Genomic DNA, 46,276 nt, shown 5'->3' with positions numbered 1-46,276 from the left:
CAAAAAAAGTCCAGCCGGAGCTGGAACTTACACTGGCGATGCACGATTATTCGCCGCACTCGTCGTGATGGGCGTGCTCATGACAGATACTGCCGGTGCTGGCAAGAGATCCTGCAAGATACGCTTTCACCGCATCCTCGCTGTCCCCTCGCGCACCCAGAATAACCTCGATGTTATGCTCGTTGAAGATATCGACGGCACCGCCTCCCATGCCTCCGCTGATGATGGTGTTCACCCCCATCTCATGGAGGAAATTGGGAAGGAACCCCGGCCGATGGCCCGGGTTCGCAACGCTCTTGCTGCTCAAAATTTTGTCACCCTCCGTATCGAATACTTCAAAAGTCTCACAATGGCCGAAGTGGCCGCACACCATGTTGTTCTCACTTGCTACTGCTACTCTCAACATACATTACTCCCTTCTCTCCAATAATTTGCAGAGTTCAGGCATTTCTGAACCCTGATAGGTCTCGATTGCTCCTGCATCGCAGGCTTCACTGAGTTTCGGGTCGATTGCAAGTTTGGCCAAAACCTTCAACCCATGATCGCCGGCCACATGTTCCAAGTGGCTCTTACCGAAAATTTCGTACCGTTTGTGATTATCCGGACACTCGAAGTAAGAAAAGTTCTCTACCAATCCCAAGATGGGAACCTTCATTTTCGAGGCCATGTTCACAGCTTTCTCTACTACCATGCTTACCAGGTCCTGGGGGCTGGTCACCATGACGATGCCATCAACAGGAAGGCTTTGGAAGACGGTCAAGGGAACATCGCCGGTTCCCGGCGGCATATCGACAAACAAGTAATCCAAGTGCTCCCAAGCAACATCCGTATAGAAGAGCTTGACGGTGTTTGCAATCAGGGGCCCTCTCCAAATGACCGGGTCGTTTTCATGCTCAAGCAACATATTGGTAGAGATGATTTTGATGCCGGTTTTACTGATGGCTGGTTCGATGCGTCCTTCTTCTCCCAAGGCTTTTTGGTGGATGCCGAACGCCTTGGGAATGGATGCACCGGTGACGTCGGCATCCAGAATCCCGACTAAATAACCTTTACGTCTCATTTGACAGGCGAGCAGGCTGGTGACCGACGATTTCCCAACCCCTCCTTTCCCGCTGACGACAGCGATGACATGGTCGATGATACTGCCGGTCTTCGAATATGCCCTCATATCATTGGTTGCATTCTGATTCATGCCTGTCCTCCTTGCCCAATTGTAGAATATCACCTCCGGCGAGGTAATGAATCCAATCACCCATCAAACGCTCAAGGGCGAGGAAGTTTTCCTCTCCTGTGCAGTGACAGGTATAGTAAACGGCTTTGCTTGCAAGTAGTTTCTTGGCGATATGCTCAAGCACCTGAGGTGCCTCCGGCTCGCCGGTGCGGTGGTTGTAGAGATGGAAGCCACCGATGACATGGGTGGGGTATAGCCCCCAATGCTCATGATAGGCTTCCACAATATTGAGTATGCCACGATGCGAGCATCCACTTACCAGCAAACGAACATCACCTTCCATGATGGCAAGGTATTGCTCATGGGTGAAATTGTCCACCTTGTACGTCTCTTCTTCCTTCCTGTATAAGCTCTTGTTGCCTGAAGGGATGGAGTCGGTTCCCTCCACCTTGGAAAACAAGGTGATACCGCCGCTGATCGGGGTATACGCCGAGGTGAAGATGAGCCGATTGCTGGTAATGAGTGATTGGTCTACTCCGATATAGTGGTATTCACCGGGATTGCGTTCGCTGTAATACGGGCCGAACGCATCCTTTCGGACATACAGTGGAGCATGCTTGTTCATTGCGAAGAATGTTTTCAGCCCCCCGCTGTGGTCGTAATGGCCGTGGGAGAGGACTGCTGCATCGACGGATGTAAGATCAACACCCAGAATTTCTGCATTGCGGGCAAATACGTCACTTGCACCCGTATCGAAAAGGATGGTTCTGCCTGCCGCTTCGATGAAAAGGCTCAAACCATGCTCATACCCGAGATTGCTGCATTTTGTGGTATTTTCTACCAATGTAGTGATTTTCATAGTCGTACCTGCTCCTTCCATACTTGGAGAGTCTTCTCATAGATTCGCTTGATCGCCTGTGATGCCGGAGTATTCAGACATGCCAGATTCTCGCCTCCATTCAATGATGTTACAACCTGCTTGTCATAGGGAATCTTTCCCAGGAAAGGAATCCCTTCCTTGAAACAGAATACCTCGATTTCCCCGCAGATCGTTGGATTTATATCATACTTATTCACAACCACTGCAACCGGGACCTGCAGCTGTCTCGCACTGGTGATGACCCGTTTCAGATCGGAGAAAGCACTCACTGAAGGCTCGCTGACCATGAGGGCTAGATCAACACCAGAAAGCGATGCAATGACCGGGCACCCGATCCCTGGACTTCCGTCAAGGATTGCCACTTCGGTTTCCGGGATGTTTTCCTTGAGCTGTTTTTTCACTTCGCTTACCAATTTCCCGGTGGTTCCACTCCCCATGGTCAAGGTGGCTGTCGAAAAACGCTCTTCTTTCCGTTCATACAGCTTCAAGTCGCCTACCTTGACAGGTCGGGTGTGGATTGCATCAGCCCGACAGACATGGAGGCAATACGTACAGCCTTCACAGGCGATCGGGTCGATTTGATAGGTTGGACCGGGTATGACCGCATCAAAGCGACATACTTCAAAACAACGGTTGCAGCCAGTACACAGCGTGCCGTCGATCTCAGCCTTAGGCAATCCAAAGTAGTCGGACTTCCTCTCTGTTTCAAAGCTGCCCATGACCAGATGGAGATTTGGTGCATCAACATCGCAGTCTGCATAGGCTTTGGCATGGGAGAGGGCGATGAAGGTACTGGCAACAGTGGTTTTTCCGGTCCCTCCCTTACCGCTGAGGATAAGAATCTGATGCATCTTTCACCTCCTGCAGCAATGAAGAAAAATAGGAGCGATAGTGTTCGTTCTCACGGCTTGCCACCAAAGCCTCACTGGTAAGATGCGCCAATTCCTTATCATAGGGCAAAGATCCCAGAATCCTCACATTGTGTGTTTTCGCATACTCTTCTGATGGGTTCTCCCCATCCTGCGTCTTGTTCAATAGAACTGCACACGGTTTATCCATGAGCATAACGAGTTCATGGACCATGGCAAGATTGTGTGAGCCGAACTTGGTGGGCTCGGCAACCAACAGGCAGAAATCTGCATGCGAGACGGTCTCCGTCACCAGGCAGCCGCTGCCGGGAGGGCTGTCCAAGATTGTAAGACCGGTCTGTTTCTCTCTCATCAAGGCTTTGATGAGCGGGACGGCCGAGCTCTCCCCGATTCTCATTTCTGCTGAAAGAAATGAGACAGAACCGCTGCTTCCTTTGCGGACCACCCCCAAGGGTTTCTGAACTTCTTTCAATGCATGCTGAGGACAGAGACTCATGCACAAGCCGCAGCTGTGGCAGATTTCCTCAAAGATTAGAAGCTGTTTCCCGATAACCGCCAGAGCATTGAAGGCACAAGCCTTGCTGCAGATTCGGCACCCGTCACAGAGCTTTTGGTCGACCTTGGGCTTGCCGACCGTAATGACTTGTTCAGATACAGAGGATGGCTTGAGAAACAGATGGCCGTTAGGTTCTTCCACATCGCAATCTATGTAGGTTGCCTGGTCTGCAACAGCAGCGAGGTTGACACTGACCAAGGTCTTGCCGGTCCCGCCTTTGCCGCTCAGCACTGCAATGGTGCGATCAGTGGGCATGATGGAATCCTGCATGGATGGCGTCCAATTCAGCAAGCTTGTTCTCCTGCATCGCATTTATATTGTCCGCTATGCTGAGGTTCAAAGCCTTAAGCAGGGTCACATTTGCCGCATGCAGTACTTTTGCAGCATTCTCTCCCAATCGGAAGGTGATAAGCGTTGTGATTTTTGCGTCCACCAAATCCTGAGCCGCCTGTATGCCGGCTCCTCCCGGACTCTGGGCTGCTTCATTTGCTATGAAGCTGCTTTTTTGCTTTTCGGTATCAAAAATACAATAATAGGGTGCTCTTCCAAAGGATACACACAAAGGGCTATCCAATTTCTGTTCTTCTGCCGGTACTGCTACAATCATAGTTGACTCTCTCCTTCCTCATTGCCCATTCTTTGACGCCATCGGCATCCTCTGCCGCCTCTTCCAAATCCAGGGCCGTTATGGTCGTGGAGGCGATACTCGCCTCCTTCAATAAACAATGGTCTGCCATCCACCAAGGAAGCAGCCAGTTTCTTCCTTGCACTATCGTACATTCCCTGCACGGTGGTCCTGGCTACTTCCATCTCTTCAGAGCACTCCTGCTGGGTCATGCCCTCATGGTCGATGAGTCGAATGGTTTCGTACTCATCCACGGTCATGACCACCGGCTGCAAACCCTCCAGGGACGGGCCGAGCGGCCCGAACCTGGAGTTGGAGGGAAGCGAACAGACACTTCGCCATTTGCGCGGTCTACTCATGACTTTTCCGATTGCCCAAGCAATGAGTCAACATGTTTCAACTCCTCTTGAAGCATCTGTTTTCTCTCTGCGAGGGTGATGGGGGAGGCTGGAGCTCCATAGGGGCCGAATCCCCAACCGCAGCCTCTGCCAAAGCGTCTTCCCATTCCATACCCAATTGTAGAGTAATTGGTGCAATTACCCATACCTCTTCCTGTCATCGGACCGAATCCGGCAGGTCCTGTTCCATCTCTTCGTGGCATATCGTGCCTCCTTGTAATAAGTTATTATTGACATATGTCAGTAACTGTCTCTACAATACTCTTGTTTCCGGCATATGTCAATAACTTATCAGAAATTTTTTCCTTTTTTTGGAAACCGGAAAGCCTATACGGGAAGAAGTAGGCACTAGCTGCATTTCTCTGAATTGCAAAGTATCGCACAAGGAAGGTATGCAACAGTGTCGCTATCAGTACGGTTGAAGAATGAAGAGGTCGAGCTCGCCAAACGGTATGTAGAAGTAAAAGTTTGCGTATTGCCGACCTTGTTCATCGATCGAGGCTTGAGCGCATCGAAGATGAGATTGAGTTGGAACTTGGTTTGCAATGAGATACCACGTAGAGTTCCAGCAATGACCGTGAAACATTGAAAAATGGATAAGCATATCAGACTGATGATTGGGCCTCGGATTAGGAAGGTTCCTCAAATCTGTATCAACACGGTAAAAGCCTGGCCGCTGATCGAAGTGGTCAAGGGCGGTATCGAATAGGGGACTATCGACTGATAGCTGAAATTTTACATGATCGTGTGGTGATTCTTATTCTTCATGTAGGTCATCGCAAAGATGTTTATACACAGTCGATGATGCTCTCAGCGGACGTTGCTGTTGTATGAATCGGCGATCCTTGGCAGATAGTGATCATGATTGACGAACAGCTGACTAATCAGTATGCCCAATCCAGCGATGTTCACCCCAAGGCCTGCCACCCCTGTCCAGGCGGCCCACGTCGGTGTGGTGGGAGGGTCGACAGAATCGTTCATGAGAAAGAGGGGGGTGAGCATCATGGTCAGACCTGCAAGCTCGGTAAGCAGGCCGGTCTGCATCCAAGTACTCTGCTTCTTCATTGCTCGCTCAAGCTCTGTGATCAAGCCTCTGGTCTGCTCATCCAACTCTTGAGTTTTCAAAAGGTCGAAGAACTCTAAAACCTCGCTCTCCCTTCCCCAGCCGGTTTCCATCGTATAGGTTTGGCCTTTATAGGTATACCTTGGTGGTACCTCATAGGCTCCACCCGTTTTTCCGGGGTGGTAGATGATTCTATTCCAATCGACTGCTATCAGGCTCTCCACATCGATGTTGGTTCGCGTGATCAGGATTTCATCCGGTGCATAGACACGTTGGTTCCCTTGCAGATCTTCAAACAACAGCATTTTGCCCTCCTCGTAGATGATGAGGCGGCCGGTATGCATCGTACCGTCGTTGAGAACTACAAGGTCGGCTGCCCACAACGCAGAGAAGGAGAGCAGCAAACAAAACAGGAATCGTTTCATATGAGTACCTATGCAAAATAGAGGCCCACCGTATCCGGCAGGCCTCGCTTGTTTTTTAGAGAATGATTATCTGGTCTCGCTCGGGACCGACGGAGATGTACTTGATCGGGCATCCAACCAACTCACCCAGGCGCTTGCAGTAAGCTTGGGCTTTCTCGGGCAGGTCTTCCCACTTTCTTGCTTCGGTGGTGGGCGTCATCCAGCCGTCAAACTCCTCGTAAATCGGCTGGGCGATTTCTTGAAGGGCGGTTTCCGGCAGATGGGTGATGACCTCTCCGTTGACCCGGTAGGCGGTGCATACCTTGATCTTCTCAAACGTATCGAGCACATCGAGCTTGGTAAGGGCGAGGGAGGTGAAGCCGTTGATCCAGCACGAGTAATCTACAGCCACTGCATCGAACCAGCCGCAGCGGCGGGGTCTGCCGGTGGTCGCTCCATACTCACCCCCGATGGCCCTCAGTTTCTCGGCAGTCTCGTCGTTCAGTTCGGTCATGAAAGGTCCGCCTCCGACACTGGTGGAGTAGACTTTCGTTACGCCGATGACCTGGTCGATACGCCGTGGGCCCAACCCGCTTCCCACTGCTGCTCCTCCGCTGGTGGGGCTGCTGCTGGTGGTGTAGGGGTAGATGCCCCAGTCCAAATCGCGCATGACACCCAGCTGGCCTTCCAAGAGGATGCTTTTGTTTTCCTCATAGGCTTGGCGGACAACCCTCAGGCTGTCGATGATCATATGACCAAAGCGGTCCTTCCACTTGGCGCAGAGGGCCATCAACTCGTCGACGGTGTATTCAGGAAGCCCGAAATAAGCCAGTTCCCGATTCTTTTGAGGCAAGGCCATCTCAATGCGGTTTCTCAGGCGGTCGAAATCCAGCAGGTCGGCGGCGCGGATACCCGAACGGGATGCCTTGTCGCTGTAGCACGGACCGATGCCCCGCTTGGTGGTGCCTATTTGCATCTTTTCGCTCTTCGAACCCTCCTGGGCTCCATCAAGGGCGCGATGATAAGGCATGATCAGGTGGGCCCGCACATCGATGAAGAGGTTGTTCACCTCCAAACCCTTTTGTGCAATGCTGTCCAGCTCCTCGGCCATGGTCTCAAAGTTCACCACGGTACCGGCACCGATGATGTTCATGGTCTCGGGATTGAAAATACCGGAGGGAATGATATGAAGGGCGAACTTGCCCATCTTGTTGATGACGGTATGCCCGGCATTGTCGCCTCCCTGGTAGCGGATCACCAAGTCGGAGTGTACCGCAAGGTAGTCGACAATTCGTCCTTTGCCCTCATCGCCCCACTGTGCTCCCACAATCGAAGTAACGTTGCTCATCAATACAACTCCTTGCCGTCTTTGGCCAGATCCTGCAGCATCTGAACCTCTTTTTGGGTATGGTCCTCAATATCCTCGGCATCCCAAGGATACTTGATCCACAAATCTGCAAGCTCCATACCTGCAAAATACCTCTTTATTTCTGACGGAAATTCCACATCCTTGGTCTTAAGCTTGTTGTGCAGGACCAAAACAGCGATTTCTTCCGGTTTGAACTTCAACAGTTCTCCGACGCAGTAGGCCAAAGTGGCTCGGGTGTCGTCGACCTCATCAATCAAGAGGACTTTCTTGCCCACCAACTGCGTCTGCACCTCGTCGATCCACTGGATTTTGGTCGGGTGGTCCTTGTGCTTCTTGTCAATGCCATAGTAGGAGATTCCTACAGCGTAAATCGGGCGGTTGATGAAGGTTTTCATAATCCTTGCGGGGATGAAGCCGCCGCTTCCGATTGCAACGATTACATCGGGATCGTAGCCGGATTCCATCAACTCGAATGAGAGCTTCTTGACCAGCTTGTGTACCGAATTGTAACTGACGTAGAATTTTTCATCGTCCATCTCTTGCTCCTCAGGCTTGTGGATACATCTCGGCGATGTAGGGAAGGGTTCTATGCTTTTCATTGTAATCCAGGCCGTAGCCGACGACCCAGACATCTGGGATGGTGAATCCGATGTAATCGATGTCCACCGGAACCACGTGACGGTCGGGCTTGTCCAAAAGGACTGCGGTGCGCACCGACTTTGGATTGCGGGTCTTGAAGCTTCGGATCAGGTAGTCGAGGGTGTTGCCGCTGTCCAGGATGTCCTCGATGATCAAGACATGCTTGTCTTCCATGTTCTCCCGGGTATCCATCAACAGCCTGACGTTGCCGCTGTGGTCTCCCTGATAGGAAGAAAGTGCGATGAAGTCGACGACATGGTCGACATTCAGTTTTCGGGCGAGGTCGGCGATGAAAATGAAGGAGCCCTTGAGTACTCCCACGAGGATCAACGTGCCTTCGCTGCCTTTGTAATCGGCACTGATTTGCCGGGCAAGCTCATCAACCCTGCGGTTGATCGTGTCTGCATCAATGAGAACACGGGCGAGATCCTCTGTCAAAGCAGGGATCGCGAGAGAATCTTTCATGGGGCCTCCTCAACGCAACAGATTTCTGTTGGAACATGTTCTGTATGCTGTAGGAATATACGAAAAATAGGGCAGTGTCAATGTTGGGCAGGTCGGCATCAAGCTCCTTCAATTGAAGAATTTTTGCTACTTGACCACACTCTTGGTGCAATACTACACTGAAAGTAGTGAAAAGGAGGCCCATCATGTATGTTGACGTTCCCATTGAACTTCTGCAAATGAATCCCTTTACTGCGATCGGGACCGACGGGTTTCTTATCACTGCAGGTACTTCCGAAAAGTACAACACCATGGTTGCCTCCTGGGGGTCGATGGGAGTCCTGTGGGGAAGAAACATCCTTACCTTGTATGTAAGACAGAGCAGGTACACCCATCAATTCCTTGAGCAGAACGAAGGGTTCACGGTCTCATTCTTTCCCCCGGAGATGAAGGAACGGCTGCTCTGGTGCGGTCGGCACAGTGGTCGTGACTACGACAAGATTGCTGAAACCGGCCTGAAAATCAGCTGTTTGAGAGGGCCGAATGGTGATGAACGTGTAACCTTCAAACAGGCTTCGTTGGTTTTCTCTTGTACGAAAGCTGCTGTATTGCCTCTTGTCAAAGAGTCGTTTCTGCTTCCGGAAATTGAATCGTTCTATCAGGACGGTGACTTCCATACGATATATATCGGTTTTATTGACAGTATTCTTTCCAACCAATAGGATGGAAAGACAATCATAGAAGGCCAAACACCTGAGATGGCTTGGAAAGGCAGGACTGCATATCCTGCCGGGGAGCATGCATGGATTTTTCAAAAGAACAGGCGCAGTCTGCGCTCTCGATGATGGTGCGTTCACGCCGTTTCGAGGAGTGTATCGATGAATTCTTCAAGCGCAAGGAGATGCACGGGACGACTCATCTGTCCATCGGACAGGAGGCGTGCCAAGCCGGCCTCTCCTTGGCCCTCGACCAGGGTGATTGGATAGTTCCGACCCATCGATGCCACGGCCACACCATTGCCCGGGGAACCAACGAGCGGAAGTTGTTCAGCGAGATGTTCGGCTCGGCCGACGGTGTCTGCAAAGGGCTTGGCGGCTCGATGCACATGACCGATGTGCAGACTTGGAACGCAGGTTCTTCAGCAGTAGTGGGCAGCGGGGTGAACCTGGCAACCGGGCTTGCATTCGCCTTGAAAATGCAGAAAAGCAGGGCGATCAGTGTAGCAATATTTGGAGACGGTGCTACAAGCCGGGGCTCGTTGCACGAGAGCATGAACCTAGCCTCGGTGTGGTCGCTTCCTGTCCTGTTCTACTGTGAAAACAATGAGTACGGCATGAGCGCCGCAGCCAGCCGCATGATTTCCACCTCTTCCATCGCAAGCCGCGCCGACTCGTACTCCATCAAGCATGAGACAGTGGACGGCAATGATGTCGAGGCTGTGTATGCGGCAGCCGCCAAGGCTGTGAACTACATCCGTACTACCGGCAAACCCTTTTTTTTGGAAGTGAAGACCTATCGGTGTTGCGGACACTCAAAGAGCGATCCCTGCATCTACCGCAGCCGGGAGGAAGAGGCTGCCTGGAGTGAACGCGATCCCATCTTTCTTTTCTCCCGCAGGATGGTCGACAGCGGTCTCTTTACCGAGGAGGATGTCTCCCGCCTCATTCTGGAGGCGCGCAAGCATATCGATGAGGCCGCCTTGGATGCAACTGCAATCCGGGAACAACGCATCAGCCTCGACCAGGCAATGGAATACATCTTCGCCCCGGAGGAGGAAGAAGTCTACAGGGTCTGCCAAACAACAACGAGGATGAGCTACCGCGAGGCTATACGTCAAGCACTGGACGAGGAGATGAGCCGGGACAAAGCGGTGCACCTCATCGGGGAGGACATCGCCTTGTACGGCGGCTGTTTCAAGGTGACCGGAGACCTGTATGCAAAGCATGCACAGCAGATACACGAAACCCCGGTCAGCGAGGAAGGATTCACCGGCCTTGCCGTCGGAGCCTCCCTGCTTGGGCTCAGACCGGTTGTGGAGATCATGTATGGGGATTTTTCCACCCTTGCAAGCGATCCGATCATCAATCATGCTGCCAAAATCCGGTTCATGAGCGCAGGCCAGTTATCGGCTCCGATGGTGCTTCGTGCGCCGATCGGCAGCGGCACCGGACACGGGGCGCAGCATACCCAGTGCCTGGAGGCGATGTTCGCCAACATCCCCGGCTTGATCATTGTCGCACCTTCCTGTCCCGGAGATGCAAAAGCCCTGCTCAAGAGTGCAATAAGAAGCAACAATCCGGTGCTGTATTTTGAGCATAAGCACCTCTACAACAACTTGGGTCCGGTAGGGGATGAGCAGTATCTGCTTCCCATCGGCAAAGCCATCATAAAAAAGCGCGGCAAGGATGTCACCATTGTCTCCTACAGTCATGCAGTCACCACCTGCCTGGATGCTGCAGCCCGACTGAGTCTGCAGGATGAGATCGATGTGGAAGTCATCGACTTGGCCACGCTAAAGCCGATGGACACCCAAACGATTCTTCGTTCGGTAAAAAAGACCGGCCGGCTCTTGGTGGTTCATGACAGTCCCGAATATGGCGGGTATGGTGCAGAGGTCATCGCCTGCGTAGCCGGTGACAGCGAAGCCCTCTCCGGTTTGCATGCGACGCCGAAGCGGCTGTGCGGCAAGGAGAGTCCCATTCCGTTTGCACCGGAGTTGGAACGTGAGGTAATTCCTTCCACTGAAGCGGTCATGCAGGCGGTTCGTTCTCTTTTCGAGGTTGTATAGCCTTTCCTTTTTTTTCTGTAGACGCTAGAATACAGGGCACTTGCGCCACGCATGGGCGTGGCGTGCATCTACAGGAGTAAGAACAGCATGGATATCGATGTAAAGAACCTGCATCCACTGGAAGTCCGCCTGCTCAGGCATGTCGATCCGGCACAGCAGATTACTGCAGAGCGCATCATCGGCGAACTTGGATACAATGTGGGGCAGTGCAACCAGGCTTTCAGCTGGTTGAGCGCAAAGGGCTACCTGGTCGAAACGAGCCGTGAAACACGCGTCATGTATGAACTGACTGAGTTCGGACGAGAACAGCAGCAAAAGGGTACTCCCGCCCAGCGCATCTTTACCTTTATCAAGGCTGAGGGACCTCAGGCACTGCCTGATCTTGCCTCGGCCCTACAGCTGGAAAAGAGTGAGATTGGTTCAGCCTTCGGCCAGCTTTCCAAGGCCGGTTATGCAAAAATGAATGCCGATAACAAGGCACAGGCCACCGCAGATGAGCTTGGCGGTGAGTTTGTACTTATCAGCGAGCTGCTGGACCGCGGCCTTGCCGGTGAGCTGGTAGAATCACAAATGAGTGAGGCACAGAAAGCCGCCATGGCCAAGATCGCCAAGAAGCGGGGGGCTGCCAACTCTCCATTCAAGGTCATCGAGCGGGAATTCATCACCTATGCATTGACAGATGAGGGAAATAGAGCAAAAGAGGCCATCCTGAGGGCTCATATCACCGGTGAGGAGCTGGGATTGGTTACCAGCGAAATCCTCTCCACCGGCAGCTGGAAGCAGGCTTCCTTCCGCCCCTACGGCCTGAACGCCCCCACAAGCCGACTGATACCCGGCCGTCACAACCCCTATGGCAATTACTTGCAATGGGTGAAGGACAAGCTGTGCAGTCTCGGATTCGAGGAGTTTGATGGACCTTTGGTGGAGAACGAGTTCTGGAACGGCGATGCCCTGTTCATGCCTCAGTTCCACAGCGCCCGTGACATCCACGATGTCTACTACGTCAAGGACCCGGTGCATTGCAAGGAAATTGAAGAGCCGTGGCTCAGTCAGGTGGCGAAAACCCATGAGGATGGGTGGACCACCGGCAGCCGGGGTTGGAGGTACAGCTTCGACCATGAATTTACCCGCCGTCAGGTCCTGCGCAGCCAGGGCACCGTCCTGTCCGCCCATCAGCTTCCCAAGGCCAAGGTTCCCGGCAAGTACTTCGGGGTTGCCCGCTGCTTCCGCTACGACCAGGTCGACGCCACCCACGGGGCCGACTTCTATCAGACCGAAGGTATTGTCCTGGGAGAGGATGTGAATCTGAAGACCCTGCTCGGATTGCTGAAAATGTTCGCCGAGGAGATTGCGGGAGCTGAGGAAGTGAAGTACGTCCCCGGCTATTTCCCCTTCACCGAACCCTCGATCGAAGTGCACATCAAGCATCCGGTGCTTGGATGGTTTGAACTCGGGGGAAGCGGAATTTTCCGCCCCGAAGTTACCAAGGCGCTGGGAATCGACGTGCCGGTGCTTGCCTGGGGATTGGGAATCGACCGCATGGCGCTGATGCACCTCGGTTTGAATGACCTGCGCGAACTCTTTACCCCGAACATCGAGTCGGTCCGCATGAGGAGAGGAAACTGATGCCAAAGATTGAAACCACCGGCAGGCTGTTCTTCAGCTTGTTGGGAAAAACCCTTCGTGATAGTGAATTGGAGGCGCTCTTGCCGGTCGCAAAGGCAGAATTGGACGGCTATGAGGGGGATGTGCTTAAGATCGAGCTGAATGACACCAACCGGCCCGACCTCTGGTCTGCTGCCGGCATCGTCCGCCTGCTCAAGTCCTACGAAAAAGAAGAGGTCGTGCTCTACGACTTCTTCTCAACAGCGGATGAGACCTTCGACAGTGAAGGCCGTTCCCTGATCGTCGACGCATCGGTAAAGGAAGTCCGTCCGTTCTCCATCGGCTTTGCCGCCCGCGGCCATAAGGTGAGCGAGGACGATCTTGAGGCTCTGATTCAGAGCCAGGAGAAGCTGTGCTCGAACTTCGGGCGCAAGCGCAAGACCATAGCCATGGGAATCTACCGTTCCGACCTGATCAAGTACCCGGTGCACTACCGTGGGGCCGATCCCGATACCACCTCCTTTGTACCGCTTGGGATGGAGCAGGAGTTGACTCTCCGCCAAATCTGCACCGAACATCCCAAGGGAAAGGAGTACGGTCCCATTGTCAGCGGCCACAAACTCTTCCCCTTCCTGCACGACGACAACAACGACGTGCTCTCCTTCCCCCCTGTCATCAACAGCGACCGCATCGGGGCGGTGGAAGTAGGGGATGAGAACCTCTTTCTCGAGCTTTCGGGCATGGATTTGAAGGACCTGCTGCTTGCAGCCTCCATCATGGCCTGCGACATGAGTGACATGGGTTTTGAAATTCTTCCCGTCAAAGTCATCCTCGGTGAGGAGACCGAGTTCGGCAGCGAGATTACGGTTCCCTATTACTTCCAGGAGCCCGTCTCTTGTTCAATGGCCCAGATTCACAAGACGCTGGGTATGAAGTTGAGCTCGACTGAAGTCGTCAAGGCATTGAAGCGCATGGGCATGCATGCAATTTGCGACAACGATGTAGTCTATGCAACCGTTGCCGAGTACCGAAACGATTTTTTGCATCCCGTTGATTTGATTGAGGATGTGATGATCGGACACGGTCTGAACAAGTTTGAGCCTGAGATGCCTCAGGATTTCACGGTCGGCCGCCTCAGCCCTGCCGAGGAGATGGGCCGCAAGGTGAAGGATTTGATGGTCGGCCTTGGGTTTCAGGAGATGATGTACAACTACCTTGGGTCCAAGCGTGAGTATGTGGACAACATGAATTTTCCGCAGGAGAAGTGCATTTTCATTTCCAATCCGATGAGTGAGAATTATGAGGTGGTCCGCCCCTCGATCATTCCCTCGTTGTTGGAGAGCGAGAGTGTCAGCGCCCACGCACCGTTCCCACACAAGATTTTCGAGGTGGGCAAGGTTGCCTTCCGCGATGAGCGCGACAACAGTGGAACGACCACCCGCAACACCCTCGGCTTTTTGGCCAGCGACAGCGTGATGGGCTACAACGATGTCTCTTCGTTGGTCAATACGCTTCTCTACTTTTTGGGCAAGGAGTTCTCTCTCGCAACCCTCGAGGGGGATGCCCGATTCATCGAGGGCCGCTGTGCACGCATTATGATCGGACAGACCGAGGTCGGGGTGTTCGGCGAGATTCATCCGCAGGTTCTTGAAAACTGGGGCAGCATCATGCCCACCATCGCTTGCGAGATCGATCTTGATCTGGTGATGGCCGACTAAGTACACAGCATGTTCATGCTTTGGGCTGCGGGATTTCCTGCAGCCTTTTTCAATGCTGCAGCAGAATGAGAAGCAAGGCGGCAATGGCAGCGGCAAAACCAAGGAAGAGATCGGAGAAAGAAGTTTTCATGGCCTTGAGGCGGTACAGCACCTTCGATCCAGGCTTGCTGACAGCCAAGGCAAACAATGCAATTCCTCCAAAGAGCGTATACAAGGTTTTAAGCAGGTTTGATGCACTGAAAAAGAACTGGTTTCCATAGTCCAAGGCATAAGCCCCGCCAAGTAGCGTGCCGATGAAAAAAATCAGGTTGGGAGCAAAAATGCCGGTGAGAACACATAAGGCGGCCAGGATGGACAGGCCGAGGTGCAAGGTGAAGGGGAAACGGGGAAGGCTTTCTTTCACAATCGGCTCAAGTGGTTGCTTGGAAGGCAGAAAGATACGCGAAAGCTTCATGAACGAGGCAACCGTACCCGCTCCTGCAATGCTGAGGATGGCATATTGCCACCCGCCCTTGAGAGAGTAGGTGAGCAGTGTCTTGCTGAAGAATCCATTGAAAGGAGGGAGTGCGGTGATGCTGAGGGCTGCTATGAAGTAACAGAGCATGGTCAGCGGCAGCACCTCTCCTTCCTGCCTCAGCCGATGGTTTGCCCCCCTGAGCGTATAGACATCACGGTTGCCGCTGCAGTCGGTTGTCGTTCCGATGGAGAGGAACAACAGAGCCTTGAAAAGTGCGTGGCTGAAAGCATGAAAGAGGGAGGCGGCAAGCAACAATGCTCCTGCTTGTGTCTCCAGCCCAGTATGGAGTGCCAAGCCCCAGGCGCTGACCACATAGCCGATCTGACTGATCGAATGATAGGCCAAGAGCTTCTTTGCATCGGACTGGGCAAGGGCGGATAGTACCGCCACCAGGGCGGTGATGGTTCCCGCCCAGCTGATGGGAAGGCCCATGCCCGATGCAAGAGGCGTGAGATGAAGCACCCTGATCAAGGCAAAGAGAGGAATCTTGAGCAGAACTCCGGACAACAGTGCTGAAACTGCATGAGGAGCCTTGGAGTGTGCATCGATGAGCCACAGGGAGAGCGGCATCACTGCAACCCGCAAGAGTATGGGAACGACCAGCAGGACCAGGCTGAAGAGTGCGGTTTTTTGCTCGCTTGGGCCAAGCCCTGCAAGGCCTTGGGTTATTCCGTCATAGCTGAGCGAGCCGGTGAGACGATACAAACCGAAGACACCCAGCAGGAAGAAAACCATCGCCGAAGAGGAAAACATCAGGTAGGAGAAGGAAGCATGGACAGCGTTGCCCTTCTGGCTGCTGGCTATCAGGACATAAGCGACCACTCCCATCACCTCCAGGCATACAAACAGGTTGAACAAGTCGCTTGTCATGCTGATGGCACTGATTGCAGCATTTTGAATCAGAACCAGGGCGGTAAAGTTTGAGTGGGCCGGTCCGACTTTCCGTGAATAGATCCAGGTCGGTATGGTGACGCAGGCGGCAAGCAGGATCATGAGGATCGATAAGCCGTCGAAGCTGAAGTTGATGCCGATTGAAGGGGCATAGGATCCGATAACAAGATCGATGCTTCCCTGTTGTTGCAGCGTCGGATAGAGAAAAAGGACAATGACGGGGGGAAGCCCCAAGCCGAGAATGGTTCCCATGTACTCGGCAAGCCTGCGAATTTTCGTGGGAAAGAAGCTCTTGCAGACCAAAATCAGAGCAGCTCCGAGCAACGGCAAATAGATGGGTGCGAGAGACAGTGTTTCAATGCTCACTTTCCAGCCTCTTGGTAATGACATTGATGTCAAGCGACCCGGTTGCCTTGTACAGGCGTACTGCCAAGGCGAGCGCGAGTGCCGATACACAGACGCCGATGACGATGGCCGTCAGCATCAGGGCTTGGGGTATCGGGTCGACAATGTGCTTCACCCCGTCACCGAGAATGGGTGCTTGGTCTCCAATCCTGCTCCCCTCCAGGATGAAGAGCAGCACGACTGCTGCATTCATGAGGTTCAACCCAAAAATTTTCTTGATGATGTTGGGCATGGCTACAATGGCTGCAAAGCCGATAATGAAGAGCAGAAAGATGAGGATGCGTTCAATGATCATGGCTTCCTCCCATCATTGCGATGCACATCACGGCTATGCTCGTTCCCACTTTCATTCCGATGATGATGTTGAGCAGGATGATGAAGTTTGGAGAGATGTTTTGCAGTGACTTGACTGGATTGCCGAAGAAGCCGCTCTCAAAAAATACTCCGCTGATTGATGCAAGCACTAAAAAGAGGAACGACAGGGACTCGATGCGGGAGAGGACGATGGTATTGGTCAGCTTTGTTTTCAATTCGGTTCCCAGTGCCAAAAAGACAATACCCGAAGCAACGATTACGCCTCCCTGAAAGCCCCCGCCGGGGGAGATATGTCCATACAGCATCACATACAAGCCGAAGAGAAGAACGATGGGACCCAGCTTGGAAGCCACCACCTCAATGAGGTTTGTCCGAAGCGAATGCCTGGGAAGCTTTTCCGGCTCAAGTGAGAACCCGATAGACTCTTCGTCCACCTTGTTGCGGCCTAGATTGATGAGAATGGACATGGTGCCGGTGATGGAAACTAGCAGTACCAGCGTCTCCCCGAGTGTGTCCATAGCGCGGTATCCGAGATAGATTGCACTGACGGTATTGTCGGCTCCGGTATCGGATTTTGCAGTCTCAAATAAATAATCGCGTGCTTGAACCGGCCAGGGAGTGTCACTGAGTAGTACAGGCAGGACGGCAAGGCCAAGGATGAGGATGGTCAGCATAATTTTCATGCGTGTCAGTGCTTTCATGACTCCTCCTCGTCACGCCTTTGGGTGTGACGGATGGCCCACACAAAAATGACAGTGGAAACTCCAGCGCCGACTGCAGCCTCGGTAATTGCTACATCAGGGGCCCGGAGTATGGTAAAGAGCAGGGCGCTGAGCATGCTGATGGCGGAGAGCGCAATGACAGAGTGCAACAGGTCCCTGCTTGCCAAGGTAAATACACCCAATGCTAGAATGAGGCCGAGTATGAGGATGTGCATGATCATAGGCTCTTGTCCTTCTTTGCCATGGAGGATCGATGTTGTTCAGCATCCCCGCTTTCCCAGATGAATCTTGCAACAATGGAACTTCCGGTGGGAGCCGATATAAGAAAGAATACAATGAGGATGACCAGGCGCGCGGTACTGGCCAGCGAAGGCGAGAGCATCAGCAAGGCGAGCAGGTAGGAGAAGACTGCCGTTGTTCCGCACAGCGAGCCTGCATGGAGGCGGCTGTAGGGATCTTTGAACCGGAAGAGCCCGACCATGCCCGCTATGCCGAATGCGGTTCCGATGACAAAAGCAATGAGGGCAAGGATTTCTCGGATGATCATCGCCCCTCCTCGCGGTTCTTGAGAAACCGCGTAATGGCCAAAAAGCCCAGAAAACCGAAAATATCGTAGACCAAGGCTACATCGAGGTACAGTGTCCTTCCGGTTTGAATACCCCAAAGGATCAAGAAGGCCAGGGAAACAGCAGAGAGCACATTCAGCGCAACGAGGCGGTCACTTGAGGTGGGGCCGAGCATGAGGCGGATCAGGGTGATGCAGACGAATATGACCAAGGCTGTTTGCATCCCTTTGAGGATGAATGCACTCATATCCATGTCCTCCCCAAAGCATGCTCAATCTTCGTTTTGATCGCCTCACCCGCCGCCTTGGCATGGATGGTCGAGCAGAGCAGCCAATGTACAGTCAGGTGGTCGTCATTGAGGTCCAGCGTTATGGTGCCCGGAGTGAAGGTGATGGCATTGGCAAGGACGGTTCGTGCAAGGTCAGAACGCAGCCGGGTGCGAAAGTGGACGATTCGTGGATTTGTGTTCCCGCTGATTACAGCTTTCACTACCGAGAAGCTGCTGGCATAGAGGGATATGACCATGAGGACGAGAAACCTGATAAGAGAAAGAGGCCTGGGTATGAAGAAGAGGAGGCCTGCCTCATGTTCAGGAAGGAAAATGTGATAGGTGAGACTTGCCGTCAGAATGGAGGCTCCGAGGCCGAAGAGCACCGAAAACAGTTCTGTGTCTGTGGAAAAAAGAAACCAGACGAGGAAAAGAAAGAGGGAGGTCAGTACGAAACGTATGAAGGCCCAGATTCTTCTGCTATTCATCGTTACTCCTTATCGGCAATGAGTGTATGGAAAACTTCGCTGCTCCTGCTGGCTATCAGCGCTTCACGGAGGTCCGGTTGATGGAGCAAACGTGCCAGTTTGCTCAGGATCCTCAAATGAAAGCTGGAGCTGCTTTGGGGCCCGACCAACAGGAAAACCAAGACTACAGGCTTGTCGTCGAGAGCGTTGAGATCCAAGGGAGGGGAGAGACGCATGACTGCAAGCAGTGTCTTTTGCATGGAAGGACAGCGGGCATGGGTGATGGCGCAGCCTTCTCCCATGCAGGTGGTATGAAAGAGCCCATCGGTGACACGCTCCATCAAGTTTTGCGGAGTTTGGTCAGGGTGTACCGCATGGAGTTGGTCGGTGAGGGTCCTGATGACTCCATCCAAGGTCTTCTCGCTTCGATCGAGCAGAATGCAGCGCTGATCGAGCAACTCTCTGATTTCCGCCATGCCTATACCTCTTCCTCTTCTTGTACCAACCCAGCAGCCCAATCAACAGGCAGGGTGAACATGATGCCGGTTCCAGGATTCTCCAACCCTCCAACCACCCCGTCGACGAGCTGCTTGGCCCTAAGCACCACCTCTTCATCCTTTACGACTGACAGGATGGTTTTATTGTAGGGCCTGTTGCCTTTCATGAAGTCCTTGAATCCAGCAAAAAGGGGTACTTCATAGGTCAAAAAGCGACCCATTCCTTCGCTGTCGAGGATGGTGGATCCTGTGATGCCTGCTTCCACATAGGCTTCAAGCACTTCTTCCAGATGTTCTTCGTTGTTCAGGACGAATACCAGTAGTTTCATCTGTATCTCCAAGCAAGGATTGTGTTTGATGGTAGCATAGAGTTTTTAGGCAGGTCAACGAAATCTATTCTGTATGAAATATGAATATCTATGCAGTTTTTCTGCTGGGGTATTGACAGAAACGGCGTGACAGCGGTAAGGTTTCGCCATGAACAGAACCTTTTGCCACGAGAGCCATCATCACTACTGTAACCAACCGTAGACAGGTGGGCTCTGAGACCTATAGATACAGACCTCCGCATGTCGCGGGGGTTTTTTTATACCCTGATAGGAGTAGGATATGGACCAAGTGCTGAGGATTGCAATCCAGAAGAGTGGAAGATTGAGTGAGAAATCGCTGGAAATCATCAAGAAGTGCGGCATCAAGTTCGGCAGTGACGAACGTGTCCTGAAGGAGCAGGCATCCAACTTTCCCCTGGAGTTCCTGTATGTCCGCGACGACGATATTCCTGCCTACATCCATGACGGGGTCTCCGACATCGGTATAGTGGGGCGGAATGAGTACGATGAGCAGGCCATCGATTTGCAGGTGCTCAGGGACCTCGGCTTTGCCAAGTGCCGTCTCAGCATCGCCGTTCCCCAGGACATGCAGTACTTTGGGCTTTCAAGCTTGGAAGGCCTGAGAATCGCCACCAGCTATCCCAACATCCTTGGGCGAATCCTGCAAGAGAGGGGAGTGAAGGCCAGTTTTGTCCACGTCTCCGGATCGGTCGAGGTAACACCGGCTGTCGGCATCGCCGATGCCATTTGCGACTTGGTGTCCACCGGCGCCACCCTTGCCATGAACGGATTGAAGGAAGTTGAGGCCATCTACACCTCCACCGCAGTCATGATCGGGCGCAAACAGATGGGCAGTAGCGAAAAGGAAGCTATTCTGAAGCGCCTGATGCTTCGCATCGATGCAGTAATGCGGGCTGCATCCTACAAGTATGTACTCTTCAACCTTCCCGAGGAGCACCTGGACCAAGTGGCACGCATCGTCGGGGGCATGAAAAGTCCTACGGTCACCCGCCTGATGGAAAGCGGTTGGGTTTCGGTCCAGACTGTTGTTGCCGAGGATACGTTCTGGGATGTATTCGAGCAACTCAAGGCACTCGGAGCCCAGGGAATCCTGGTGACTCCGATTGAGAAAATGACCGAATAGGGGGGATGTATGGCCTATCTTGCGCGATTCTATGATCCCCAAGACGAACAGCTGCCGTCTTTGCTCGCCCGTAACAAGACCGACTCCGTAGCTTTGACAGAGCAAGTGCGTTCCATTCTTGCAGCAGTACAAGAAGAAGGCGACGAGGCCTTGTTTCGGTTTGCCAAGCAGTTTGACAAAGCCTCTCTTTCCGAGCTGCGGGTGAGTGAAAAAGAAATCCTTGACGCTGAGGGCAGGGTACCCGATGACTTGAAGCAGGCCTTGGCGGTGGCTTACCACAACATCAAGGCCTTCCATGCCCGGCAGCGTCCCAGCGGTGAACAGCTTGTTGTCGCCCCTGGTGTTGAGCTCTCGCGCAAGATCGTTCCCATCCAACGGGTCGGCCTCTATATTCCAGGCGGTACGGCTCCCTTGTTTTCCACCACGTTGATGCTGGCTGTACCGGCCCAAGTTGCACTCTGTCCATCGGTGGTGCTCTGCACCCCCCCTGATTCGGATGGCAACGTCCATCCGGCCATTCTGTATGCCGCTTCGATGTGTGGTGTGAAGGAGATATACAAAATAGGCGGTGCGCAGGCGATTGCAGCCATGGCTTATGGAACACAGAGCATCGAGGCGGTGGATAAGATTTTTGGACCGGGCAACCAGTATGTCACCGAGGCAAAAATCCAGGTAAGCGGCAGTTGTTGCGCCATCGACATGCCTGCCGGCCCGAGTGAGGTGATGGTGCTTGCCTCTCCTGCTTCCAACCCATCGTATGTTGCCAGCGATTTGCTCAGCCAAGCCGAGCATGGGCGGGACAGCCAGGCCATGCTGGTCGTCTGTGCGGAGCAAACACAAGGTTTTGCTTTCTTGGACAGGGTTGAACAGGCCATGGAGGACCAGTTGGCGACGCTGGGAAGGCAGGAGTACCTTCTGTCAAGCTTGGCTGGCAGCCGGGCATTCGTGCATCCTGATTTGAAGCGGTGTGCAGCATTGGCCAATACCTATGCCGCCGAGCACCTGATCATCAACATGAATGATGAAAAGACCGAGAACCGGGTGCTGCAGTGGATTGTGAATGCAGGTTCGATATTCCTTGGTCCCTACTCGTGTGAAAGTGCAGGTGACTATGCCAGCGGTACCAACCACACCCTGCCCACCAACGGTTGGGCAAGAAGCTACAGCGGAGTTAGTACCGATTCCTTTTTGAAGAAAATCACGGTGCAGAAGTTGAGCAGGGAAGGGTTGGAAGGCTTGGCGCCGACCTTGCTGGTAATGGCACAGCAAGAGAAGCTGACAGCGCACCGCAATGCGGTTGCGATTCGATTGGGAGGAGAAAGATGAGAGAGTTGCTCAGAGAAAATATTGCCACGTTGAAGCCCTACAGCTGTGCCCGCAATGATTTCACCGGTGAGGCTGAAGTGTACCTCGACGCCAATGAAAACTGGCAGGAATTTGTGGGGAGGGAGGATGTAAACCGGTATCCCGATCCCTTGGCCACGATGGTGCGCAAAGCCCTCGAGGAGGTGCTTGGTCTTCCGTTCGACCAGACGATTATCGGGAACGGCAGTGACGAGTTGATCGACAACCTGTTTCGCTGCTTCTGCCGGCCCGGCAAGGATTCCGTCCTTCTCATGCCCCCCACCTACGGTGCCTACCGCGTTTTTGCAGATATCAACGATGTCATTGTAAAGACGGTCCCCCTCACTCCCCATTTCCAGCTCGACCTTCCTGCCTTGAAGAGATGCCTGGCTGAGGAGAAAGCAAGCAGAACCAATGAAGCCCGCTTGAAATTGCTGTTCATTTGCAGTCCGAACAACCCCAGCGGCAATGCATTCCCCCTCGATGAGGTGCGTACGATTTGCTCTCTGTTCGACGGAATCGTGGTTGTTGATGAGGCATATTTTGATTTCAGCAGCCAAGCCAGTGCGGTGAGCCTTTTGGGTGAGTTCGAAAACCTTGTAGTCCTGCGCACACTCTCCAAGTGCTGGGCCCTGGCGAGTGCCCGAGTCGGAGTGGCGATTGCCAGCAAAGAGATCATCGCTGTTCTTCGAAGCATGAAATATCCCTACAATGTGGGAGGTCCTTCACAAGATATCGCACTGAAGGCTCTCAAACAGGCACAGCGGGTCAAGCAGGGCCTTGCCTTGATCAAGGAGGAGCGGGCGCGCCTGCGCACCGAGCTTGCACAGGTGGACTGTGTTGTCCAGGTGTTCGACAGTGACGCGAACTTTTTTCTGGTCCGCGTGACCGACGCGCCTTCCATCTACCACTATCTGCTTGGCAAAGGTATTATTGTTCGTAACCGCAGCAAAGAGATGCACTGTGAGAATTGTCTGAGGATCACCATAGGCAGCAAGCAGGAGAACGATGTACTTCTGTCTGCCTTGAAGGAGTATGAGCATGCATGAACGGGTGTTGTTTTTGGATCGTGACGGCATTATCGTCGAGGAGACCCAGGTCGACAGTCTGGAAAAGATACGCTATATCCCGGGTGTGTTCTGTGCCCTGTCCAGGCTGCGTGCATCCGGACTGTGGTATTTTGCCATGGTGAGCAATCAGGATGGCGTGGGTACTCCTTCTTTCCCCCAGGAGGCCTTTGACATTCCCCAGCAGAGAATCTTGGAGACTTTGGCAGGAGAAGGAATCTCCTTTGATGCCCTGCACATCGATTTTTCCCTGCCTTCGGACAACTGCCCGGGCAGGAAGCCAGGAATCGGGATGCTTGGGGAGTATCAGGGTGAGAAGTACGACCTTGAGCACTCGGTGGTGATCGGGGACCGGCTGACCGATGTGCAGCTTGCAAAGAACCTCGGCTGCAAAGCCATCTGGTTTGCACCCCCTTCCCGCTTTGCAGAGTTGCCTGAGAATTTGAAAGAAACCTGCATCCACGTCAGTGACAACTGGGCGGATGTCGCTTCATTCCTGCTCGACGACAGCACCCTCGCTCCCCGGCTCACCCGTCTGGAGCGCAAGACGAAGGAGACCGAGATTACCCTGGAGCTCAATCTCGACGGCGGTGGTCTGGGGAGTGTCCATACCCACCTGCCGTTCTTCGACCACATGCTCGAGCAGGTGGTGCGACACAGCGGCTGTGACATGCATGTGCATGCCCATGGGGACCTGATCGTTGACGAGCATCACACCGTCGAGGATGTAGGATTGGCGATGGGGCAGGCTTTCCGTCAGGCTCTGGGAGACAAGCGGGGTATCAGCCGGTATGGGTTTGAACTGCTTCCCATGGATGATGTGCTTGCCCAGGTTGCCATCGACTTCTCAGGCAGGCCGTACCTGCAATGGAAGGTCGACTTCAAACGTGAGTACATCGGGACGTTTCCGACTGAGATGGTTGAGCACTTCTTCAAGTCTTTCAGTGACAGCGCCCGGTGCAACCTCTTCCTCAGCGTGGGTGAGGGGAATGCTCATCATCAGTGTGAGGCCCTGTTCAAGGCTTTTGCGAGGGCTTTGAAGAAGGCGGTACATCGCAATCCATACTCCATGGAGCTGCCTTCCACCAAGGGGATGCTATGAACATTGCCATCGTCAAGTACAATGCAGGAAACACCCGCTCCGTACTTTGTGCGCTCAACAGGCTCGGGTACGAGGGTGTGGTCACCGATGACCAAACCCTGTTGGAGCAGGCCGACCGCGTCATTTTCCCCGGGGTGGGTGAAGCATCGACGGCCATGGCCTACCTGAGGGACAAGGGACTGGACCAGGTATTGGTCAACCTCAAACAGCCTTTTTTGGGTATTTGTCTGGGTATGCAGCTGATGTGCCGCCAAAGTGAGGAGCATGATACGAAAACCTTGGGCATATTCGATGTTCCCGTACTCAAATTCCGTCTTGAGCCTGAGTACAAGGTACCGCATATGGGGTGGAATACACTGGACTGTAAAACCGACAGCCTGTTTCTTGGTTTGCCCGAAAAGAAGTGGTGTTACTTTGTGCATGGTTACTATGTACCGCTGTCTGATTGCACCATCGCCGCCACCGAATATGGCGGGCAGGATTTTACGGCGATTTTACACAAGGACAACTTCTATGGGTGTCAGTTCCATCCGGAAAAGAGTGCAGAAAGCGGTGAGCTGATCCTGAAAAACTTCTTGGAGGTGCTGTAATGCAGCTGATACCTGCAATTGACATCATGGATGGTTCGGCGGTTCGTCTCAGCCAGGGCCTGTATGACTCCAAAAAGGTCTATGCATCCGACCCGTTGGAAATTGCCAAGCAGTTTGAGGCTGCCGGCATCAAGCGTCTGCACCTCGTAGACTTGGATGGGGCGAAAGGCAAGGGTATTGTAAATCTCCATATCCTGGAGCGTCTTGCTTCCCATACTTCGTTGGTCATTGATTTCGGCGGCGGGATTAAGAAGACGGAGGACTTGCAAGCGGCATTTGACGCCGGGGCAAGCATGGTGACCTGTGGTTCGATTGCGGTCAAGAACCCTTCTCTTGTGCGTTCTTGGATAAAACGTTTCGGCAGCAATCGTTTGATTCTCGGGGCTGATGCCCGCGATGGCTTGATTCAGTGCAGCGGATGGTTGGAATCGAGCAACCTTGAGGTTGGTGCATTCATCGATTCATACCGCAACGATGGGCTGGATATGGTAATCTGCACCGATATCTGCAAGGATGGAATGCTTCAGGGTCCTTCCTTGGACCTGTATAGGCGGTTGCTCGACAGCCGTCCGACACTCAGGCTCATTGCATCGGGTGGTGTTGCTTCGCTGCAGGATTTGAAGGAATTGAAGCAGGCAGGGTTGTACGGGGCGATCATCGGAAAGGCCTTGTATGAGGGAAGAATCAGCTTGGATGAATTGAAACGGTTCGGGGAGGAACAGGATGCTGGCTAAGCGAATCATTCCCTGTCTCGATGTACGGGACGGGAGGACGGTCAAAGGGGTGAACTTTGTAAACCTCAGGGATGCGGGGGATGCAGTGGAGCTTGCGAAGGCCTACAGCCTGTGCGGCGCTGATGAGCTGACATTTCTGGATATCACCGCCACGGTCGAAAATCGTTCGACCTTTCGTGCCTTGGTTGAACGTATTGCACAAAACATCGCCATCCCTTTCACCGTCGGCGGGGGGATCCGTACATCTGATGATGTCTCTGCTCTTTTGGACAGCGGAGCGGACAAGATTTCCATCAACAGCCAGGCGATTGCCGACCCTTCAGTCATCGATTCGCTTGCCCTGCGCTTCGGTTCTCAGTGTGTGGTATGCGCCATCGATGCCAGGCGCAATCCTGCCTTCGATACTACAGGCACAGAGGGCTGGGAGGTCTATGTTCACGGAGGTCGAAAGCCTACCGGCATCGAGGTTGTCACCTGGGCCAAGGAAGCATACAACCGCGGGGCGGGAGAAATCCTGCTGACCAGCATGGACCATGACGGGACCAAGGGCGGATTTGCCATCGATTTGACCCGCCGCGTAGCCCAGGCTGTGGGTATTCCCGTCATTGCCAGCGGAGGGGCGGGAGCCATGGAGCATTTTGAGGCGGTTTTCAAGGAAGGGAAGGCTGATGCAGCGCTTGCGGCGTCGATTTTTCATTTTCATGAAATAGATATCCCGCAACTGAAGATTTTTCTTGGGCAACGTGGTATAACTATGCGTACCCGCCAGTAAGGAGATTTCTATCATGGGACTTGATTTTGAAAAACAGGGAGGATTGATTCCCGCCATTGTACAGGATGCCGTAACACGCAAGGTCCTGATGCTTGGGTATATGAATGAAGAGGCGCTCAAGCTTACACATGACAAGGGCTTGGTAACCTTCTATTCACGCAGCCGTCAGGCGCTGTGGACCAAGGGTGAGACCAGTGGCAACTACCTGCAGGTCCGAGAGGTTCTCGAAGACTGCGACCACGATACCCTTTTGATAAAGGCGATTCCCACCGGTCCTGTTTGCCATACAGGAGCCGATACCTGCTTCGATGAGGTCAATGATCCCGAGCAGCTCTCTTCCTCCGAGTTCCTCTTCTACCTCGAGGAGATCATCCACGACCGCCGTGATTTTCCCCAGGAAGGTTCCTACACCAACCATCTGTTCAGTCGCGGGTTGAACAAGATTGCCCAAAAGGTAGGCGAGGAAGCAGTCGAGTTGATCATCGAGAGCAAGGATGACAGCAAAAACCTGTTCCTCGGTGAGGCTGCAGACCTGATGTACCACTTCCTGGTTCTCCTTACCCAGAAGAATGTACAGTTCTCCGAGGTCATCGATGTCCTGAAGGGAAGGCACAGTCGCTAAACGATCGATCAGATTCTGCCGCAAGCAATCCATCACCTGCCTGAAAACGGCAGGTGATGCTGTCCATGCGAGGTACTAAGAAACCCGGAGGGGTTCTTTTCTATACAGAATCAGGGAATGGTTCTACACTTCGTATGTCGAGGGAGGTGATCATGAGCATCTATGTTGTTCGTCATGCCGAAAAGCAGAGCGGTGATTTTCATCATCAAGGTGTCAAGTTCAATGATCAGCCGATCACCGAGGCAGGGATGGAGAGCGCCCGTCGGTTGGTGGATTACTTTTCCCGCATCGATATTGCCTCCATCCACGTCGGTGAGTACCTGAGAACCCGGCAAACCATCGCCTTTGTTGCAGAAGCGAAAGGGTTGGTGCCTCTTGTTGAGCGCAGGATCAATGAGATCGATATCGGCGTCATTGAAGAGATGACCGATAGGGAGGTTGAAGAGCAGTACCCTGAATTCTGGGCTGCCTATCACACGCGCAATCGTGAGTTTCGCATGCCCGGCGGTGAAACCGGATATGAAGCGGAGACTCGAATCAGAAGCCTGTTCGACTCCCTGGACAGGACGAAGAACCATATCATCTGCACCCACGAAGGTTTGACCCGTATTCTTCTTTGCTCAGTGTTGGGCTTGCCTGCGTACCGAAGACATCTCTTCAGCATCGATTACGCATCGATCACCGTGTTTGAATACCGGCCTGAGTTCCAGTGTTGGACGATACCCAAGGTGAATATGGTGGTGTGAAGCAATCAGGGATGTTTTATACCAGTACTTGGTAGGTCGGCATCGGTGAGCAGTCACATGTTCCGAAAACCAATGTTGCTCAAAAAGCATTGTGTGTTAGTATGCAAAAAAGTTGGTAAGGGTAATCTTGAATATGATTGATGAGTTGATTGCAGAGAGCACTGAATATGATTTCAAAGTTGCACTTGAAACCAGAAAACCTAAAAGTTGGTTGAAAAGTGTAAGCGCATACGCCAATTCTATTGGCGGCGTGCTGTTTTTCGGCGTAGACAATGAGAGGCGAGTAGTTGGTTTGCATGACATCAAGCGTGATTCTGAAATCATTAGCAGGATGATTAAAGATCGTATCACGCCAATTCCCATGTTTGAACTATCCGCGTCGAGAGATGGGGATAAGGATATCCTTTGTCTGAAAGTGCATGCAGGAAGGTCAACCCCATATTACTATAAAGCGGATGGGATCATGGAAGCGTATATCAGGATTGGAAACGAGAGTGTAGTTGCCCCGGACTATATCCTCAATGAATTGATTTTGAAGGGTACCAACCGGTCATTTGATGCGATGATCACTGATGCAAGGAAATCTGACTATAGCTTTACACTGCTTGAAGCAACATACCTGGAACAAACCGGACTCCGGTTTGACGCATCCGATTACGTCTCATTCGGGCTTGCCGACAAGAAGGGTTTCCTCACGAATGCTGGCAAGCTTATGGCTGATCAATACATTGTTTTCAATTCAAGAGTATTCTGTACGCGCTGGAATGGATTGGACAAGGGCTCCATTTTTGATGACGCCCTCGATGCCAAAGAGTATGAGGGCAATCTTCTCAGCCTATTGCGCAACAGTAGTGATTTTGTACGAAATAACTCAAAGGTTCGTTTTGTCAAGGAGGCGCAGTATAGGATCGATAAACCGGATTATGCGGAAAGGGCTGTCACTGAGGCACTCGTCAATGCTCTGATTCACCGTGACTATATCATGCTTGGCAGTGAAATACACATCGATGTGTATGATGATCGTTTGGAAATACAATCTCCGGGTGGTATGTACTATGGAAAGGAGATCCAAGATTGCGACATTCACTCGATCGGCAGTGCCAGGCGTAATCCAATCCTTGCGGATTTATTTCATCGAATGAAATTCATGGAGCGAAGAGGGAGTGGGCTGCCCAAGATTCTCAGTGAGACAGCCAAACTACCAGGGTATACTCAACGGATGAAACCAGAGTTCTTCTCAACTTCTTCCGACTTTCGAGTAGTCCTGAAAAATATCAATTACTTCACAGAAACCTTGCATGTGCAAGAAAAGGCGCAAGTCACCGAGCAAGTGACCGAGCAAGATCCTCGACACACGTTGCTCTTGGCTTTTTGTACGATTCCCAGGACGAGAGAAGAAATGCAAGCGTTTATCGGAATCACCCATCGTGAATACTTTAGATCGGCGTTCCTCAAGCCATTACTGAATTCAGGGCGGTTGAGGATGACGATTCCTGATAAGCCAAACAGCCGAAACCAGAAGTACATTGCCTTTTGAACTACCGTTTTCAAAGATACAGGAAAGAATAAACGGATCATTATGCACATCCGGGAGGAGTACCTCATTGGCAGGTATGATACTACTTCTACCAATTACATGAATCGTGTTTTCTACCCGATACTTTCTCGCAGATCGCCTTCACTTCATCCGTTGCATCCTCCAGACGTCCACCTGAACGCAAGCGGACCAGTTCCGCTGCAACAACCTCGCTGTTTTTCGGGCTCAACTCGAACCAGGCGGCGGCTGTGATGCCGGCAATAATCAACAGGGCTGGACCACCGATGAAGAAAACGAAAAAGCGCGACAGCACCTGTGGTGTTTGTTCGGCGTTGGACACAAAGCCCACCATCTGGAGGAACAGGCCGATCAGGGGCATGACCAAGGCACCTTGGACGAGCTTGCGGGTGAGTGTCATCGCTCCCGAATAGACACCCGAGCGTTGGCTTCCCGTCATCAGCTCATCGACATCGATGACATTGGGCAGGATGGCGTAGGGAATATAAACAGCAGCAGAGGTTCCCAATCCTATTACACCACACACCAAGGCAACCACCCAGATCGGGGAGGTTGGCGACAGGGCCAACGTGCCGAGCATTCCTGACAGCCAGATGAGCAATCCCATACGATAGGCAAAACGCTTGCCCTTGCTGTTGGCGATGCGCACATACACCATGATCATCATCAACTGCACCACCATGAGCGTGCCCATGGCTATCGAGTAGAGCGTCGGGCGCCTGAGGTAGTAGGTCAAATAGTAGGTGAAAAGTGCCATGAGCAGGTCCATTGCACTATAAGCAAACACATACATCAGAATATGGATGCGGAAGGAACGGTTTTGGAAGATGGTGAAGAACTCCTTGAGAAAATTCTTTGATACGCTTTGTTGTTGATTCTGTTGGGACTCCCAGGTACCGAAAAAGGTGATCAGCCAAGGGAGGGCGAAGAATATTCCGAAGGCCACAGACATGTTCACATACCCGGTGGAGGGTGCGCCTTTTGACGAATCGATGATGATCTTGGGTATGGTGGCTGCAAGCAGGGAGGAGAAGCCTGAGAAGAACAGGCGGGAGCCGGAGAGCTTGTTGCGGGTCTTGTAATCGCCTGAAAGTTCTGCAGCGAGTGCTGAGTAGGGGATCATGACCATGGTGAAAACGGTGGCAAAGACTATGTATGCAAAGCTGTAGTAGAGAAACAGTGCAGCTTGGGATGTGAAATCCATAGGCAGCCAGAGCAGGATGAAGGAGAGGGTGATGGGAGCGATACCGGCTAGAAAGTATACCCGCCGCCTTCCAAACCGCGACTTCGTCCTATCGGAAAGGTATCCCATAAGGGGATCGGAGACGGCATCCCACACTTTTCCTATTCCAAAGACCAGGCCGGCCAGAGCTGGTGAAAGCCCCACCACCTCGGTAAGGTAGAAGAGGAACAGCATGCCAACAATCATGAAAGCTCCGCCGCCGTAGATGTCTCCCAACCCATAGGAAATGAGGGTTTTCCATGTTACCGTCCGTTCTTTGATGCTCATACCTTGCTCTCCTTTTTTGCCATCTCCCTGCATAGTGTCAGGAAGGGACTCGTTGAACGTATGAAGACGGGAATGCAGCCGATTTCCGCCTTGATCGTGTGCCGGCCTTCCCGGTATTCCCTACCGGTGAAGAAATGAATCCAGGTACCTGTTGGAAGCTTGACATTTCTCTTTGTTGCATGCTTTTGCAATATCGGAGCAATCAAGAGGTCCTCACCATAGAAGTATTGGCCGTCGGTCGCCCGGCCTTTGTAGATGACAGGCCTGAACGGGGGTGCTCCCGCTTGTTGGTACTGCTCGCTGACATGCTGATGGTAGCGCAGCAGGCCTTGGTGGATCCGTGTCATCCGGGCAAAGTGCGCCAACATTTCCCGGTCGCTGTCGAACTGGGCATTAACGCTTGGATTGATGCCTTCATGATTTCTCATGACGGGCGTGAACGCAGCAAGTTCACAGCTGCGCATCAACAGGTTACGGCTTCGTTTGATCCAGGCAAAGGAGAAGAAACCCCCGATATCGAAATGCCAGTAGCCGAAACCAGACAGTGCAGAAGAGACAGCTGCAGGAACTACGGCAGGCAGTCCACTGTCCTTGAGGAAGTTTACTATCTGATCCCCCGCCCAGAGCAAGGGAACATAGGAGCTGCTGCCGGTGAAAGCCGACCGGCAGAAGTAGACGATTTCATTGCCTCTGCCTGCATCTTCTACTGCCTGAGCGTTGAGTTGCGCCCACCGTACGGGGTATCTATTATGCTCCAGATAGGGATCCGAGCCCCCGAAAAGCTCTCCATCGGGCGGAAGGTATTCCCCGAAATCGGCCATCCAGCCATCCATGCCGATACCCAGCATATGGTTCTTGATGATGTGCCTATACCACGAACATGCCTGGGGATTGCACAAATCCACCAAGGCGACGGGAAAGGTTGTGGTACTGGTGATGTAGGGTGTAAGTGATTGTCTATTCTTTATAAAGCAGCCCTTTCTTTCCCCCTCTGCGTACAGGGGTGCATCGGTGCTGAGAAATGGATTGTTGTATCCAAGGAATTTGATTCCCCGCTGGTGCAACTCCTTGATGAAACCGGGAAGGTCTGGATAGAGCTGCTTGTCGTATTGCCAATTCCAGAAGAGCTGCTTGCCGTAGGGGGTTATGCGGATACCCTGCCAATCCTGACACCAGATTGCTGTGACGGGAATGCCTGCATCGAGGGCGTGCCTGAGCTTCTCCTCCACGACTGCGCGGCCGCCTTGCAAACCAAGGATCATCCCGCTTACGGCCCAATCGGGCAGGGACTTTTGCCTGCCGAGCGTTGCACTGAGAGCTCCTGCAGCCGTCGAAAGAGAGGAAGCCTGGCCGATAAGCAGGGAGTAAGGGATTGCATGGGAGAGAAGAGAGCAACCGTTTTTCGGGGTAAAGTCGAATCGACAGAATGCCGTGGTATTCAGGAGGACCCATCGGCCTGTTGCAGTGACGAAGCTGGGCTGGGGGAAGTAGGTGTGCTCCTCTGATCCTCCACGTCCTGAATGAAGATTCGCAAGCACCTTTACATAATTGGGTCCTCTTCCGATGCCCGGCTCAGACACCCAAAGCGGAATTCTTTTTCCTCGTAGGTCCAGATGGGAGAACTGCTCCCCACAGCCGAATACGGGTTCATCAGGGGGAAGGGGGAGTCGAATGCGAAACCGGTTTGGCTCCTCCCCGGCATCCAGGATGGGTATGATTCGTATTCCGAAAGCCTCCTCATGGATTTCCAGGGTAGCCAGACTGTCAAAGTGAATGCTGATAATGCTTTCTTTTTTCAGGCTTGCATCGATTTCGAATAGGGAGGCATCTTTCCACCAAGCACTTCTTTCTTCCTTGATATGGTACATCCCATGGCTCATGGTGATGGTGCAGCTGCCTTTGCCTAGACCGATGCACGGCCTTTGCATTGAATGCTGCAGGATCGGCACTTTGTTGTAAGAGAGGGTGAAGCTGTCCGCTGTGCTACTGATATCGATCATGGGCACTTTCCTGTTTCCGAGAAATTCCTGGCCAACGAGATGAGCTTGGGTGGAGGGCTGCCGCCCTGATACAGTGCCACAAGAAGCGAGAAGTGTACTTGTGTACCTTCATAGGAGGGTGCAGAGGAGTGCAGGTGCTCGGCGGTCAGCAAGGCGGCTGTTCGTCCCCAGCCCGTGACGGCGGCAGGGTAACGGTATTGCTTTCCCCAATATGTGCCGAAAGGATTTGCAGAGATGGTTTGCTTGCCGTCGTGGATCGATTGTCGAATGGGGCAGAATGCAAAACCATGGAGGTGTTTGCAACTCTGCGCTATGAGAATCCCCGACGATCCATCACTGAGGGCAAGCCAGCTGGGTGTGACATGGTTGTTGATCGAGCAGAGGCCGTTGTTCTTCCCATAGGCGTAGTAGTCCAAAGGATAGCTCCCAAGTTCTTTTCCGAAATCCTCCTTCCATACGGTTGCAGTGGTTGCAAGCGGCAGCTTCTCAAAGGCGACAATCTCGCAGGGGGCTGTTTGTTCCCACTTTGCATCCCAGGTTCGTCCCAGCCGCTGGGCCTTTAATTTCCCATATCCTTGCCGGGTGGTGGACGGGTATTCAATCATGCAATCAAGACAGAGGGTCTGGGTTTTCTCATCAAGTCTGGCTGTTCGGCTCCAGCGCACAGGTTCCGACCCTTCACCGCCGATGGTGATGATCCCGTTGGCGGTGGATGCTTGCCAGACGACATTGGTGCTGCTGCACAGGCGCTTGCCATACACAACCCAGGGGGCCTTGATTGCATGACACAGTGTGGAGGATCCGATTTGTGTTTGCAGGACAAGCGTTCCCTCAGACTCTGTTTCCAAGCTCAGGGGAGCACTCTTCCAACCCGTCGTTTCGATGACAGGAGTAGCAGGTGCATACAGCTCCAGTACGCGCTCATGCAGTCTCCTTGCCAGATTAATGGATTCCTGAGCCAGGGCAATAGCGGTCTGGAGGCGACGGTCATTCATCACCGGGGCCGATAATCCGAAGTGCGTGGTGCTCAAAACCTGCAATCTGGTACGTATGGTTTGCATGGCGAGTTGTTGAAGTTCTTCCGGGAGGGTCGAGCTCCACTGATGAAAATCATCCTCTGCTGAAAAACTAAGGTTGGCGGATGCCATAACCAGGCTCTTTGCCGCATCCCACCAGCTTCTTGCTTGGGTGACCATGGTCCAAAGGCGATGGTTTTCATATTTTTCCGCCCAGGACGCATAGCCGTCGAAAGATCCATCGGCCAGGTCCTGCCCGAAGGAAATCGCTGCTGCGTTCTCACAGTCGGCCAGATATTCGCTCGGTTTGATGAATGAGACATACCCAAGGCCGGCAATACTTTTGATCAGGCGGTAGAGACCGGCGAAAGAGGGGATGGCAAAGCCAAGGGAGGGTGGGAGGAAACCTTCCCAGAAGGTGTCGTCGGCATCCATATCCAGGACAACGATGAGGTCGGAGGGCTTTGTCAGGTTCAGTTGTTCTTTTCTGATATGCTTGAGCATGCGGCGGGCACTCAGTCCATACTCTGCCAAGTCCCCTTGGTTGATTGCCGGCAGCAGGCGGATCGACTCCCCGCTGTTTTCATCCACGAACAGCAGTGGGTTGTAGCGTTGCCCGACGCCAAGCTTCGGTACGAATGAGCCGAATCCGTTGAATGGAATGGCGCTGTAATAGACTGAGATGGTATCGATTCCCAACTGTTTGTAGAGCTTGAGATGAGATGGAGTTACCATGCACTCCTGGGGCCTGGCTATGGATGTGCAGGTGTTGAACACATCGATGATTCCCGACCCATCGGGGGCCCTCAACGCCCATTCGATGGCCAGCTTGAACTCTTCGGTGGTATGAGCACTCAACAGGCCGTTGTTCCAGGACATCACATGGATTTCATCGAGGTCTGAAGCCACCCGTTCTTTGATACGCTTCAGAATGTCGGGTGCATGTCGGGGGATAAGGGTGCCCAACGAGAATACATTATCGAAATCCCAGGCACAGTGGACGGTGAGGCCCTCTCTTTGCAGTGCATCCAGGTCATCCAAGATGCCTCTGATAATGCGTATGTCCTTGCCGAAACCCTGCTCATCGGCGCTGTCGCCGCGATAGGAGTGGTAGAAATTTACATGAAAGCGAGGGCAGAAATAGATCTTGCTTTCGTCTCTCGGTTTCATACAGCCTCCGTTGGAATAGAGTGGCAATCATCTATTACTATAGCCGAGGATGTTGTGCTGTCAAAACAAAAAGGAGTTTTTACCTTGAGGTCAGAGCCATCGTATGCATTGGAATAGTGGAAAGGCGATTGAACTTGAAAGTTGGTCTACATGTCGACCAACTTTCAAGTTTCCACGCTGTGATGCGGATGTCCCTTCCCTCCACCAGGCTGTAGTGGATGGCGATAACACTGAACACTGCGGCATAATCAGAGCAGACGCCATAGAGTTTGGTCACCGATCGATGCTTGTCTCTACCTACTGAATAAACCGGATTCATGAAAAACAAAGAGCATGGCAAGCGACTGGGTGAAATCTCTCTGAAAAGCAAGGGGTTGTCAGCTTGCTGATTCCCAGGTGCGGCGATACAATCAAGCCGATGGATGGTGAGGTCGAGCGAGCAGAGCGGTGGGGCAAAACAGAGCATCGTATACACTACCGGTAATTCATACCAAGCTTGGCTGGATGAGGAAATAAAACAATGGGAAAAACTACAAAGCGCACAAAAAGTTCAGGAACTGCCAAATCCTACCCCCTCAGTGGCGAGCAGGCGTTGCAGGTTCTGTCCATGTTGAGGCAGAATCATCCTGAACTTGAGAGTGAGATTTCACAGCTCTCTTCTGGTGTGTTCAACGATGTTTCCATCGAGGATGTCGCACAAGAGGTGTATTACGCTCTCAACTCCCTGGAAGCTCATGATTGCTGGGAAGCATCAGGAAGACAGTGGGATGGAGGGTATCGTGATGAGTACGAAGTTGCAGATGAAATGGTCATGGAAGCTTTTTCTCCCTTCCTGTCTCAGATCAACACGTTTCATGCCATCGGTGAATTTGCTTCGGAGTTGACATATATTGAAGGTGTCTTGAAGGGGCTTTACCAGTTTCAAAAGGAAGCAACCACCGACTTCAGCGACTATACCGAAGACTATCCTGATTCGTTTGCAACGGATATCCTCAGCGATTGGCGCCATCGTCATCCGGATGACAGTTCGGGTCTGGAGACACTGCACTCCTTTCTCAGCGAGCAATGCCCCGACTGGGCCGATGCTTTCATCGCAAGGTGAGCGGCTTTGCACCACCCTCCTTCAGCCTGACACTGAGCCTTGTGTTCCGTCCCTGTTGCTTCTGGTTTTTGATTGCATAGGCAACGGCTTTTTTCTCACCTATCAGCACCAATACTTTCTTGGCGCGCGTTACCGCAGTATAGAGCAGGTTGCGCTGCAACATGACAAAGTGCGACATCATGAACGGCAGGACCACGATGGGATATTCAGACCCCTGCGACTTGTGGATCGTCGTGGCATAGGCGAGAACAATTTCATGCAAATCCGATCGATCGTACACAACCGGGCGGTCGTCAAAGGTAATTGTGATCTCCTGGTCTTCTGTATTGATATCGGTGATCGTTCCAATGTCACCGTTGAAGACATCCTTGTCATAGTCATTCTTGATTTGCATGACTTTGTCCGTCAGGCGATACTCGGTACCACCATGGGTGAGAGTGGGGTTGCCTGAAGAGGGATTCAGTCTCGCCTGCAACATCCTGTTCAGGTTTGCTGCCCCTACGACACCACGTTGCATGGGTGTGAGTACTTGGATGTCCCGTATCGGATCGACATGGTAGTAGGCAGAAAGCCGTGTGGCCGCCAAATCCAGAATTTGTTCCAAAGCATCCTGGGCCGAGTTGCTTTCGATGAAGAAGAAATCGGAAGTCCTGCTGTTTGCCGTATCGATGCTCCTTCCTTGGTTGATGCGGTGGGCGTTCATGATGATGCGGCTTCCCTGGGCTTGCCGAAAGATTCGCGTCAGCTTCACTACCGGCACCAAACCCGATGCTATGATGTCCGACAGTACATTGCCGGCTCCGACTGAAGGCAGCTGATCGGTATCACCCACCATGATGACCGTCATGGCAGGTGGAACCGCCTTGAGCAGATTGTGCATCAGGATGATATCGATCATCGAGCATTCGTCAATGATCAGGACATCCCCGTCAAGCGGATGGTCGGCATTCCTCTGGTAGCCCTGCGGTGGTTTGAACTCAAGCAAGCGATGAATGGTTTTTGCTTCCATCCCCGTCGCTTGAGTCATTCGCTTTGCAGCCCTGCCTGTGGGAGCTGCACACAGTATGCGTGATTTTGTGTGTTGAAAGGCCTGGATGATGCCGAGTGTGGTTGTTGTTTTGCCGGTACCGGGCCCGCCGGTGAGCACCATGAACGTACTCTGCAGGGCTGTCATGATGGCCTGCAGTTGCATCTCATCGTATGAAATCTCCCCTGGCTTGGGATGCTTGAGGCGTTCGATGATGTGCATGCACTCCTCTTGGCTTCGGGGTGTGGATGCGATGAGTCTCAGAATCTTCTTTGCTACCCCTGTTTCAGCGTGATGGAAGGGAGGGAGGTAGATGGCTTCATCGTCGGCGATGATGTCAGCGGCCTCTACCATCCCAGCCAAGACCGGTTTGAGCTTATCGTCTGTAGTCTCTAGCAGAAATTCAGCATGCTCGAGCAACTGTGGGATAAGGGCAAAGCAGTGGCCGTTCTCGCTCAGTACGTTGAGGGTGTAGAGGAGGCCCGAACGCAATCGTATTGAAGCATCCTTTGCCACTCCAAGCTTCTCTGCAATGGTATCTGCAGTCTTGAATCCGATCCCCCGGATGTCATCGGCCAGCTTGTATGGATTCTCCTTGATTACGGCAATGCTCTGCTCCCCATAGGTTTTGAAGATTCTCGTGGCATGGGTGGTGCTTACTTCGAAGCTTTGGAGAAAGAGCATGAGGTTCTTGATTTCCTTTTGCTCGAGCCAGCTCTTGCGCATCAGTTCAAAGCGGACCTTCCCAATGCCGCGGATGTCTTGCAATCGATTGATATCCTGTTCCAATATCTCAAATGTCTGCAAGCCGAAGGTGCTGACTATCTGCTTGGCGTAGTAGGGTCCTATTCCTTTGATCAAGCCTGAACCAAGATACTTTTCAATGCCGTCGATGGTGGCAGGCAGCAACTCCTCACAGGATTGGACGCTAAATTGTGTTCCATAGTTGCTGTCGTGTTTCCAGAATCCCTGCAGGCTCAGTACCGAGCCTACCACGGCCGTCGGTATTGCTCCAACGACGGTCACCAGGTCATGATGACCCTTTGCTTTGCATTTCAAGATGACGAATCCACTCTCTTCGCTCTGGAAGGTTATGCGTTCGACGACGCAACGCAGCGTATCCATGAAAATCTCCCTGTTATTTGAAGTCCACCCTATGACAGGTGACGTTTTCAGAGCGTATTCAAATATCCGTGCTCCATCAGCAGCTTCTGAAACGCTTTCTGGTTCGCCTTTCTGACCACTACGTTGTTGTTTTCCGCCCTGATCACCAGTTTTTTGAAGGCTGGATCGGTGGAGAACATCCTGCGTATCTCAGGATCATCGGGAAAGGAGTACAGCAATACCTGTTCTCCATGGGCGAACAGGGAGGAACGTCTCTCAACGGATTGGAAGAACTGGAGCCACCTTGCAGAGGGTTCCGCATCGATGATGAGTTTGAATTTTTTTATGCGATGGAGTATCTCCGAAGAGGAGGTGCAACCCCTGATGAAGGAGGCTTCGGTGATTCTATATCGTTCTTGGCCCAGGGGAATCCCGATCTGGTCCAGGAACAACCTTCGTTCCAAGGATTTCCCTTTGATGGTTACCAAGAGAAGTTCTGTATCGGTGATGGTTTCAAACACCTGTTTCTTCTGTTGGGGGCGTTCTTCTACCATATTCAAGCACCAGGCTCCGAACGAAGTGAGTCGAACATGAGTCAGGGCCTCGTAGGGTGTCAGTGGGTGCAGCTTGTCATTCTTGGTCAATAGGAGCTCGGGCTTTGTTTCTCCAATGTCAAAGAGGCCGAGTGATGCAAAAAGGTAGAGATACGCACTGAACAAAGGACGCTCAAACAAGGGTCGTAGCAATGCCCCTGTCGGGTGGAAACCCTTGTCGTCATAGGCTGTGTATTCGGCATAGGGCAACTGGATTCGCTGACCACGGATGGTGAGGGCGGAATACAGTATATCCTGATTGGAGAACTGCAGAAAGAAGCCATGGATGATGGATGATTCGAAGAGTTCATTCACCGAGTACCAAGGCCCCACCTGCAGGCTTGTGAGGGCTTTTACAAGATTCTTTCGTGATGCATCGTCCAAAGCCGTCGAATAGGAGTAGCCGCCGCTCAGGCTGCATTGGTCCAGCAGTGAATAGTATTCAAAGAAACTGCCATAGTTGAGGTTCGTTTTGGGATTTCTCATAAAGAGCATGGACTGCACCAGAGTCTTGATCATAGCCATCCCGTCATCCGGCCTTGTAAGGGTGTTCGGTCCAAAAGTCAGCACAAACTTGGCCAGCAATACCAGGGGGTCAAGGTTGTATTCCGAGGAGAGCGGAAAGGGCGGCAGTCCGCACAAGGCCCTGAGATCCTTGATATTTCCTTTCAACAACCCCTTTCTGATAATTGTGTTTAGATCCCTCTTCTTGATGAGGGGGATCAAGGATTCAACGAATAAGGGGAATACTTCATGTATCTGGTTCTCGACGCTCCATACCTGTGATTCTACTCTATCCAGAGGCCGGGGGATGTAATTCTCCTCTTTGTACAGAAAGGGGCGGAACAGGTTTGCAAAAAGTTCATCAAGATGAAGAACATACTGGTCATAGACAGTAAACAACCCCAGCCGATATTTTGAGTTGGGTCGGAACCGGGTGTTGTAGTAGTAATAGTAGTGTTTCGTGTCCTCGATGATGAGAGGCTCGTCCACCTCCCAGTCCTGGCTTCTTGTATCGATATACTGGTTATAACAACCTGCTTGTATCAGCTTCTGCAGATAGGGGGGAAGGCAAGAGAAGAAGGCATCGAATGCTTGCTGGGTAGGGAAGTCGAGCAGCCGGGCGATCTGATCGCATTGTGTAGATTTCTGGACTTTCTGCAGGGTTTCCCCAACCAGGCATGTTTGGAACCTGGTCAGTTCTTCTTGGGTGAATCGTTGTAATTCAATGGAAAAGGCCTGTGCCGATTTCGACAGCTTGACCTTTGGCTCCAATTCCAATTCCAAATTATGGTGAACACTCTGTCTCTTTGCTGCCATCTTTTACCCCAACAACTGTTCGATGTCTTCTACGGACAACGCCTTGACTGCATTGGAATCGGATGCGAGCAAGGAGGACGCAAGATCCGCTTTTCTCTGCTGCAATTCCAAGATCTTCTCTTCGATGGTGTCCTTGGCTATCATTCGGTAACAAAAAACAGGATTTGTCTGGCCTATGCGATGAGTCCGGTCGATGGCTTGGTTTTCCGCCGCCCTGTTCCACCAAGGGTCGACAATGAAGACGTAGTCTGCGGCAGTGAGGTTCAATCCAAGGCCTCCGGTTTTCAAGGTCATGACAAAGGCTCCGATGGATGGATCACTTTGAAAGCGCTGGACCAACGACTGGCGGTCGACGGTGGCTCCAGTCATGACCAAATGCTCAATCCCTATCGATGAGAGATCTTCGCTGATCAGCTCGATGGTTGCCAGGAAGTTGGTGAAAATCAGGCACTTGTGGCCATCGTTGACCAGGGATGAGACCACATCCTTGCAATAGGACCGTTTGGCGGAGATTCCTGGATACCCACCATCAGCTTCCGGAACCGAGGCCAAGCGGCGTAGTTCAGTAAGCGCCTGTAGGATCATGAAGGTGTTTTTAGCAATGCCTCCTTGTGATACCGCTCCGCTGACTTTCTGCTTCAATTCCTCCCTGCGTTTGTGATATATGGCCAAATGCTGGGGCTCCAATTCAATATATGCGGTCTGTTCGGTTTTCTCGGGAAGATCCTTGAGAACATCCTTTTTTACTCTTCTGAGCATAAAGGGGTAGAGCCTGGTTTTCAAATCCTTGAGCGCATCGGGGTCTTGGTTTTCCTGGATTGGTTTCAGGTACGTCTGCAGGTATTCTTTCTGGCTTGAGAAAAACAGCGGATTCAGGAATTGGAAGAGGCTGTACAACTCAGAAAGGCCGTTTTCCACCGGCGTTCCGCTCAAGGCCAAGCGGTGTTCAGCTCGCAGTGCAAGCACTGCGTTCGTTGTTTTGGTTTCCAGATTCTTGATGGTTTGCGACTCATCAAGAATTATGTAGCAGAAACGCATTTTGGCGAGTTCTTTCGCGTCATTGCGAATGGTGGCATAGCTGGAAAGTATGATCTGTACCTGCGGGTCCTCAAGCTGCGATACCTGCCTGGCATTTCCATAGTAGAGCGTGCAGGAAAGTTCGGGAGCAAAACGTGAGAGTTCACTCTGCCAGTTGAAAATCAGGGAGCGTGGCACCAGGATCAGGGTGGGGGCTTGGTTTCCTTTCTTGTACAGGTTCCGCAGCAAGGCAATTACCTGGACGGTTTTCCCCAAACCCATCTCGTCGGCCAGACAGGCTCCCATGTGGTACTGCTGCAGGTACTCCATCCATTGCACCCCATAGGTCTGATACGGTCGAAGTGTTCCTTCGGCCAGTTCATACGTGGCAGGTTTTTCACTGAGTGTATTGAATCCTTGATAGAATGCCTGCATACGGTCGGCTCCATCCCCCTTGATATGCAGTTCGGCTTCTTTCTCCAGGGCAGGGATGTCGAAGAAAGAGACTTGCACCGTCTCTTTTTGCTTCGATTGCTGATGTACCAGCCGCTCAAAGCGTCTCAGCTTTTTCATGTCGGGATAGACGCGCGAGCCGTCATTGAGCATGATGAAGCCGTTTTTTTGATACTCGGATAGGAAGCGGGTGAAGGAAAATGTCTCGTTTTCCAGAGAAATCTCGGCATCACCTTCAAAATAATCGATGCCGCTTCCCAAGGAGAGCCTCAATTTCGGTTGTGCAAATTTGAATTTGAACTTGCTCAGTATCGCAGCTTGGAAGAGGGTGAACCGCGCGATGAGCTCTCCCATGGAGAGGGAGAGGAATCGTTGGGCGAAATCAGATTCCAGGATGAAGTGCCCCTCCTCCTCGAATACAGAGGTTTTTGCCTCCTTGCCCATTTTTGCAAGCAACGCCCGAAAATCTTCTGCAGGATCCTCGGGATACACCACCTCTGAGATGCTCAGCCGTTTCTCCGCTTCATCAATTTGGACGACTTTGATGATGTCTTGTTCTTCAAAGAAACCGGGGGGATAGGATTGTAGATGGATGAGCGGGAGAATGTGAAGGTATCCATAGGCATCAATCTCCTTGAAATACAAGCTTGGATTGGCATGTACCGGATGGGTGTTGTGTATGCTATAGCCTTCATAGGCAAGAGTGATCGTGGGAAACTTGGAAAGAATCAAGGATAGGTAGGTTTCCAAGTCAGATGCTTTCAGGCTGGCATTCAGAATGTTCCATTCATTCCAATAGGGACCCAAATCCTCACAATGGAAGACTTGGGTGCCGAGTACGACATGCTCGCATGAGATTGGATGGATTGATGTACCCTTGTTTAGTACTGTCTGATCGGCCGTACGTATGCTTGGATAAGCGGTCACCAGGTGTGCTTGCGGAGATTCCAGCACCAGCTGTATGCTCGATTCCTCGTTGCTTGGCTGCAGTATGTGGTGATTTTCATCAAGCAGAAGCTGGGATCGAAGAGCAAGCTCGATAAGCCTCGGGCCGGGATCATGCACAAGAAAGCCTGTTTCCAGTTCGCTCAAGGCATCCCAACGCAGATACTTCTGCTCCTTCTGATACATGAGGAAGAACTCCCTCAATGCATTGCGGATGCATCCGGTATAGCGGTGATAATCGGGTTCGCAGGTATTTCCTTTAGAATCCAGGAGCTGTAAACCCCAACCGTCTTTTTTTTCTATCAGATGGAAGAAAAACCGACCAGTCGGTTTTGCCTCTCCTTGAACCGCCACCACGGTGGTATCCTTCTTCGGTCTGCCACGCTTACCTGTCGTTGATTCCATGATAAGAGATTATGCACAGGACGAAGCAAGGAATCAAGGTAGCGGGTTTGCATGCAATTCAATTCTGGGCTTGCAAGGGCTGTGGTTTACCAGCTTCGATGATGTATGATGCAACATACTGGTCGATGCTGCTCCCTGGAACCCATGATGAAAGGATTTCCCTGCTTGTGTCTTTGGGGAACAGCCTGACACTGATGAAGCCTGCATCGACAAGCAGATGCCTGATAATCTGTACATGTTCGGCCCCTGCTACGCAGCCTGCAAGCAAGCGGAGGTCATCCCGGATTGCTTGAGGAAGGTCTGCAGTCGCCACCACATCGGATACACAAAGGCGCCCGCCGCTCTTCAATACCCGGAAAGCTTCCTGAAACACCTTCTGTTTGTCCAGCGAAAGATTGATCACGCAGTTGGAGATGATCACATCGACGCTGTCGTCCTTGATGGGAAGATTCTCTATTGAACCTTCGATGAACTCGACGTTTGTGTACCCAAGTCTGGCTGCATGTGAGCGTGCAAGGTCAACCATATCCCTTGTCATGTCGACTCCGATCACTTTCCCGCTCTCACCGACCTGCCTGCGGGCGAGCAGGCAATCGAATCCACCTCCGCTGCCGAGATCCAGGACAGTCTCTCCTTCCTTGATGGCTGCAAACGCCAAGGGGTTGCCGCAGCCCAACCCGAGGTTTGCTCCGCCAACACCTGCAAGAACGTCGTCTTGTTGATATCCAAGCATGGATGACAATCGGTCGAGGTCTTGGGGCTCGAAAGAGCAGGAACAACCTGTGCTGCAGCATCCGCTGACCGATCCATTGCGTGCAATCGCCCCATATCGCTCTTTGATGTAGTCGGTGATCACCCGATGGGTATGCTGTTTTTTCATGCGTTCTTACCAGGGAACCACGATTTGGTTCTGTTTGCGATCTTGACGAGCGTCAACATGACCGGAACCTCAACCAGCACACCGACCACCGTGGCAATGGTGGCCCCGGAGCTCAGGCCGAAGACCGAGATCGCGACTGCCACGGCAAGCTCGAAGAAGTTGGAGGCCCCGATCATCCCGGCCGGGGCTGCTACATCATGTGGCAGCTTCCATGCCTTGGCCCACAGGTAGGCAACAAAGAAGATGAAGAACGTCTGGATGACAAGCGGGATGGCGATCAAAACAATATTGAGAGGGTTGTCGACGATGGTCTTTCCCTGGAACGAAAAGATGATGATCAGCGTCAAGAGCAGGCCGGTGATGGTGACATTGCTGAATTTGGGTATGAAGGTGTTCTCGAAGTAATCCAAGCCCCGATGCTTGGTGATGAACATGCGGGAGAGCCAACCGGCTCCAAGGGGAATGACCACGAACAGGACGACCGAGAGGAACAGCGTCATCCAGGGAATGCTTATGCCGCTGATGCCGAGCAGCAATCCTACGATGGGAACGAATGCAACAAGGATGATCAGGTCATTGGTGGCTACCTGGACCAAGGTGTACGCAGGATTGCCCTTTGTGAGGTGGCTCCATACAAATACCATTGCAGTGCAGGGTGCGGCTCCGAGCAGCACCGCCCCCGCAAGGTACTGACGTGCCAAATCCCTTGGAATGAGTGCCTGATAGACCACGTAGAAGAAGAACATGGCGATTGCGTACATTGTAAAGGGCTTGATGAGCCAGTTGGTCACCCAGGTTATCACCAGGCCCCTGGGATTCTGTCCCACCTGCTTGATGCTGTGAAAGTCGACCTTGAGCATCATCGGATAGATCATGAGCCAGATGAGGATGGCTACCGGTATGGAGACGTTTGCATACTCAAAGCGAGAGAGGAATTGGGGTATCTGGGGCAGATAGACCCCGATTAGCACCCCGGCTGCCATACAAAGCAACACCCACAGCGTCAAGAACCGTTCAAAAAAACCGATTCCTGCTGATGATTTCTTTTCCCTTGCCATACATCCCTCCCAATCTGCCTGCTTTCAGGACAGCCTTATTTACATCGATCGGCAGTGTTGTGCTTGCACTTTGCATTGCTGCTGACCAACGGGACGCTTCGGTTGGTCGAGATCGTCCTCAGGTACTCCAACAAGTGTTCCATTTCATCGAAATTCAACGCATAGTATATCCATTTTCCTGCCTTCTCAGAGGAGACGAGGCCGCTTGTGGTGAGCAGCTTCATGTGGTAACTGAGTGTAGGCTGTGTTATCTGGAAAGACTCCAATATATCGCATGCGCACAGAGGGCCGGAGGACAAGAGGTTGATGATGTCCAGCCTGGTCTCATCGGAGAGCGCCTTGAGTTTGAGCAGCTGGTTTGTTGTCTCATGCAAGTTCATCTTTGAATGCCTCCTTGGAGAGAATACTAGCTATCATATAGAGAATAGTCAATATGATGAGAAGGAGTATATTGGTTGTTGACGTCAACTAATGATGCNNATGATCCGCCATCTATGGACATGTGCCGGAAGAAATCATTGTCAGAATTGCAGGTTCTTGCAATGCGGCATCGGGCTTACTGCAGAAATCGGCGGGCCTGTGTTCACCTTGGTGTCATAGAGAGGGGGATGCTATGGAAAAGAAAAATCGCTGCTGTGCACCTGAGTTTGAGCCTATCTTGGAGGAAGAGAAACCTCCACACAAGGATGAAGAAACGTAAATTCCTTATGAGAGCAGATGCACTGCTGCCAATCTCCCTCAAAACGCTCTGAGCGTAAACCATGCATGCTCGTGCATCAGGGTGTCAAACATCAGCGAGCCATTTCTTGACCTTCTGGTGGATGTCATCGCGAATCGGCCTGATTCCAGCAAGCTTCTGCTCATCGGTGCCTTGGAGGGCGCTCGGGTCGGGAAAGCCCCAGTGCATGCGCTCGCTCCTGCCGGGAAACATCGGGCAGCGTTCGGCATTGCTTTCGTCACAAACGGTCACCACGTAATCGAATGCTTCGCCTCGATCGATATATTCCTTTGCAGGTTTTGCATACTGCCCCTTCATGGAGATGCCGATCTCTTCCATGGCCTTCACCACCAGGGGATTGAGATTCCCCGCCTCGATTCCGCTGCTGTGCACTTCGAAGCGGTCAGATGCATAATGGCGGACAAACGCCTCGCACATCTGGCTTCGTGCAGAATTATGGATGCATACAAACATGATTCGTTTCTTGCTCATCCGATGGTCTCCTTTTGCATTTTCACTCGATACTTGGCGGTTTGATCACGCAGTGCATCATATCCAGGACACAAGGCATGATAAGGACACAGGTCACCTGTGTTCCTTCGCGTCTCATATCAATGATTCCTACGCTCTTGAGGGAGGAGAGATGCTTCGAGGTAACCGACTTGTTCAGTCCCAGCCGCTGTGCAAGTTCACAAACGCACCAAGGCCGCTCGTGCAATGCTTCAATGATGGCAAGCCTCATTGGATGGCCGATGACGCGGAAAAGTTTGGCTGCA

49 protein-coding genes are annotated in these 46,276 nt (G+C 52.4%); 16 read left to right on the top strand and 33 right to left on the bottom strand.

The genetic code is table 11. The features are described 5' to 3' along the window. Nucleotides 1–46: 46 nt before the first annotated feature. From B3K89_RS01040 to B3K89_RS01005, 8 genes are read right to left on the bottom strand one after another with little or no spacing between them, the layout of a single operon-like run. A complete protein-coding gene (locus B3K89_RS01040) occupies nt 47–406 on the bottom strand; it encodes a NifB/NifX family molybdenum-iron cluster-binding protein (RefSeq protein WP_293896359.1) in 360 nt (119 codons plus the stop codon). A gap of 3 nt (nt 407–409) precedes the next feature. Beyond that, a complete protein-coding gene (locus tag B3K89_RS01035; protein WP_298502228.1) occupies nt 410–1,192 on the bottom strand; it encodes an Mrp/NBP35 family ATP-binding protein in 783 nt (260 codons plus the stop codon). Continuing rightward, a complete protein-coding gene (locus B3K89_RS01030) occupies nt 1,170–2,030 on the bottom strand; it encodes an MBL fold metallo-hydrolase (RefSeq protein WP_293896353.1) in 861 nt (286 codons plus the stop codon). Before B3K89_RS01030 ends, B3K89_RS01035 begins: the two co-directional genes overlap by 23 nt. Then, nucleotides 2,027–2,902: an ATP-binding protein gene (locus tag B3K89_RS01025; protein ID WP_345906937.1), complete on the bottom strand. Its 876-nt coding sequence runs from the start codon at nt 2,900–2,902 to the stop codon at nt 2,027–2,029. The genes B3K89_RS01030 and B3K89_RS01025 overlap by 4 nt, the downstream gene beginning before the upstream one ends. Next, a complete protein-coding gene (locus tag B3K89_RS01020; protein ID WP_293896347.1) occupies nt 2,874–3,731 on the bottom strand; it encodes a 4Fe-4S binding protein in 858 nt (285 codons plus the stop codon). Before B3K89_RS01020 ends, B3K89_RS01025 begins: the two co-directional genes overlap by 29 nt. Continuing rightward, nucleotides 3,721–4,083 carry a NifB/NifX family molybdenum-iron cluster-binding protein gene (locus B3K89_RS01015; RefSeq protein WP_293896344.1) on the bottom strand — a complete coding sequence of 121 codons (363 nt, stop codon included), beginning with the start codon at nt 4,081–4,083 and terminating at the stop codon, nt 3,721–3,723. The genes B3K89_RS01020 and B3K89_RS01015 overlap by 11 nt, the downstream gene beginning before the upstream one ends. Then, complete coding sequence (locus tag B3K89_RS01010; protein WP_293896341.1) at nt 4,080–4,460, bottom strand: DUF134 domain-containing protein; 381 nt, start codon at nt 4,458–4,460, stop codon at nt 4,080–4,082. Before B3K89_RS01010 ends, B3K89_RS01015 begins: the two co-directional genes overlap by 4 nt. Further along, nucleotides 4,457–4,702: a DUF5320 domain-containing protein gene (locus B3K89_RS01005; protein WP_293896338.1), complete on the bottom strand. Its 246-nt coding sequence runs from the start codon at nt 4,700–4,702 to the stop codon at nt 4,457–4,459. Before B3K89_RS01005 ends, B3K89_RS01010 begins: the two co-directional genes overlap by 4 nt. A gap of 445 nt (nt 4,703–5,147) precedes the next feature. Between B3K89_RS01005 and B3K89_RS13760 the strand changes: the two genes are divergently transcribed. Then, complete coding sequence (locus B3K89_RS13760; RefSeq protein WP_414712334.1) at nt 5,148–5,333, top strand: type II toxin-antitoxin system RelE family toxin; 186 nt, start codon at nt 5,148–5,150, stop codon at nt 5,331–5,333. Here B3K89_RS13760 and B3K89_RS01000 read toward each other — a convergent pair. The 4 genes from B3K89_RS01000 to hpt are packed head-to-tail and all read right to left on the bottom strand — an operon-like array spanning nt 5,310 to nt 8,439. Continuing rightward, the gene (locus B3K89_RS01000; protein ID WP_293896335.1) at nt 5,310–5,987 is read right to left on the bottom strand and encodes a hypothetical protein; all 678 of its coding nucleotides are present in this window, start codon (nt 5,985–5,987) and stop codon (nt 5,310–5,312) included. The genes B3K89_RS13760 and B3K89_RS01000 overlap by 24 nt on opposite strands. A gap of 55 nt (nt 5,988–6,042) precedes the next feature. Then, nucleotides 6,043–7,314, bottom strand: coding sequence for an adenylosuccinate synthase (locus tag B3K89_RS00995; protein ID WP_293896332.1), 1,272 nt, complete (start codon nt 7,312–7,314; stop codon nt 6,043–6,045). Then, nucleotides 7,314–7,871 carry a phosphoribosyltransferase gene (locus B3K89_RS00990; protein ID WP_293896329.1) on the bottom strand — a complete coding sequence of 186 codons (558 nt, stop codon included), beginning with the start codon at nt 7,869–7,871 and terminating at the stop codon, nt 7,314–7,316. Before B3K89_RS00990 ends, B3K89_RS00995 begins: the two co-directional genes overlap by 1 nt. 10 nt (nt 7,872–7,881) lie before the next feature. Beyond that, nucleotides 7,882–8,439, bottom strand: a complete 558-nt coding sequence (hpt, locus tag B3K89_RS00985) for a hypoxanthine phosphoribosyltransferase (protein WP_293896326.1) — start codon at nt 8,437–8,439, stop codon at nt 7,882–7,884. Nucleotides 8,440–8,624: 185 nt separating this feature from the next. On the opposite strand from hpt, the gene B3K89_RS00980 reads away from it, so the two are divergent. The 4 genes from B3K89_RS00980 to pheT all read left to right on the top strand — a co-directional run bounded on the left by B3K89_RS00980 (nt 8,625) and on the right by pheT (nt 14,529). Further along, a complete protein-coding gene (locus tag B3K89_RS00980) occupies nt 8,625–9,140 on the top strand; it encodes a flavin reductase (RefSeq protein WP_293896323.1) in 516 nt (171 codons plus the stop codon). Between the two features lie 80 nt (nt 9,141–9,220). Further along, nucleotides 9,221–11,206: an alpha-ketoacid dehydrogenase subunit alpha/beta gene (locus tag B3K89_RS00975; RefSeq protein WP_293896320.1), complete on the top strand. Its 1,986-nt coding sequence runs from the start codon at nt 9,221–9,223 to the stop codon at nt 11,204–11,206. An 87-nt stretch (nt 11,207–11,293) separates the two neighbouring features. Next, the gene (locus B3K89_RS00970; RefSeq protein WP_293896317.1) at nt 11,294–12,832 is read left to right on the top strand and encodes a phenylalanine--tRNA ligase subunit alpha; all 1,539 of its coding nucleotides are present in this window, start codon (nt 11,294–11,296) and stop codon (nt 12,830–12,832) included. Continuing rightward, nucleotides 12,832–14,529, top strand: a complete 1,698-nt coding sequence (pheT, locus tag B3K89_RS00965; RefSeq protein WP_293896314.1) for a phenylalanine--tRNA ligase subunit beta — start codon at nt 12,832–12,834, stop codon at nt 14,527–14,529. The genes B3K89_RS00970 and pheT overlap by 1 nt, the downstream gene beginning before the upstream one ends. Before the next feature lie 49 nt (nt 14,530–14,578). On the opposite strand, the gene B3K89_RS00960 is transcribed toward pheT, so the two are convergent. The 9 genes from B3K89_RS00960 to B3K89_RS00920 are packed head-to-tail and all read right to left on the bottom strand — an operon-like array spanning nt 14,579 to nt 19,506. Continuing rightward, nucleotides 14,579–16,303, bottom strand: a complete 1,725-nt coding sequence (locus B3K89_RS00960; protein ID WP_345906936.1) for a complex I subunit 5 family protein — start codon at nt 16,301–16,303, stop codon at nt 14,579–14,581. Then, a complete protein-coding gene (locus B3K89_RS00955) occupies nt 16,293–16,637 on the bottom strand; it encodes a sodium:proton antiporter (protein ID WP_293910326.1) in 345 nt (114 codons plus the stop codon). Before B3K89_RS00955 ends, B3K89_RS00960 begins: the two co-directional genes overlap by 11 nt. After that, a complete protein-coding gene (locus B3K89_RS00950) occupies nt 16,627–17,358 on the bottom strand; it encodes an MnhB domain-containing protein (protein ID WP_293896305.1) in 732 nt (243 codons plus the stop codon). The genes B3K89_RS00955 and B3K89_RS00950 overlap by 11 nt, the downstream gene beginning before the upstream one ends. Further along, nucleotides 17,355–17,594 (bottom strand): Na(+)/H(+) antiporter subunit B, encoded by a 240-nt coding sequence (locus tag B3K89_RS00945; protein ID WP_293896302.1) that lies wholly within the window; start codon nt 17,592–17,594, stop codon nt 17,355–17,357. Before B3K89_RS00945 ends, B3K89_RS00950 begins: the two co-directional genes overlap by 4 nt. Before the next feature lie 2 nt (nt 17,595–17,596). Continuing rightward, nucleotides 17,597–17,926 (bottom strand): cation:proton antiporter, encoded by a 330-nt coding sequence (locus B3K89_RS00940; RefSeq protein ID WP_293896299.1) that lies wholly within the window; start codon nt 17,924–17,926, stop codon nt 17,597–17,599. After that, entirely contained in the window at nt 17,923–18,192 is a 270-nt protein-coding gene (locus B3K89_RS00935) for a monovalent cation/H+ antiporter complex subunit F (RefSeq protein ID WP_293896296.1), read from the bottom strand. The genes B3K89_RS00940 and B3K89_RS00935 overlap by 4 nt, the downstream gene beginning before the upstream one ends. After that, nucleotides 18,189–18,701, bottom strand: coding sequence for a Na+/H+ antiporter subunit E (locus tag B3K89_RS00930; protein WP_293896293.1), 513 nt, complete (start codon nt 18,699–18,701; stop codon nt 18,189–18,191). The genes B3K89_RS00935 and B3K89_RS00930 overlap by 4 nt, the downstream gene beginning before the upstream one ends. A gap of 2 nt (nt 18,702–18,703) precedes the next feature. Beyond that, on the bottom strand, nt 18,704–19,156 hold the full coding sequence (locus B3K89_RS00925; protein WP_293896291.1) for a PTS sugar transporter subunit IIA: 453 nt from the start codon (nt 19,154–19,156) through the stop codon (nt 18,704–18,706). A 2-nt stretch (nt 19,157–19,158) separates the two neighbouring features. Then, entirely contained in the window at nt 19,159–19,506 is a 348-nt protein-coding gene (locus B3K89_RS00920; RefSeq protein WP_293896289.1) for a P-II family nitrogen regulator, read from the bottom strand. A gap of 280 nt (nt 19,507–19,786) precedes the next feature. Here B3K89_RS00920 and hisG point away from each other — a divergent pair, with 280 nt between their 5' ends. The 10 genes from hisG to B3K89_RS00870 all read left to right on the top strand — a co-directional run bounded on the left by hisG (nt 19,787) and on the right by B3K89_RS00870 (nt 29,164). Continuing rightward, nucleotides 19,787–20,650, top strand: a complete 864-nt coding sequence (hisG, locus tag B3K89_RS00915; RefSeq protein WP_293896287.1) for an ATP phosphoribosyltransferase — start codon at nt 19,787–19,789, stop codon at nt 20,648–20,650. Between the two features lie 9 nt (nt 20,651–20,659). Next, complete coding sequence (gene hisD / locus B3K89_RS00910; RefSeq protein WP_293896285.1) at nt 20,660–21,976, top strand: histidinol dehydrogenase; 1,317 nt, start codon at nt 20,660–20,662, stop codon at nt 21,974–21,976. Next, entirely contained in the window at nt 21,973–23,043 is a 1,071-nt protein-coding gene (hisC, locus tag B3K89_RS00905; protein ID WP_293896282.1) for a histidinol-phosphate transaminase, read from the top strand. The genes hisD and hisC overlap by 4 nt, the downstream gene beginning before the upstream one ends. Further along, entirely contained in the window at nt 23,036–24,163 is a 1,128-nt protein-coding gene (gene hisB, locus B3K89_RS00900) for a bifunctional histidinol-phosphatase/imidazoleglycerol-phosphate dehydratase HisB (RefSeq protein ID WP_293896279.1), read from the top strand. Before hisC ends, hisB begins: the two co-directional genes overlap by 8 nt. After that, nucleotides 24,160–24,753, top strand: a complete 594-nt coding sequence (gene hisH / locus B3K89_RS00895; RefSeq protein WP_293896276.1) for an imidazole glycerol phosphate synthase subunit HisH — start codon at nt 24,160–24,162, stop codon at nt 24,751–24,753. The genes hisB and hisH overlap by 4 nt, the downstream gene beginning before the upstream one ends. Further along, nucleotides 24,753–25,487 (top strand): 1-(5-phosphoribosyl)-5-[(5-phosphoribosylamino)methylideneamino]imidazole-4-carboxamide isomerase, encoded by a 735-nt coding sequence (hisA, locus tag B3K89_RS00890; protein ID WP_293896273.1) that lies wholly within the window; start codon nt 24,753–24,755, stop codon nt 25,485–25,487. The genes hisH and hisA overlap by 1 nt, the downstream gene beginning before the upstream one ends. Then, on the top strand, nt 25,477–26,259 hold the full coding sequence (gene hisF / locus B3K89_RS00885) for an imidazole glycerol phosphate synthase subunit HisF (protein WP_293896270.1): 783 nt from the start codon (nt 25,477–25,479) through the stop codon (nt 26,257–26,259). The genes hisA and hisF overlap by 11 nt, the downstream gene beginning before the upstream one ends. A gap of 10 nt (nt 26,260–26,269) precedes the next feature. Beyond that, nucleotides 26,270–26,881 (top strand): bifunctional phosphoribosyl-AMP cyclohydrolase/phosphoribosyl-ATP diphosphatase HisIE, encoded by a 612-nt coding sequence (gene hisIE / locus B3K89_RS00880; protein ID WP_293896362.1) that lies wholly within the window; start codon nt 26,270–26,272, stop codon nt 26,879–26,881. 152 nt (nt 26,882–27,033) lie between these two features. After that, nucleotides 27,034–27,627, top strand: a complete 594-nt coding sequence (locus tag B3K89_RS00875) for a histidine phosphatase family protein (protein ID WP_293896267.1) — start codon at nt 27,034–27,036, stop codon at nt 27,625–27,627. A 133-nt stretch (nt 27,628–27,760) separates the two neighbouring features. Continuing rightward, on the top strand, nt 27,761–29,164 hold the full coding sequence (locus tag B3K89_RS00870; RefSeq protein ID WP_345906935.1) for an ATP-binding protein: 1,404 nt from the start codon (nt 27,761–27,763) through the stop codon (nt 29,162–29,164). 88 nt (nt 29,165–29,252) lie between these two features. Here B3K89_RS00870 and B3K89_RS00865 read toward each other — a convergent pair whose 3' ends face one another. The 4 genes from B3K89_RS00865 to B3K89_RS00850 form a co-directional block, all read right to left on the bottom strand. Then, nucleotides 29,253–30,692: an MFS transporter gene (locus B3K89_RS00865; RefSeq protein ID WP_293896261.1), complete on the bottom strand. Its 1,440-nt coding sequence runs from the start codon at nt 30,690–30,692 to the stop codon at nt 29,253–29,255. Beyond that, a complete protein-coding gene (locus tag B3K89_RS00860) occupies nt 30,689–32,692 on the bottom strand; it encodes an alpha-glucosidase (protein WP_293896258.1) in 2,004 nt (667 codons plus the stop codon). The genes B3K89_RS00865 and B3K89_RS00860 overlap by 4 nt, the downstream gene beginning before the upstream one ends. Further along, nucleotides 32,689–34,878: a hypothetical protein gene (locus tag B3K89_RS00855; protein ID WP_345906934.1), complete on the bottom strand. Its 2,190-nt coding sequence runs from the start codon at nt 34,876–34,878 to the stop codon at nt 32,689–32,691. Before B3K89_RS00855 ends, B3K89_RS00860 begins: the two co-directional genes overlap by 4 nt. A 79-nt stretch (nt 34,879–34,957) precedes the next feature. Continuing rightward, nucleotides 34,958–35,197, bottom strand: coding sequence for a hypothetical protein (locus tag B3K89_RS00850; protein ID WP_345906933.1), 240 nt, complete (start codon nt 35,195–35,197; stop codon nt 34,958–34,960). A 201-nt stretch (nt 35,198–35,398) separates the two neighbouring features. Between B3K89_RS00850 and B3K89_RS00845 the strand changes: the two genes are divergently transcribed. Then, nucleotides 35,399–35,980 carry a hypothetical protein gene (locus tag B3K89_RS00845; RefSeq protein ID WP_293895175.1) on the top strand — a complete coding sequence of 194 codons (582 nt, stop codon included), beginning with the start codon at nt 35,399–35,401 and terminating at the stop codon, nt 35,978–35,980. Here B3K89_RS00845 and B3K89_RS00840 read toward each other — a convergent pair. The 8 genes from B3K89_RS00840 to B3K89_RS00805 all read right to left on the bottom strand — a co-directional run. Beyond that, nucleotides 35,967–38,132, bottom strand: coding sequence for an ATP-dependent RecD-like DNA helicase (locus tag B3K89_RS00840; protein ID WP_293895178.1), 2,166 nt, complete (start codon nt 38,130–38,132; stop codon nt 35,967–35,969). The genes B3K89_RS00845 and B3K89_RS00840 overlap by 14 nt on opposite strands. A 47-nt stretch (nt 38,133–38,179) precedes the next feature. Next, nucleotides 38,180–40,024 carry a hypothetical protein gene (locus B3K89_RS00835; protein WP_293895181.1) on the bottom strand — a complete coding sequence of 615 codons (1,845 nt, stop codon included), beginning with the start codon at nt 40,022–40,024 and terminating at the stop codon, nt 38,180–38,182. Nucleotides 40,025–40,027: 3 nt separating this feature from the next. Next, nucleotides 40,028–42,844, bottom strand: a complete 2,817-nt coding sequence (locus tag B3K89_RS00830) for a DEAD/DEAH box helicase (RefSeq protein ID WP_293895184.1) — start codon at nt 42,842–42,844, stop codon at nt 40,028–40,030. Nucleotides 42,845–42,902: 58 nt separating this feature from the next. Next, entirely contained in the window at nt 42,903–43,724 is an 822-nt protein-coding gene (gene arsM / locus B3K89_RS00825) for an arsenite methyltransferase (protein ID WP_293895187.1), read from the bottom strand. Beyond that, nucleotides 43,721–44,782, bottom strand: coding sequence for an ACR3 family arsenite efflux transporter (arsB, locus tag B3K89_RS00820; RefSeq protein WP_293895190.1), 1,062 nt, complete (start codon nt 44,780–44,782; stop codon nt 43,721–43,723). Before arsB ends, arsM begins: the two co-directional genes overlap by 4 nt. 35 nt (nt 44,783–44,817) lie before the next feature. Continuing rightward, nucleotides 44,818–45,162, bottom strand: a complete 345-nt coding sequence (locus B3K89_RS00815; RefSeq protein WP_293895193.1) for an ArsR/SmtB family transcription factor — start codon at nt 45,160–45,162, stop codon at nt 44,818–44,820. Between the two features lie 404 nt (nt 45,163–45,566). Beyond that, nucleotides 45,567–45,992 carry an arsenate reductase ArsC gene (locus B3K89_RS00810; RefSeq protein WP_293895196.1) on the bottom strand — a complete coding sequence of 142 codons (426 nt, stop codon included), beginning with the start codon at nt 45,990–45,992 and terminating at the stop codon, nt 45,567–45,569. A 22-nt stretch (nt 45,993–46,014) separates the two neighbouring features. After that, a partial coding sequence (locus tag B3K89_RS00805) for a metalloregulator ArsR/SmtB family transcription factor (RefSeq protein ID WP_345906932.1) occupies nt 46,015–46,276 on the bottom strand: 262 nt, incomplete at its 5' end.

The organism is Sphaerochaeta sp. UBA5849 (assembly GCA_002432715.1).
In the GTDB taxonomy this organism is placed as follows: Bacteria; Spirochaetota; Spirochaetia; order Sphaerochaetales; family Sphaerochaetaceae; genus Sphaerochaeta.
Note: the sequence above shows the minus strand (reverse complement) of the source record. Positions and strands in the feature narration are given on the sequence as shown.

Bases quoted from the DNA above. Each gene is read 5' to 3' on its own strand.
- B3K89_RS00875 (WP_293896267.1), top strand. From the start codon at position 27,034: ATGAGCATCTATGTTGTTCGTCATGCCGAAAAGCAGAGCGGTGATTTT.
- pheT (WP_293896314.1), top strand. From the start codon at position 12,832: ATGCCAAAGATTGAAACCACCGGCAGGCTGTTCTTCAGCTTGTTGGGA.
- B3K89_RS00870 (WP_345906935.1), top strand. From the start codon at position 27,761: ATGATTGATGAGTTGATTGCAGAGAGCACTGAATATGATTTCAAAGTT.
- hisA (WP_293896273.1), top strand. From the start codon at position 24,753: ATGCAGCTGATACCTGCAATTGACATCATGGATGGTTCGGCGGTTCGT.
- B3K89_RS01000 (WP_293896335.1), bottom strand. From the start codon at position 5,987: ATGAAACGATTCCTGTTTTGTTTGCTGCTCTCCTTCTCTGCGTTGTGG.
- B3K89_RS01025 (WP_345906937.1), bottom strand. From the start codon at position 2,902: ATGCATCAGATTCTTATCCTCAGCGGTAAGGGAGGGACCGGAAAAACC.
- hisC (WP_293896282.1), top strand. From the start codon at position 21,973: ATGAGAGAGTTGCTCAGAGAAAATATTGCCACGTTGAAGCCCTACAGC.
- B3K89_RS00955 (WP_293910326.1), bottom strand. From the start codon at position 16,637: ATGATCATTGAACGCATCCTCATCTTTCTGCTCTTCATTATCGGCTTT.
- B3K89_RS00830 (WP_293895184.1), bottom strand. From the start codon at position 42,844: ATGGAATCAACGACAGGTAAGCGTGGCAGACCGAAGAAGGATACCACC.
- B3K89_RS00810 (WP_293895196.1), bottom strand. From the start codon at position 45,992: ATGAGCAAGAAACGAATCATGTTTGTATGCATCCATAATTCTGCACGA.
- B3K89_RS00935 (WP_293896296.1), bottom strand. From the start codon at position 18,192: ATGAGTGCATTCATCCTCAAAGGGATGCAAACAGCCTTGGTCATATTC.
- arsB (WP_293895190.1), bottom strand. From the start codon at position 44,782: ATGGCAAGGGAAAAGAAATCATCAGCAGGAATCGGTTTTTTTGAACGG.
- B3K89_RS00850 (WP_345906933.1), bottom strand. From the start codon at position 35,197: ATGAATCCGGTTTATTCAGTAGGTAGAGACAAGCATCGATCGGTGACC.
- hisH (WP_293896276.1), top strand. From the start codon at position 24,160: ATGAACATTGCCATCGTCAAGTACAATGCAGGAAACACCCGCTCCGTA.
- B3K89_RS00975 (WP_293896320.1), top strand. From the start codon at position 9,221: ATGGATTTTTCAAAAGAACAGGCGCAGTCTGCGCTCTCGATGATGGTG.
- B3K89_RS00860 (WP_293896258.1), bottom strand. From the start codon at position 32,692: ATGATCGATATCAGTAGCACAGCGGACAGCTTCACCCTCTCTTACAAC.
- hisF (WP_293896270.1), top strand. From the start codon at position 25,477: ATGCTGGCTAAGCGAATCATTCCCTGTCTCGATGTACGGGACGGGAGG.
- B3K89_RS00865 (WP_293896261.1), bottom strand. From the start codon at position 30,692: ATGAGCATCAAAGAACGGACGGTAACATGGAAAACCCTCATTTCCTAT.
- hisD (WP_293896285.1), top strand. From the start codon at position 20,660: ATGGCCTATCTTGCGCGATTCTATGATCCCCAAGACGAACAGCTGCCG.
- B3K89_RS00815 (WP_293895193.1), bottom strand. From the start codon at position 45,162: ATGAACTTGCATGAGACAACAAACCAGCTGCTCAAACTCAAGGCGCTC.
- B3K89_RS00925 (WP_293896291.1), bottom strand. From the start codon at position 19,156: ATGGCGGAAATCAGAGAGTTGCTCGATCAGCGCTGCATTCTGCTCGAT.
- B3K89_RS00940 (WP_293896299.1), bottom strand. From the start codon at position 17,926: ATGATCATCCGAGAAATCCTTGCCCTCATTGCTTTTGTCATCGGAACC.
- B3K89_RS00995 (WP_293896332.1), bottom strand. From the start codon at position 7,314: ATGAGCAACGTTACTTCGATTGTGGGAGCACAGTGGGGCGATGAGGGC.
- B3K89_RS00835 (WP_293895181.1), bottom strand. From the start codon at position 40,024: ATGGCAGCAAAGAGACAGAGTGTTCACCATAATTTGGAATTGGAATTG.
- B3K89_RS00855 (WP_345906934.1), bottom strand. From the start codon at position 34,878: ATGAAACCGAGAGACGAAAGCAAGATCTATTTCTGCCCTCGCTTTCAT.
- B3K89_RS01035 (WP_298502228.1), bottom strand. From the start codon at position 1,192: ATGAATCAGAATGCAACCAATGATATGAGGGCATATTCGAAGACCGGC.
- B3K89_RS00950 (WP_293896305.1), bottom strand. From the start codon at position 17,358: ATGAAAGCACTGACACGCATGAAAATTATGCTGACCATCCTCATCCTT.
- B3K89_RS01005 (WP_293896338.1), bottom strand. From the start codon at position 4,702: ATGCCACGAAGAGATGGAACAGGACCTGCCGGATTCGGTCCGATGACA.
- B3K89_RS00990 (WP_293896329.1), bottom strand. From the start codon at position 7,871: ATGGACGATGAAAAATTCTACGTCAGTTACAATTCGGTACACAAGCTG.
- B3K89_RS01020 (WP_293896347.1), bottom strand. From the start codon at position 3,731: ATGCCCACTGATCGCACCATTGCAGTGCTGAGCGGCAAAGGCGGGACC.
- B3K89_RS00980 (WP_293896323.1), top strand. From the start codon at position 8,625: ATGTATGTTGACGTTCCCATTGAACTTCTGCAAATGAATCCCTTTACT.
- B3K89_RS00845 (WP_293895175.1), top strand. From the start codon at position 35,399: ATGGGAAAAACTACAAAGCGCACAAAAAGTTCAGGAACTGCCAAATCC.
- B3K89_RS00840 (WP_293895178.1), bottom strand. From the start codon at position 38,132: ATGGATACGCTGCGTTGCGTCGTCGAACGCATAACCTTCCAGAGCGAA.
- B3K89_RS01015 (WP_293896344.1), bottom strand. From the start codon at position 4,083: ATGATTGTAGCAGTACCGGCAGAAGAACAGAAATTGGATAGCCCTTTG.
- hisG (WP_293896287.1), top strand. From the start codon at position 19,787: ATGGACCAAGTGCTGAGGATTGCAATCCAGAAGAGTGGAAGATTGAGT.
- hisB (WP_293896279.1), top strand. From the start codon at position 23,036: ATGCATGAACGGGTGTTGTTTTTGGATCGTGACGGCATTATCGTCGAG.
- B3K89_RS00920 (WP_293896289.1), bottom strand. From the start codon at position 19,506: ATGAAACTACTGGTATTCGTCCTGAACAACGAAGAACATCTGGAAGAA.
- B3K89_RS00970 (WP_293896317.1), top strand. From the start codon at position 11,294: ATGGATATCGATGTAAAGAACCTGCATCCACTGGAAGTCCGCCTGCTC.
- B3K89_RS01030 (WP_293896353.1), bottom strand. From the start codon at position 2,030: ATGAAAATCACTACATTGGTAGAAAATACCACAAAATGCAGCAATCTC.
- B3K89_RS00945 (WP_293896302.1), bottom strand. From the start codon at position 17,594: ATGCACATCCTCATACTCGGCCTCATTCTAGCATTGGGTGTATTTACC.
- hpt (WP_293896326.1), bottom strand. From the start codon at position 8,439: ATGAAAGATTCTCTCGCGATCCCTGCTTTGACAGAGGATCTCGCCCGT.
- B3K89_RS01040 (WP_293896359.1), bottom strand. From the start codon at position 406: ATGTTGAGAGTAGCAGTAGCAAGTGAGAACAACATGGTGTGCGGCCAC.
- arsM (WP_293895187.1), bottom strand. From the start codon at position 43,724: ATGAAAAAACAGCATACCCATCGGGTGATCACCGACTACATCAAAGAG.
- B3K89_RS00930 (WP_293896293.1), bottom strand. From the start codon at position 18,701: ATGAATAGCAGAAGAATCTGGGCCTTCATACGTTTCGTACTGACCTCC.
- B3K89_RS01010 (WP_293896341.1), bottom strand. From the start codon at position 4,460: ATGAGTAGACCGCGCAAATGGCGAAGTGTCTGTTCGCTTCCCTCCAAC.